At 40.6% G+C, this 57,671-nt stretch carries 43 protein-coding genes and 2 rRNA genes (2 of these 45 running past the window's edge); 23 read left to right on the top strand and 22 right to left on the bottom strand.

Annotation, left to right across the window (positions count from 1 at the left end; genetic code table 11):
* On the bottom strand, positions 1 to 374 hold the 5' end (the start) of the coding sequence (locus tag P3L37_RS02030; RefSeq protein WP_316927670.1) for an Ig-like domain-containing protein. The gene continues 1,153 nt to the left of window position 1, outside the view; 374 of the gene's 1,527 nt are visible here — the first part of the coding sequence; its start codon is at positions 372 to 374; its stop codon lies beyond the left edge, outside the window.
* Positions 314 to 2,569, bottom strand: a complete 2,256-nt coding sequence (locus P3L37_RS02025) for an Ig-like domain-containing protein (RefSeq protein WP_316927669.1) — start codon at positions 2,567 to 2,569, stop codon at positions 314 to 316. The genes P3L37_RS02030 and P3L37_RS02025 overlap by 61 nt, the downstream gene beginning before the upstream one ends.
* Before the next feature lie 215 nt (positions 2,570 to 2,784).
* On the opposite strand from P3L37_RS02025, the gene P3L37_RS02020 reads away from it, so the two are divergent.
* From P3L37_RS02020 to P3L37_RS01995, 6 genes are read left to right on the top strand one after another with little or no spacing between them, the layout of a single operon-like run.
* The gene (locus tag P3L37_RS02020; RefSeq protein ID WP_109913056.1) at positions 2,785 to 3,243 is read left to right on the top strand and encodes a hypothetical protein; all 459 of its coding nucleotides are present in this window, start codon (positions 2,785 to 2,787) and stop codon (positions 3,241 to 3,243) included.
* The gene (locus P3L37_RS02015) at positions 3,244 to 4,113 is read left to right on the top strand and encodes a hypothetical protein (protein WP_109913057.1); all 870 of its coding nucleotides are present in this window, start codon (positions 3,244 to 3,246) and stop codon (positions 4,111 to 4,113) included. It begins immediately after the preceding gene.
* Between the two features lie 3 nt (positions 4,114 to 4,116).
* A complete protein-coding gene (locus P3L37_RS02010) occupies positions 4,117 to 5,349 on the top strand; it encodes a TolC family protein (protein ID WP_109913058.1) in 1,233 nt (410 codons plus the stop codon).
* Positions 5,330 to 6,664 (top strand): HlyD family efflux transporter periplasmic adaptor subunit, encoded by a 1,335-nt coding sequence (locus P3L37_RS02005; protein WP_239466024.1) that lies wholly within the window; start codon positions 5,330 to 5,332, stop codon positions 6,662 to 6,664. Before P3L37_RS02010 ends, P3L37_RS02005 begins: the two co-directional genes overlap by 20 nt.
* Before the next feature lie 4 nt (positions 6,665 to 6,668).
* The gene (locus tag P3L37_RS02000) at positions 6,669 to 7,103 is read left to right on the top strand and encodes a hypothetical protein (protein WP_109913059.1); all 435 of its coding nucleotides are present in this window, start codon (positions 6,669 to 6,671) and stop codon (positions 7,101 to 7,103) included.
* Positions 7,090 to 9,075 carry an ATP-binding cassette domain-containing protein gene (locus tag P3L37_RS01995; RefSeq protein WP_109913060.1) on the top strand — a complete coding sequence of 662 codons (1,986 nt, stop codon included), beginning with the start codon at positions 7,090 to 7,092 and terminating at the stop codon, positions 9,073 to 9,075. Before P3L37_RS02000 ends, P3L37_RS01995 begins: the two co-directional genes overlap by 14 nt.
* An 86-nt stretch (positions 9,076 to 9,161) precedes the next feature.
* Here the strand turns inward: P3L37_RS01995 and gntU are convergent, their stop codons facing one another.
* From gntU to gntR, 3 genes are all read right to left on the bottom strand, one after another.
* A complete protein-coding gene (gntU, locus tag P3L37_RS01990) occupies positions 9,162 to 10,517 on the bottom strand; it encodes a gluconate transporter (RefSeq protein WP_004915184.1) in 1,356 nt (451 codons plus the stop codon).
* A complete protein-coding gene (gene gntK / locus P3L37_RS01985) occupies positions 10,517 to 11,056 on the bottom strand; it encodes a gluconokinase (RefSeq protein WP_004915186.1) in 540 nt (179 codons plus the stop codon). The genes gntU and gntK overlap by 1 nt, the downstream gene beginning before the upstream one ends.
* A 430-nt stretch (positions 11,057 to 11,486) precedes the next feature.
* A complete protein-coding gene (gene gntR, locus P3L37_RS01980; protein ID WP_109913062.1) occupies positions 11,487 to 12,482 on the bottom strand; it encodes a gluconate operon transcriptional repressor GntR in 996 nt (331 codons plus the stop codon).
* Between the two features lie 200 nt (positions 12,483 to 12,682).
* On the opposite strand from gntR, the gene P3L37_RS01975 reads away from it, so the two are divergent.
* From P3L37_RS01975 to zur, 7 genes are all read left to right on the top strand, one after another.
* Positions 12,683 to 13,720: an ABC transporter substrate-binding protein gene (locus P3L37_RS01975; protein ID WP_109913063.1), complete on the top strand. Its 1,038-nt coding sequence runs from the start codon at positions 12,683 to 12,685 to the stop codon at positions 13,718 to 13,720.
* Positions 13,717 to 14,733, top strand: coding sequence for a FecCD family ABC transporter permease (locus P3L37_RS01970; protein ID WP_109913064.1), 1,017 nt, complete (start codon positions 13,717 to 13,719; stop codon positions 14,731 to 14,733). The genes P3L37_RS01975 and P3L37_RS01970 overlap by 4 nt, the downstream gene beginning before the upstream one ends.
* On the top strand, positions 14,730 to 15,497 hold the full coding sequence (locus P3L37_RS01965) for an ABC transporter ATP-binding protein (RefSeq protein WP_109913065.1): 768 nt from the start codon (positions 14,730 to 14,732) through the stop codon (positions 15,495 to 15,497). Before P3L37_RS01970 ends, P3L37_RS01965 begins: the two co-directional genes overlap by 4 nt.
* A gap of 11 nt (positions 15,498 to 15,508) precedes the next feature.
* On the top strand, positions 15,509 to 16,327 hold the full coding sequence (locus P3L37_RS01960) for a class I SAM-dependent methyltransferase (RefSeq protein ID WP_109913066.1): 819 nt from the start codon (positions 15,509 to 15,511) through the stop codon (positions 16,325 to 16,327).
* Entirely contained in the window at positions 16,324 to 17,169 is an 846-nt protein-coding gene (modD, locus tag P3L37_RS01955; protein WP_109913067.1) for a ModD protein, read from the top strand. Before P3L37_RS01960 ends, modD begins: the two co-directional genes overlap by 4 nt.
* Positions 17,170 to 17,301: 132 nt before the next feature.
* Positions 17,302 to 19,296, top strand: coding sequence for a TonB-dependent receptor plug domain-containing protein (locus tag P3L37_RS01950; protein ID WP_117163069.1), 1,995 nt, complete (start codon positions 17,302 to 17,304; stop codon positions 19,294 to 19,296).
* Between the two features lie 441 nt (positions 19,297 to 19,737).
* Positions 19,738 to 20,253, top strand: coding sequence for a zinc uptake transcriptional repressor Zur (gene zur / locus P3L37_RS01945; RefSeq protein ID WP_004915213.1), 516 nt, complete (start codon positions 19,738 to 19,740; stop codon positions 20,251 to 20,253).
* A 158-nt stretch (positions 20,254 to 20,411) separates the two neighbouring features.
* Here the strand turns inward: zur and lexA are convergent, their stop codons facing one another.
* A complete protein-coding gene (gene lexA, locus P3L37_RS01940; protein WP_004915217.1) occupies positions 20,412 to 21,029 on the bottom strand; it encodes a transcriptional repressor LexA in 618 nt (205 codons plus the stop codon).
* Positions 21,030 to 21,165: 136 nt separating this feature from the next.
* Positions 21,166 to 21,540, bottom strand: a complete 375-nt coding sequence (locus P3L37_RS01935) for a diacylglycerol kinase (protein WP_004915220.1) — start codon at positions 21,538 to 21,540, stop codon at positions 21,166 to 21,168.
* A gap of 126 nt (positions 21,541 to 21,666) precedes the next feature.
* Between P3L37_RS01935 and plsB the strand changes: the two genes are divergently transcribed.
* From plsB to P3L37_RS01905, 6 genes are all read left to right on the top strand, one after another.
* Entirely contained in the window at positions 21,667 to 24,150 is a 2,484-nt protein-coding gene (plsB, locus tag P3L37_RS01930) for a glycerol-3-phosphate 1-O-acyltransferase PlsB (RefSeq protein ID WP_109913070.1), read from the top strand.
* Between the two features lie 157 nt (positions 24,151 to 24,307).
* Positions 24,308 to 24,460 (top strand): transposase, encoded by a 153-nt coding sequence (locus P3L37_RS01925; protein ID WP_162617350.1) that lies wholly within the window; start codon positions 24,308 to 24,310, stop codon positions 24,458 to 24,460.
* A gap of 476 nt (positions 24,461 to 24,936) precedes the next feature.
* Positions 24,937 to 25,185, top strand: coding sequence for a LysM peptidoglycan-binding domain-containing protein (locus P3L37_RS01920; RefSeq protein ID WP_109913072.1), 249 nt, complete (start codon positions 24,937 to 24,939; stop codon positions 25,183 to 25,185).
* A gap of 117 nt (positions 25,186 to 25,302) precedes the next feature.
* On the top strand, positions 25,303 to 27,027 hold the full coding sequence (locus tag P3L37_RS01915; RefSeq protein ID WP_117163067.1) for an inverse autotransporter beta domain-containing protein: 1,725 nt from the start codon (positions 25,303 to 25,305) through the stop codon (positions 27,025 to 27,027).
* Positions 27,028 to 27,077: 50 nt separating this feature from the next.
* On the top strand, positions 27,078 to 27,848 hold the full coding sequence (locus P3L37_RS01910; protein WP_272667557.1) for a ZirU family protein: 771 nt from the start codon (positions 27,078 to 27,080) through the stop codon (positions 27,846 to 27,848).
* Positions 27,849 to 27,940: 92 nt separating this feature from the next.
* Positions 27,941 to 29,005: a hypothetical protein gene (locus P3L37_RS01905; RefSeq protein WP_272667558.1), complete on the top strand. Its 1,065-nt coding sequence runs from the start codon at positions 27,941 to 27,943 to the stop codon at positions 29,003 to 29,005.
* 100 nt (positions 29,006 to 29,105) lie between these two features.
* On the opposite strand, the gene ubiA is transcribed toward P3L37_RS01905, so the two are convergent.
* From ubiA to pgi, 3 genes are all read right to left on the bottom strand, one after another.
* Positions 29,106 to 29,960 (bottom strand): 4-hydroxybenzoate octaprenyltransferase, encoded by an 855-nt coding sequence (ubiA, locus tag P3L37_RS01900; protein ID WP_272667559.1) that lies wholly within the window; start codon positions 29,958 to 29,960, stop codon positions 29,106 to 29,108.
* A gap of 151 nt (positions 29,961 to 30,111) precedes the next feature.
* The gene (gene ubiC / locus P3L37_RS01895) at positions 30,112 to 30,615 is read right to left on the bottom strand and encodes a chorismate lyase (protein ID WP_272667560.1); all 504 of its coding nucleotides are present in this window, start codon (positions 30,613 to 30,615) and stop codon (positions 30,112 to 30,114) included.
* Positions 30,616 to 30,950: 335 nt separating this feature from the next.
* Positions 30,951 to 32,597, bottom strand: a complete 1,647-nt coding sequence (gene pgi, locus P3L37_RS01890; protein ID WP_117163064.1) for a glucose-6-phosphate isomerase — start codon at positions 32,595 to 32,597, stop codon at positions 30,951 to 30,953.
* A 369-nt stretch (positions 32,598 to 32,966) separates the two neighbouring features.
* On the opposite strand from pgi, the gene lysC reads away from it, so the two are divergent.
* Positions 32,967 to 34,343 (top strand): lysine-sensitive aspartokinase 3, encoded by a 1,377-nt coding sequence (lysC, locus tag P3L37_RS01885; RefSeq protein WP_109913078.1) that lies wholly within the window; start codon positions 32,967 to 32,969, stop codon positions 34,341 to 34,343.
* A gap of 61 nt (positions 34,344 to 34,404) precedes the next feature.
* Here the strand turns inward: lysC and P3L37_RS01880 are convergent, their stop codons facing one another.
* The 3 genes from P3L37_RS01880 to metH all read right to left on the bottom strand — a co-directional run bounded on the left by P3L37_RS01880 (position 34,405) and on the right by metH (position 40,387).
* Entirely contained in the window at positions 34,405 to 35,880 is a 1,476-nt protein-coding gene (locus P3L37_RS01880; protein WP_109913079.1) for a tetratricopeptide repeat protein, read from the bottom strand.
* A 163-nt stretch (positions 35,881 to 36,043) separates the two neighbouring features.
* Positions 36,044 to 36,634 carry a hypothetical protein gene (locus P3L37_RS01875; protein WP_181937095.1) on the bottom strand — a complete coding sequence of 197 codons (591 nt, stop codon included), beginning with the start codon at positions 36,632 to 36,634 and terminating at the stop codon, positions 36,044 to 36,046.
* A 69-nt stretch (positions 36,635 to 36,703) separates the two neighbouring features.
* Positions 36,704 to 40,387 (bottom strand): methionine synthase, encoded by a 3,684-nt coding sequence (metH, locus tag P3L37_RS01870; protein WP_272667561.1) that lies wholly within the window; start codon positions 40,385 to 40,387, stop codon positions 36,704 to 36,706.
* Positions 40,388 to 40,590: 203 nt separating this feature from the next.
* On the opposite strand from metH, the gene iclR reads away from it, so the two are divergent.
* Positions 40,591 to 41,421, top strand: a complete 831-nt coding sequence (gene iclR, locus P3L37_RS01865) for a glyoxylate bypass operon transcriptional repressor IclR (RefSeq protein ID WP_004915246.1) — start codon at positions 40,591 to 40,593, stop codon at positions 41,419 to 41,421.
* A gap of 76 nt (positions 41,422 to 41,497) precedes the next feature.
* On the opposite strand, the gene P3L37_RS01860 is transcribed toward iclR, so the two are convergent.
* From P3L37_RS01860 to P3L37_RS01850, 3 genes are all read right to left on the bottom strand, one after another.
* Positions 41,498 to 42,385: an N-acetylmuramoyl-L-alanine amidase gene (locus tag P3L37_RS01860; RefSeq protein ID WP_109913082.1), complete on the bottom strand. Its 888-nt coding sequence runs from the start codon at positions 42,383 to 42,385 to the stop codon at positions 41,498 to 41,500.
* Between the two features lie 536 nt (positions 42,386 to 42,921).
* Positions 42,922 to 43,179: a helix-turn-helix domain-containing protein gene (locus P3L37_RS01855; protein WP_004915254.1), complete on the bottom strand. Its 258-nt coding sequence runs from the start codon at positions 43,177 to 43,179 to the stop codon at positions 42,922 to 42,924.
* Between the two features lie 444 nt (positions 43,180 to 43,623).
* Complete coding sequence (locus P3L37_RS01850; RefSeq protein WP_109913083.1) at positions 43,624 to 44,415, bottom strand: N-acetylmuramoyl-L-alanine amidase-like domain-containing protein; 792 nt, start codon at positions 44,413 to 44,415, stop codon at positions 43,624 to 43,626.
* Positions 44,416 to 44,728: 313 nt separating this feature from the next.
* On the opposite strand from P3L37_RS01850, the gene edd reads away from it, so the two are divergent.
* Together edd and P3L37_RS01840 are read left to right on the top strand one after the other, a co-directional pair.
* The gene (edd, locus tag P3L37_RS01845) at positions 44,729 to 46,579 is read left to right on the top strand and encodes a phosphogluconate dehydratase (RefSeq protein ID WP_184957495.1); all 1,851 of its coding nucleotides are present in this window, start codon (positions 44,729 to 44,731) and stop codon (positions 46,577 to 46,579) included.
* A 27-nt stretch (positions 46,580 to 46,606) separates the two neighbouring features.
* Positions 46,607 to 47,248 carry a bifunctional 4-hydroxy-2-oxoglutarate aldolase/2-dehydro-3-deoxy-phosphogluconate aldolase gene (locus P3L37_RS01840; protein ID WP_109913084.1) on the top strand — a complete coding sequence of 214 codons (642 nt, stop codon included), beginning with the start codon at positions 46,607 to 46,609 and terminating at the stop codon, positions 47,246 to 47,248.
* A gap of 67 nt (positions 47,249 to 47,315) precedes the next feature.
* Here the strand turns inward: P3L37_RS01840 and aceK are convergent, their stop codons facing one another.
* From aceK to P3L37_RS01810, 6 genes are all read right to left on the bottom strand, one after another.
* Entirely contained in the window at positions 47,316 to 49,049 is a 1,734-nt protein-coding gene (gene aceK / locus P3L37_RS01835) for a bifunctional isocitrate dehydrogenase kinase/phosphatase (protein WP_109913085.1), read from the bottom strand.
* 127 nt (positions 49,050 to 49,176) lie between these two features.
* Positions 49,177 to 50,484 (bottom strand): isocitrate lyase, encoded by a 1,308-nt coding sequence (aceA, locus tag P3L37_RS01830; protein ID WP_004915268.1) that lies wholly within the window; start codon positions 50,482 to 50,484, stop codon positions 49,177 to 49,179.
* Between the two features lie 56 nt (positions 50,485 to 50,540).
* Positions 50,541 to 52,139, bottom strand: a complete 1,599-nt coding sequence (gene aceB / locus P3L37_RS01825; RefSeq protein ID WP_272517845.1) for a malate synthase A — start codon at positions 52,137 to 52,139, stop codon at positions 50,541 to 50,543.
* A gap of 364 nt (positions 52,140 to 52,503) precedes the next feature.
* Entirely contained in the window at positions 52,504 to 53,433 is a 930-nt protein-coding gene (gene metA, locus P3L37_RS01820) for a homoserine O-succinyltransferase MetA (RefSeq protein WP_004915271.1), read from the bottom strand.
* Between the two features lie 1,319 nt (positions 53,434 to 54,752).
* Positions 54,753 to 54,868: ribosomal RNA gene (gene rrf, locus P3L37_RS01815) — 5S ribosomal RNA — on the bottom strand.
* Positions 54,869 to 55,011: 143 nt separating this feature from the next.
* Positions 55,012 to 57,671 (bottom strand): 23S ribosomal RNA (locus P3L37_RS01810) (it continues 354 nt past the right edge of the window).

The raw sequence follows: 57,671 nt of genomic DNA, 5'->3' as shown, positions 1-57,671 counted from the left end.
TTCGCCTGATTACCCGCTTTATCGGTCACACTGACGGTATAAGGGTGCTCACCCTCGGTAAATTTCGTGGGCAGCGCTTGCGTCCACTCCCCGTTAGCATTCGCGGTGGTCTCATACTTTTCGGTCTCAATCGAGATCGTCACTGCCGCGTGCGGTTTGGTTTTGCCCGTCAAGGCTGGGAATTGATCCTTCGTGATATTATCGCCTTGAACCCCGCTATCACTGCCCTCGGTCAAGGTCGCCGCTGCCAGTGGCAACGTCGTATCAATCTGCAAACTTTCGCTAAACCGCCCCACATTCCCCGCCGCATCGGTTACTTTGACAGTGAATCTATGGCTCCCCTCGCGCAATACACTGGGATCGGCAACGACCATAAACCCTTCTCATCCGCTTGAGTGTCATAGGATTTCCCAGCGATATCCACTTGAATGTGAACCTTCGGCTCCGTTTGCCCCGTCAACGTGGGGGTAGTTTGGTTGGTGACAAATCCTTGAATATCTTTTAATTGTGCCGTGGCCGCCGGCAACGTCGTTTTGATGGTCACCGTCTCCGCGACAGTTTTTGTGTTGCCGGCCACATCCACCGCCGTCACCGTGTAATCATGCTGTTTATCGGCCAGCGGTTTTTCAACCGTGATGCGCCAACGGCCTTGTGCATCCGCCGTTGTCACCAATTTTTGTTCCGCAATCTGGAGGGTCACGGTGCTGTTCGCCTCGGTTTGACCAGCGAATGTCGGGGTGTTGTGCTTGGTCAACTTGTCACCTGGTGTGCCGCTGTCGCTGTTGCCCTCTAAGCCCACTGACAGGCTCTCTACCTCGGTATCAATGGTGAAGGTGCCCTTGGATGTCGCCTGATTACCCGCTTTATCGGTCACACTGACGGTATAAGGGTGCTCACCCTCGGTAAATTTCGTGGGCAGCGCTTGCGTCCACTCCCCGTTAGCATTCGCGGTGGTCTCATACTTTTCGGTCTCAATCGAGATCGTCACTGCCGCGTGCGGTTTGGTTTTGCCCGTCAAGGCTGGGAATTGATCCTTCGTGATATTATCGCCTTGAACCCCGCTATCACTGCCCTCGGTCAAGGTCGCCGTGGCTGAAGGTAATTGTGTATCAATCTGCAAACTCTCGCTAAACCGCCCCACATTCCCCGCCTGATCGGTCGCGGTGACGGTGAACGTATAGACGTCATCCGCCAAGGCATCAAGGATCGGCAACGACCATAGGCCACTATCATCCGCTTGAGTGTCATAGGCTTTCCCGGCGATATCCACTTGAATGCGAACCTTCGGCTCCGTTTGCCCCGTCAACGTGGGGGTCATTTGGTTGGTGATAAATCCCTGAATATCTTTTAATTGCGCTGTCGCATTCGGCAACGTCGTTTTGATGGTCACCGTCTCCGCGACAGCTTTTGTGTTGCCGGCCACATCCACCGCCGTCACCGTGTAATCATGCTGTTTATCGGCCAGCGGTTTTTCAACCGTGATGCGCCAACGGCCTTGTGCATCCGCCGTTGTCACCAATTTTTGTTCCGCAATCTGGAGGGTCACGGTGCTGTTCGCCTCGGTTTGACCAGCGAATGTCGGGGTGTTGTGCTTGGTCAGCTTGTCATCCAGAATACCGCTGTCGCTGATTTCCTCTAAGTCCACTGACAGGCTCTCTAATTGAGTATCAATAATTATTTTATTTTTTAAAATTAAAGGGTTACTACCATCAGCTGAGGCAGCGAGTTCATATTCATACACGCCGTCTTTTAACGGTTTAGTTATTTTTAATGACCAATGTCCTTCTTTATCCGCTGTAATTGGGTATTTTATACCATCCAAAATAAGATATGCCTGAGAATCAAGGGAAACGGTACCAATAAACGTTGGTTTATTATTATTTGTAATACCGTCATCTTTTTTCCCAGAGTCTGATTCTTCACTTAGCTTCCCTTGAATAAAAACTTGAGTTTTTGGCTTAATGACTATGGGATTTTCGGGTGTTTTATTCGCAGGAGTACTAGATTCAGATGAAGTTGAAGATTTCGCTGGCATAGGTGGTGGTGATGGAGGTAATGCGGGATCGCTCACACTCTCTTTTTTACTTTTCTCTGATTTAATTTGTTCTTTTAATTGGGCTTTTGCTTCGGATAATTTTGTCAATGAAGAGCTTAATTGCTCTTCTTGTTTCTCAGTCTGGGACTCTAAGGCTTGAACCTCTTTTGCTAATTTTTGATTTTCTTGATTTAATTCTGCTAGCTTTTCTGCAAACTGTTTTTCTTCATCATCTTCATCTTTTTTAGTATCTATATCTTCAGCGAGTTCGATCGTTTCACTGATAAATTGTTCTTTGAGGTAGATTGCATCAGCACCAATATTCATCGTTATCGATGATAAAATTTCATCTTGCGATAATACGTTACCTTGCTCAGTTAATAAAACTATACCCCCTGAAATAATTTCAGAAAGCCCATTTTCTATTTTTTCGACTGTTCCATTCGGGGTTGTAACAATTAAATCAAGCCCCTGAACCTTAAATTTTTTGATCGTTATGTTATTTGATTCAACTGATTTTATTATATTCGTCATATTATTAAACTATTATTTAAAAAGTGAGTTCCTACGCTAATAGTAATTAGCATCGATTAATAAAACGCATTATATCGATTTTATTAAAAATAACATGAGCTCGAATATAGAGTGACCTCACATTCGTTATTTTTGGTCTTAAACTCTGATGAACTCAAATCAAACCTATTTATAATACACCCTCATAATATATTTAATAACAAAATGAAATTTTTATGTCAGAAGAAGATTATGATGGTTCAGACGATGAGCTAGCACCTATGGTAGATGGATTAAGTGGAACACTCTGTATAATAATACTTGTTTCTATGGTTTTCATTTTTAGTGGCATGAAATCTGTCGAGCAATATATTAACTACAGTGAATTACGTTTTGAAAAAGTACAATTAGACTTAAAAAATAAACTTCTCAGTTTTAAGGGGGGTATTCATCTTTCGAATGATGAAACTAAGCTATTAAGTAAAGAATTTAAAGATAGCCCTGGAAATAAAATCATACTGAGTGGTTATATTGATAAAAAAATAAGTGGTAGTAAGGAGAAAAACACATATAACTTACTTTATGTAACATCGTTAATTAAAAGCCTTGGAATCAATAAAGAAATTGTTCTACAACAAGGAACAAGTGAACATTGCCCAGGGTGGAATTCATGTATCTATTGGGATTATAAATAAATGTATTATATTGGATTACTTTTTTATGCAGTGACCTTTCTTGCTTTTTTCTTCATACAAGCAGTACAAGAAATAGTTCAGCAATGCCTTTCATTAGCACCAGAGATAAGTTATACCATGATTGGTATTTATATTTATCCATTAATTATTTTTTTGTGCCACAAAATATTCAAAAAAAATCAGTTAAGTCATTATGTTTTTCTGTCGAATCAGACCAAACTCTCCGCATCCGTTTCTGTTTCCTTAGGACTAATCGGTACCTTTATCGGATTGACAGGAATGATCACCGCTATTTCTGCATCATTATCTGGTGACGGAGATGTTTCTGAAAAAATGAATGCCATGATTTCATCTATATCTATGGCACTTAACTCAATGTCCTTTGCATTCTTAACCTCTATCCTTGGGGTTTCTGTTTCCGTTTTACTCTTAGTAAGTTTGAATTTCTTTAATTTTTTCTATCAAAAAGAAAATAAGAAATCTAAGGCAAAAACATCAACAATACACACCGAAGAATTAAATAAAATTCAAGAAACACTTTCAAACTTACAGGATGTCAATATCAATATCGCACAGAAAATCGTGTCTATTCCTGAAAATAATGAATTAACAAACCAAATCACTACGCATCTCTTAACCTTATCTACGACAGCACAAGAAAATTTAACCGTTTTACGATCAATCAAAAATGCAGATGATGACTGGAAAATAAAATTAAACGATTATTTATTAAAAGAAAAAGTCAATAGAAAAGCTGACAATGAGAAAATATCAGCAGAAATATCAAAGATTAATCAAACCACTAAATGGCTAAAAGAAAAAACAATTGAAAGTCGGAAAAAACTATTAACCTTATTATCGATGGAGTAAAAAATGAGAACTATCCCCCTAGCGTTATGTTTATTTTCACCTTTATTATTACCTAATTATAGTTTTGCAACTGAAAAAGTTGAAAGCTTTCAATCCTTTATTAATCGTGTATTAGAAAACTCTAATCCTATCAAAGTGAAAGTATTAGAATTAGAAGCAGAAGGTTATCGAGCTAAACAAACTGATTATTTTTATCTTCCAAAAGTATCAGCATCAAGTAAAATTAAAAATAGTGATAACAGTATTAATAGTAATATCACTGCAACTTCAATGGTATATGACAGCACATTACGTCATCGATTTAATGAAAAAAACCTAAAACTACAGGTATCAGAACTTTCTCTGAACAAAGAAAAAGACGATCTTTATAGCGCTATCACCAACAATCTTATTGGTATCCATTACCTTAGTGAACTAACAAAAACGACGGAAATTTTAAATAACAATGCAAAAGATATTTTTAGTTCAATTAATCGTCGCTATAAAAGTGGAGTTGCTAAATCTAGTGATGTAGAGCAAGCTTCATTATTAATGCAACGTATTGAAACAGAAAGAACAAATATAGAAAAAGAAATTGAACAATATAAATCAAATATTGAGCTTGCCTCTGGGATATCATTTCCGAAAGATGGCGTACTAGTTCCACCAGCTCTACTCAAAAATTTAAAATCGACGATTATTGATAGCGAGAATATTCAACAAAATATCGAATATAATATATTGAAAATGCAAGCGGATTCGATGAAAGAAAGTGCGTATCAACAAAATTCTTTCATTAACGTTAATCTAATCGCAGAAGAACGATATCTTGATCAAACGAGAAACCGTAATGAATCCTATATCGGTATGGAGATGAAATTAAATATTTTTGATATGGATAAAAAACTCACTGAGTTATCACAATTTAAATCATATGAAGCAGCAAAAGAAAAAGCTGATTATAAATATAAAGAATCAACTGCAAAAATTAAAAATCTAAAGCTCATTGCTAATTCAAATGCGACTGAATTAGCTGGCTTACAAGAGCAACGAAATATCATGCATTCTATTATTAAAAGTCAGCAACGTGAATATGAAATATCGCAGTCCTCTTTCTATGAAATGGTTAATACTTTATTTGACATGTTAACTATTGAAAAGCGCATTACAGAAATTATGATAGCAGATATGAAAAACAAAATGGAATATGTCCAATTAATTGGGAAGCTAGCCAAAATTGAAACGCCATCTTCATAAATTAAATCAGATATATAATAAGTTTATTTATTCATTTAAAATATTATATCAAAAACCGAATAAATTAGCGCTAATTACTAAAGAGCTATACCGAATACCTAAAAAAGTAAAAATTCTTTTTGGTATCACGTCGCTATTTATTGGTTATATCTTGTTAGCTGAAATTGAAGTCTCTTCCCCCGGAGAAGGTATTATCTCTGGGGTATCTAATCGATTAGAAATCGTGAGTCCAGCATCTGGCTTCATTAATCAATTTAGTATCAAAACCGGAGACAAAGTAGAAAAAGACCAAATTTTGTTTTCATATACGAATATAGATGTATTGCATCAAGAAAGAACACTAACAAATCTTGTTGAGTTTGCCAGTGAGCGTATTGAAGAGCTAGAAGATAATAAAATTTTATTAAATAAGATCCTTGATGGAAGTATTAGTAATGAATCTGAATATTTTTCGATTGCAAAAAATTTGAAAAGTAAAACACTAAGTGCATACCGAGAACTATATGGCTACATTTTGTTAGGTATGGAAATTACTAGCTTACGAGCTCAATATATTGCACAAATTAAAGAGTCTGCTGAATTAGAAAACCAAATTAACATTTTGAAGAAAAAAGGAAGTTTATTATCCACCGCACGAGCTCCTGAAATTGAAAAATTGAATAATAATTCTGAAATCAGTAGAACTATGTCACTGATTACAACAGGTGAATTGAATGGTCAGAGGATACTTAGAGAAATTGCATTATCTGAAAAAAAATATACCGCACGCCTTATTGGTGAAATACAAGAAAATGAAGATCAACTTAATCGCTTAAAAAAGGAGAAACTAGAAAATAGCGGACAAATGGAGTTACTAAGAAATAAAATCAGGGCTAATAGCGTATTATCCCCCATAGATGGAGTTGTTCTAAGTATAGAGAAAGACTTAGAAAAAGGTTCTTACGTTGAAGCCTCAAACTTAGTGATGGTAATTAAAAAACAGCAAAATAGCCGAGTTGTTGAAGGTAAAATATTGGCAAAATATCGTCCTTTTATCTCTCCTCAGCTACCTGTAAAAATAGTTGTGAACTCTCCCGGGTTTAAAAAAATTATTCGCGGTAAGGTCACCAAAATTAGTGCCGATTCTTTTACTGATCGTGAAAGGATGGGCCAAGAGCGCTTTTATTCGGTACAAGTGACTCCAGAACAAGATACTATTATTTCCGCTGACCATGATGGCTTGCCGGTTATGATCTATATATCAAGTAAAAAAATATCTGTTCTTAATTATTTAACCGCTCTAATTAGCGATAATATTACATTTAACGTTTGGTGATTATATGTTGGGTTTTATTTCAGCATTATCGGCAGCCGTCGCAACCATGACATTGTTGATGGCTGTATTACTTGCGAATGTATTAGCAAGTGCAATGGAAGTAGAAAAAAATAAAGACAAAGCTCTTTTAACGGGAATTAAAGAAAAAAATACGGATGAAACTGAGGAATTCAATAATAAAAATATCATGGCCAAGTCATTAACCTTTAGTCGTGAAGTATTACAAGTTCTTGATAATAAAAAAGTCAAATCTGTAGATATTTACTGCACCTACGGTAATAATATTTCCTTTGATTCCGCAATGACATATACCGTCTATAATACGATATTAATTAAACGAAACACGCCTAATGCTTCGATTAAAGCACTAAAGCCTGTCGAAGATAATGTGGGAGTTAATGCCTGCTTCCTAAAAGGTGAGGAATATGAAAGCAAGTAATTTTCATGATATTATTAATCAATACTTTAAAATATTAGGAGAGCCTTTTACGACTCCGGCGATCTCGTATGATAATAAATATATTCTAAATAACATCAATGAATTTATTGATAATAATTTTTTCACTTATCAATATATTCCCATCATTGATTTCAGTGAAAAAAAACTACCATTACTCTTTATTATGGAAATAACAGATGGAAAATATATTATTATCAAAAATCAAAGTGGTCAGCTGACCAACTTAACAACCGATCTAACCATAACACCGCAACTCATTGAAAGTAAAAATTTATTTTCATTTTCATCTAATGAGAAAACACTTAATGAAGATAGTATATACCAATCACTAATCAAACTAACACCAAAGTCTAGTTTATTTTCGTTACCTTTAATTGTATTTGCGCTACTACTTCCATTATATTCAAATCTCTTTAATTCTCGGTTAGTTTATAGCGAATCTGTAAGCTCTTTATTGTATATCAGTTTTATTTTTATTGTCGTCATTGGCTTAGAGTTTTTCATCAAACATATTATTCATGAACAAAATATAAAAAAAATAAAGCTTAATATCAGTATTTTTAATCGTTATTTTGTTAACTTATTAAAACAATCTAGCTGTAAAAGTGCCTCAATTAAGGTAAGAACAGCAGAAGCATCAATCTTACAGGTATGGGAAATTAAGCCACAAATTATTTATGATATTGGGTTAGCTATTTTATTTTCATTTTGTATTGTTGGCATGTTAGGTCTTTATTCATTATTGCTATTGAGCTATTACGCTGGGTTTATCTTTTTATGTCTGCACATCCGCTTTCTATCCTACAAAAATATGCTGAGAGCTAACACCTTAAACTATGAAAAATCAGCCATGTACTACTCGTTAGAACAAAAAAAACATGAGCTTTGTTTTGCCAGAGATGACTATTTTAAGCAATACATCAGTATAAAAACCAATGAAGATGAAAAAATAAAATTAAAACTAAACGAGGCCAATCATCATTGGATGGAAATTATCAAAGTAAATACGTTTTTATCCATGATAGTAATGTACATAGCTAGCTATTTGGCTATTGGTGACGGAAGCTTAAGCTTAGCTTCTATTATCGCCGTAATGATCATTAATGGTCGACTTTCTGGTGCTATCACAAGTGCGATTAATCGCTTATTTATAGTAAAAACACATCTATTTCATATCAAATCCAGTATTGATCAGTTAAAAAACAATCCACTTATTCATTTTAAAGTAGATGGCATAACAACAGATTCAATAACACATTTTAGTGCAAAAAATCTTAGCGTTAGTATTCATGGCAAAACGATTATTAACCAGCTCAATATTGAAGCCAAACCCGGTGATGTTATCGGTATAACAGGTGTTTCAGGAGTAGGAAAGACATCACTGATGAAAGCCTTATGTGGGACTTCACAATACGCCTCAGGGAATATTACAATCAATGGTATTAGTATCGATGAAATTTCCCAGTGCTTTTTAACAGAAAAGATTGCCTACCATAATGGTGTTTCAACATTCGTTCATGGCAGTATTCGCGATAATTTTAATTTCTATGGTGTATTCGATAACGACATAATTGTTCGTCTTACTAAACTCTGCTGCCCGAGCTTACTGATTAGCAAAGAAACATTAGATGATACTCTCGTCACCGATATCGCTGCATCTACAGGGGAAAAGCAAAAATTACAGCTTGCTCTTATACTGATGAAACAACCTGACATGATCTTGTTAGACGAATCAACATCATTTATGGCGACCTCTGATGCACTCCCATTCTTACAATTAATGAAACAAGAGTTTGAATTAGATAAATCAATTATTTTCTTGTCTACTCATGACTTAGGGTTAGCCTCATTTTTTACTACACATATTGAATTATCACCGGGTCACGCTAAACGCATTAACTCCCCACAGCATCACAATGAAATTGTTATTCCTAAAATTAGCTTGAGCTAATAAAGCAAAACGCCCACTTAATTGTGGGCGCTTTGCTTAAGTTTTCATTCAATGAATTTAACTTTGGTGTGTTTTTATGAACCGTATTACAAGAACATAAAGAACACCATACCAACGATTGCCCCTGTCGTACCAAGGATAGTTTCCATGACTGTCCAAGTTTTTAGGGTTTGCGCTTCTGTCGCCCCCGTAAACTTGCCATATAGCCAGAAACCAGAGTCATTCACATGGCTTAAGATCAATGAACCGCCTGAGATACAAATCGCTAAAGCCGCCAGCTGTGCTCCTGAGTAACCTAGCTCACTGATAACTGGGAGTACTAAGCCTACTGCGGTTAAACATGCAACCGTTGCAGAGCCTTGAATAACACGTACTGCTCCTGCTAATACAAAGCAAGCAACCGCAATCGGTAAACCAGCACCAATTAAAGAATCACCTAGCGCAGGGCCAACACCTGAATCCACTAAAATTTGTTTAAATACGCCACCAGCACCCGTTACCAGTAAAATGATCCCAGCGGGTTGAATCGCTGCAGAACAAATCGCCATGACTTTTTCTTTATCCATACCATAACGGAAACCTAGGCCATAAATCGCCAGTAAACACGCTAACAGTAATGCGGTGAAAGGGTGACCGATAAACTCTAACCAATGCTCAAGCGTGGTTCCTTTTTCAACTAAATGTGTTCCGATGGTTTTTAAACCCACTAATACCAATGGGAAAAGCACTAAACACAAGCTAAATCCAAAGCTTGGCATTCTGCCATGTTCTGTATTTGGCGCTTGATAATCCGCTGGAATATCAATATGAACAAAGTTACTGATAAATTTACCAAATAAAGGTCCCGCTAAAATCATGCCAGGGATAGCAGCACATAGCCCAATTAAAATCATCCAGCCATAATCTGCACCCATTTGTGATGCAACCAACATTGGTGTTGGCCCCGGTAATAAGAACGCAGCCGCAGCGGCAACCCCTGCAAATAATGGGATAGCAAGGCGAACAACGTTATGGCCAGTGCGGTTCGCTACCGCAAACACCACACCGATTAACAAAACAATCGCCACATCAAAGAAAAGTGGTAGAGCACAAATCAACCCTGCGACACCCACTGCATAATGCGCATTTTTTTCACCAAACAGATTCAGTAGCTTATTCGCAATCTGATCTAAAGCACCTGTTTCATGCAGAATTTTACCGAACATTGCTCCGAGAGCGACTACGATAGCAAGGAATCCTAAGGTTCCCGCCATGCCTTTTTGCATGGTTTCAGTGATCTGTTGTACTGGCATACCTGAAAACAAACCCGCACCAATAGAAACGATCATGAGCGCGACAAATGCGTGTAAACGAGCATACATCACTAAAAAGAGCAGTAAAACAACCGAGCCAACCGCCGTCAGCACGAGCGTTAACGTGCTTAATGTTTCTGGGGTATTCATTAGTTATCTCCAGCGACAATCTTACGAATAGTAGAACACGTATTTTCAATCACGTTTTCTAAGGATGGGCGAATATCAACAACCTGTACATCAGGTTCATCCGCGCCAGGTTCTTGCAAGGCATCAAATTGCGATTTCAGCATTTCAGGCTTAAAGAAATGACCTTTACGTGCTTTCAATCTTTCTTCAATAACAACCGCATCACCTTTTAGGTAAATAAAATAGAGGTTGTGGTTCCCCTCTCTTAAGATATCTCGATAGCTTTTTTTCAATGCGGAGCTCACCACCAGAGATACCCTATTTGTTCTTTGCATTGCAAAAATGGCATTGTTCAATGCAACTAACCAAGGTTTACGGTCATCATCATTTAATGCATGACCCGATGCCATTTTTAAAATATTTGATTTAGGGTGAAGAAAGTCACCATCAAGGAAGGCAGCTTGCAGTTGCTGTGCGACACCTGTGGCAACAGCAGACTTACCACTACCCGATACCCCCATTAGTACAAATGTATAGTTTTGTTTTTGGGTATCATTCATAGGAAACTCCTCAGATATTCACTATTGTCCTGGCTTTAGTTAAAAACCGGCATTTGTTACCGGTAACAAGTTACGGGTAACATTATCATCAGTGAGGATTTATTTAGCAATAAAATTGGCCAAGAAAAAAGCAGATCTGTGATAGTTATCGCAATAATATAGAGGGTGCCAAGATATGAGTTTTTAATAATTTGAAGTTCAACAAATAAAGCTATCGTAAATAATTCACACTACGGCGCGAAGTATGACGGATAAAGCTACCCGAAATAATTTGAATTAATAACTCGCATTATAGCTTGCTCTTTATCCTAAATAATTCGTGTTGTAGCTAGACGCCAATCGAGCTAACCTCTGGGAGCATACACAAGTATGTGACTAGAGTTAGCAAGTGCGGGCAACGACGCTACGGCGCGAAGTATAACGGATAAAATTAGATACTTTCGCCAGTGAGGAGACTAAACCCCACATCAAAATGCGTCTCGACAAGCTTCTTACCAGACATTCTCGCCAACAAAACTTCCGCCGCCTTGCGCCCCATTTGGTCCCTTGGCGTCAAAATACTTGCCAGTTTTGGCGTCATCACTTGCCCTACGTCATGGCCATGAAAACCTGAAATAGCAAGGTCTTGTGGAATTTGAATCCCTAGACGTTGACACTCAAAAATCGCCCCTATCGCCAAGTCATCATTGGTACAAAATAAACCGTCGGTATCTGGGTATTTAGCGCGGCAATCGTGCAGTAGTTGGGCGCCTAGCGAATACGATGAGCTCGCTTGTGTCATCACATTACGAGGCTCAAGATTTGCATCGAGCATGGCCTGCTCATAACCCTTTAAACGAATAAAAGTACGCTCATCATGCCTTGCCCCTAAATACACAACTTTACGGCAGCCACGCTCAATCATCGCTTGGGTCATTTGGCGGGAAGCTTCAAAGTTATCGATACCCACTGCGATATCTAGGCAAGGTGAAACGCTATCCATAATCTCAACAACGGGGATCCCCGCAGTTTTCAGCATACGTAACGTGCGTTCAGTATGTGTTCGTTCGGCTAAAATCACACCATCAATATTATAAGAAAGTAGCGAGGTCAGCCGCTCTTCTTCTTTTTCTGCTAAATAACCATAGTGAGCGAGCATGGTTTGGTAACCATGACGGTCCGTCACTGCTTCAATTCCACGGATCACTTCGGCAAAAACTTGGTTTGTTAAAGATGGGAGCAATACCCCAATGGCATGGCTGGTTGAATTCGATAAAATATCGGGCGCCTTATTTGGAATATACCCGGAAGCCTCCACCGCCTGAGCAATTTTATCGCGCAAAGCTTCTGAAACCTGCTCTGGGTTTCGTAAAAAACGGCTCACCGTCATTTTTGTAACGCCAACTTGGTCGGCAACATCCTGCAGAGAAGGTCTTTTTTTCTTCATAAGTTCAAAGCGATATCCAATTCGTTAACGATAACTATGTTCTGCTATCTATTAATGGATAGCAATCTTTGTTACTGATTTACATCACATAAACATCGAATTTTCTGAGCACGGCAACTTTTATAGTTGACTCTCTATCATGACTCCGCTAATTTTCGCGTTATATAATTATTATCATAACGAAGCAATAAAATTAGATTATGGCAATCAATCGTAGGCAGTTCCTTAAATCCAGTGCAGCACTGGCTATTTTTTACAGCTTGCCGAGCTTTGCACAAACTCGCCTAGCCGTCGAAGCGGCCATATTTGGAAAACTCCCAGCACCAGAAAATATTCACCGAGTCATCAGTTCAGGTCCTCCTTCCGACTTACTGATGTTCGCATTAGCTCCTGAAAAGATGGTGGGTTTCGCCTCTATTTCGCTGAAAAAAGGGCAAACCGGCCTTTTTGCACCACAATGGCTTGAGCTGCCTGTTTATGGCCGCTTAGCAGGCCGTGGGAGCACCCTTTCTCTTGAGCAACTGCTGTCTTATAGCCCAGATTTGATCATTGATACCGGAAACATTGACGAAACTTATCGCTCACAAGCGGAAAAGGTCGCCAAACAAACTCATGTACCTTGTTTATTAATCGCCGGCGGGTTAAAAGATTCACCTCAACAACTTACACAACTAGGTGAAATATTAGGCGTTATCCCGCAGGCTCAAACATTGAGCCAACTCGCTCAACGCTATATTAATGATGCCACTTTATTTGCCAATCAAAACCAACAAAAATCGCTGAGTTTTTACCTTGCAAGAGGAGCAAAAGGTTTAGAAACTGGCGCTAAAGGCTCAATTCATACTGAAGCGATTGAAATGCTCGGGTTACGTAATGTGGTTGATATTCCTAATTTCCATGGTCTGACTACGGTTTCTATGGAGCAATTATATCAATGGAACCCTGACATCATTATAACTCAATATGACGAATCCATTGAATTAATGACAAATTCCGCATTATGGAGAGGCCTTGATGCCATTGCCAACAACCAATTATTACTATTTAGTGGCATGCCATTTGGTTGGTTAGATGGGCCTCCAGGGGTTAACCGCCTATTGGGAATGAGACGCCTACAAAGCCATTTTGATAAAAATATTGCTGCGAATATTAAGCATGATATCGCTGAGTTTTTTACTCATTTCTACCATTCATCATTAACGGCACAGCAAGTTGAGTTGCTCATGGAAAAATCATGAATGATGTACTGAGACAAGGGAGAAGATCCTTTTTATTAATCATCATTTTATTAATAAGTTTTATTATCGCCTTAATAAGTGGTAAGTACTCACTTACATTCAATGAGCTTTATCATCTATTTGTCAGCCAGTTATCTTCTCATAGCGAGTTGAGCAACCCGCGCCATGAAACTATTTTCTGGCAAATACGATTTCCTCGCACGTTAGCCGCTATTGTCATTGGTGGAGGTCTGGCTATTGCAGGAGCGGCTTACCAAGGTATGTTCCGTAACCCATTAGTTTCCCCTGATATTTTAGGCGTTTCCGCCGGTGCTGGCGTGGGTGCTGTTATCGGTATTTTCTTTGGCCAATCCTTATTTTACATTCAACTGAGCGCATTTATTGGTGGGCTAATCACCGTCTCCTTAGTCTGTTTTATTGCTCGATTAGCGCGGCAGCATGATCCTGTTTTATCCTTGGTGCTGGTCGGTGTTGCCATCAGTGCACTATGTGGTTCTGCCATCTCCTTAATGAAAATTCTTGCCGATCCCTACACTCAACTGCCTTCCATCACATTTTGGTTGTTAGGTGGATTGTCATCGATTACCCAAGCTGACCTAGTCTCCGTGTTACCGATGATGGTTATCGGTATTATTCCGTTATTATTATTACGCTGGCGAATGAATTTACTCAGTTTATCGGATGAAGAAGCCAAAAGCCTTGGGATCAATGTCAGTTTAACTCGTGCTATCTTCATTGTTTGTGCCACTTTACTCACGGCAAGTGCGGTTTCTATTGCGGGAATTATTGGCTGGATAGGCTTGATTGTGCCACATATCACTCGAATGATAGTGGGCGCTAACTTTCGCTATCAGCTCCCTGCATCACTGGCAATTGGTGCTATTTTATTACTCATTACAGATACCTTAGCACGGACTATTGCGGCAATTGAATTACCCATAGGCATTTTAACCTCCGCAATTGGCGCCCCCTTCTTTTTGGCTATTTTGTTACAGACAAGGCGGGTGAAATGAGTATTTTGTCTTTGCAAGAGGTCGCTATTGGTTATCATGACATATCAATCATTGATGGTATAAATCTTTCGTTACCTAAAGGTGAGATTAGCTGCTTATTAGGCGCCAACGGCTGCGGTAAAACCACGTTAATGAAAACTTTACTGGGACTATTACCGGCAATTAAAGGTAAGGTATGGCTCAATGGGCAAGAGATTAAGAACCTTAAACCACGCGAAATCGCCAAAACTGTCGCCTATGTTCCCCAAGCTCATGATACCCCCTTTACCTTCACGGTACTTGATATGGTTATGATGGGCTTAACACCGCATATTTCATTATTTTCGGTTCCTAAAGAAACAGGAAATAATTTAGCCTATCAACAACTCAAGCATCTGAATATCTCACATTTAGCATCACGCCTATACAGCACGCTTAGTGGAGGAGAAAAGCAATTAGTATTGATAGCAAGGGCTTTAATACAAAAACCATTACTTCTAATTATGGATGAACCTGCCGCTAGCCTTGATTTTGGTAATCAAATTCGCCTACTTGAGCAAATAGAAAAATTAAAATCTCGCGGTATGACAATTTTGATGTCAACTCACCATCCACAGCATGCCGCTGCTATCGCTGATAATGTTATTTTGCTCGATAAGCACCACAAAGCAAGGCAAGGATTATCTAAATGTATGTTAACACTTACTAACTTAGCAGCCCTCTATAATGTGGATAAACATAGCATTCAATCTCACTTTCAGTTTCCATCAGCGTTTTCTAGTTAAGGTCAGAAGCCATGTTAATCAATCAAATCGATTTTGCAAAAATGTACCAGCAACATATGCAACAAGCTCAACGAAGCCGTAAAGAACCGGAACATTGGGATAAAAAAGCACAACAAATGGCGCAAACTTGCGCTAACCCCAATGACCCATATTTAGTCCAGTTTCGCAAATTAATGGATTTAACAGGTGCTGAAACACTGCTTGATGTGGGCTGCGGCCCTGGCTCCATCAGTCTGTGTCTTGCGAATGAATTCAAAGATGTTATTGGTATTGATTATAGTCGTGGCATGCTTGAGATGGCTGAACTGCGCGCAAAAGAACTCGCTATTCACCATGCACGCTTTGAAGTACTCGCATGGGAAGATGATTGGAGTTCATTGCCAAAAGTGGATATTTCAGTGGCATCGCGCTCAACACTCGTTGATGATTTAAAAGCCGCTTTACTCAAGCTCAATCGCCAAACAAAATTACGGGTTTACACCACTCATACCATCAACCCAACATTTATTGATGAACACATTATTCGCAAGATAGGCCGCGAAGTTATTCGTTTGCCAACCTACATTTACGCCGTGAATATTTTGCATCAAATGGGCATTAATGCGCGCGTTGATTTTATCAAAAGTCCTAAGAAAGGTGGGTTTGATAGCTTTGACACTTTCGCTGACAGCGTCAATTGGTCTCTTAAAAATATCACACCAGAAGAAACCGCTATCTTACGTAAGTACTATGATGAACAAACGGATTTAGGTAAAACAATTCCTTATCCATCCAGAGATTGGGCGATGGTATCTTGGGATGTGGTTGATGAATCGGAACTGACATTATGATTTACCTACCCGATACATTAATCGACCAACTACTGCTAGATGACATTCAATACGGTGACCTCACCACACGGGCACTCGGCTTGCACTCTCAAATGGGTGTAATAACCTTTACATCCAAATTCGGAGGTTGTATCAGTGGGCTGATTATCGCCAAACGCATGCTAGAGAAACTGGGGATCACTTGTGATTGCCACTTTCAAGATGGCCAACTTGTTGAGCCGCAAAGTGTTTTAATTTCTGCCACTGGGCCGATTGAAGCCTTGCATCAAGGCTGGAAAGCAGTGCAAAACGTGCTTGAATGGTGTAGTGGTGTCAGCCACTACACCCAGCAAATGGTCAGTATTTTGCGCCAATATCAACCGGATGGGCAGCTTGCGTGTACTCGAAAAACTATTCCTTATACCAAGCCTCTTGCCTTAACTGCGATTTTGGCAGGGGGCGCTATTATTCATCGAGCGGGTAGCGCAGAAAGCATTTTACTGTTCACCAACCATCGTCAATGCCTTGAAAATCCAGATGATTGGGCAAGCCATATAAAAACACTGCGCCAAGCAGCCCCAGAAAAAATGATTATTGTCGAGGCCGATGATTACGAACAGGCCATTCTTGCAATCAATGCGCAAGCCGATATTGTACAACTCGATAAACTGCCTATTGAACAAATTCAGCAACTACAAGAACTCACCAAGCAGCAAAACCGGCCTTGCCAGCTATCGATTGCAGGTGGAATTAATTTAAAAACAATAGAAGCATTCGCGCAAACTGGTGTATCACTCTTAGTTACATCCGCGCCTTACTACGCAGCACCCCGAGATATAAAAGTGAAGATCTTTAAGCAGTAAGCTAAGAAGTTAGCGTCAGAAAAACCGTTCGTAAAAACAGCCTACCCCGTAGGCTGCATCCACCTATGGTTAATGACGCATATCGTTGTATAAAAAATAATATATCGTTATTTACAAAACTGGAAAGACATAATGAAAATAAAACAAATTACCTATTGGATTGGGATGGCTTTATTCACGACACAGGGCTACGCAGCCTCACCTAACACTGAAAAAAATACCGATGTGATGTCCGTTTGGAGCACCCCGCTTGCCGCTGATGCTAACATCATCACAGAAAACCAAATGAAGCAGTTGAATAAAACAAACGTCGCACAGGCGCTGAGTACCATGCCAGGAGTTTCTATTCAAAAATCAGGAAACCGCAATGAAACTCAAGTCAATGTACGTGGTTTTGATAGCCGCCAAGTACCTATTTTCTTTGATGGTATTCCAACTTACGTGCCTTATGACGGTACGCTAGACCTTGGCCGCTTCATGACTAGCGAGCTAGCCAGCGTAGAGCTATCTACCGGCTATACCTCTCTATTACAAGGCCCGAACCTGATGGGCGGGGCTATCAACTTAACCACCGCCACGCCTCAAAAACCCTTTGAAGCCAATATTAGCTTAAACCAAGGTTTTGCTCGCGGTGCAGATAACGCCCACAATATCAGCGCACGTTTAGGGGGGCGTAACGATCTCGGCTTTATTCAAGTCAGTGGCAGTCAATATAAGCAGCGCTTTATGGGAATACCGGGCTCAGAAAATAATAACCCATTAGCGGGTAATAATGGCCGTCGCCCGAATTCAGCAACTGATGACAAACGTATGATGGTGAAAGTAGGCTGGACACCACGAGAAGCAGATGAATACGTCGTGACTTATTTAAAACAAGAGGGTGATAAAAATAGTCCACCTAGCGTAGCGAATAAAAAACAACAAATTTGGCAGTGGCCTGCTTATGATAAAGAAAGCATTTATTTCAACGGTACAACCCAAGTCACCGACGATATCGCCTTACAGAGTCGCCTATACCACGATACGTTCAAAAATACGCTTCATCAGTATAAATCTGTCAAAGATTACGAAAAAGGCCTTTATAACTACAGCCGTTACGATGATTACAGTAACGGTGCTGACATGCGTGTTGACTTCACCGTGCGTGAATTAGATATGCTGTCATTTGCTGCACACTGGAAAGAAGACGTCCACCGTGCACGCGCCAAAAGAGATGTCCCATTCGACCGCTATAAAGATAATACCTATTCTATTGCTACCGAATATCAATGGGTTGCCATGGATAACTTAGATATTATTGGTGGTATTGGCTATGACTGGCGCAAAAGTGCTGATGGTAAGCGCTATGATTACAAATCTGGTGATTTTGAAAAATACGATGGCAATAGCCAACATGCGTTCAACTGGGAAGTCATGGCTCGCTATCATTTAGAAAATAAAGATACCGTTCAATTTTCTATATCAGAAAGAAGCCGTTTCCCAACGCAAAAAGAGCGTTATACCAAAGAAAAAATGAAAAGTGACGACACATTCGTCATTAACCCACATATCGATACTGAGCGTGCTCTTACCTATGATTTGACTTACAAGGGACATATCTCACCCACTTGGTCATATACTTCAAGTCTCTATTATAACCATGTAACTGATGCCATTATGGCGCATCGTGTCGGTACTAATCAGGATGGAGGTTATATACTCGAAAATCGTAACAGCGGCAAAGTTGACTACTTTGGCATTGATTTAGGGACTAACGGGCAAATTACCGATTGGTTGGAAGCGGGTTTAAGTTACGGCTACATTCATGCTGATCCAAAACACTACAGCGTTAAGCATGTTGCTGAATTACCTATCCACAAAGCCTTCGCTTGGGTGAAATTTACCCCTTATGAGCCATTCAGCATCACTGTAACCGAAGAAGCAAGAAGCTGGGCCTTTAATTATGTCGATGCAGATAGCAAAGTGCGTGGATATGCCAAAACTGACCTACGTTTAGATTATGACTTTGGACAAGGAATATCTGTTAATACATCAGTTAATAACTTATTCGATAAATCATATGAATATACTAATGGGTATATCGAAGAGGGTCGTAATTATTGGTTAGGTATTGAATATAAATACTAATCTAAATATATTAGGCAATGACTTTAATCATTGCCTAATATTATATAAATAAAATAAGATTAATCTGTGCTCCTGCAAAAATAATAAACATAAACCCCATAAAGTAAGCTTTAGAGGGTGAGAAAAGAAGGTTGTAAATTAAAGGCAAGATAAGTCTTAATTAAAATTACATCAAATTAAAACTAAATCTTTCAATTAATTGTTCATCATGAGTTATGAATTTATAATAAATTTGTTTAATATATGTTTCATTTTATCTGTTTATTTTTAAATAAAATTAAATATCATTTTTTATATTTTATTTATTAGTCAAAAAAACTCAGCAAAGCTAAAATTTTTTGATAGCACCGCATTCATCTCTTGATTCTCAATAGTTCAAGAAACTGTGATAAACTTGTGTGCAGTAAACATTTGCATTTTTCAACGGGTGGGGTCAGTAAAATGGAAAAGATGAGTGAAAAAAAAGTTCTTGCGATGGCAGAACATATTTGCCAATCAAGAGGCGTCAGGTTGACACCACAGAGAGAAACGGTATTGAGCCTAATAGCACAACAGCATGGTGCGATCAGTGCTTATGATTTACTCGACTTACTACGTGAAATTGAACCTCAGGCTAAGCCACCTACCGTTTATCGTGGCCTTGAGTTCTTAATGGAGCAAGGTTTTATCCATAAAATCGAATCAACCAACAGCTATGTTGTTTGTCACCATTTTGATAACCCAAGCCATATCTCTGTTATGTTAATTTGCGACCAGTGCGGAAGCGTAACGGAAAGTGATTGCACAACGATAGAAGCCGCAATTATTAATTTGGCAGATGAACACCAATTCCGCTTAAGGCATACCGTAGTGGAAAACCATGGTTTATGTAAAAATTGCGACGAAGTGAATAGCTGCCAAGATCATGAACATTGTCATCATAACCACGAACAACCTGTAACCCCTAAGAAAAAGTAAATAGCCGGACTGCTAGATCGTTTGATGAAATGCAAAGAGAAAATAGAGAAGAGAAAAATATAAGAAAGGAAACAAAACAGGCAGACTTCAGAATAAAACCATGAAATCTGCCTGCAATCGTCTTCACCGTCTGTAACACAGCTGGTTGCTAACGAAAATTAATACCAATCACTGTTACGAATAACCCCAACCGCTAAACCTTCAATAGTGAAATTTTGCTGACGCAAGTCAACAACAATAGGTTCGAATTCTGGGTTTTCTGCTATTAACTCAACACGGTTACCCTGTTGCTTAAAACGTTTAACAGTGACTTCATCTTCGATACGTGCAACCACTACTTGCCCGTTATGTACATTTTGTGTTTTATGCACAGCTAATAAATCGCCATCCATAATACCAATATCTTTCATGGACATCCCATTCACACGCAACAAGAAATCTGCATGTGGTTTAAACAGCTCAGGGTCAACTTGATAGTGGCTCTCAATATGTTCCTGTGCTAATAATGGTTCGCCAGCAGCTACACGTCCAATCAGAGGTAACCCCTGATCTTCGGTTTCTTCTTCAAGAAGCAGACGAATACCTCGAGATGCACCTGAGACGATTTCAATAACCCCTTTACGCGCTAAGGCCTTTAAATGCTCTTCTGCCGCATTAGGCGAACGAAAACCAAGGCTTGCTGCTATCTCAGCGCGTGTAGGAGGCATACCCGTCTGCGAAATGTGGTCACGCACTAGATCGTAAACCTGCTGTTGTCGAGCCGTCAGTGCTTTCATTCCGTTCCCCTGTTTGTTTATACAGTCAAGCTGTGAGTATATACAGGTAAATGAAGATTTGGAACAGTTAAATCGCTCAATTTAAGCATTTGTTATCGATTTATTTTCTTTTTACCTGATTAAGTAACCAAACACCTTAACCAGGGAAATAGCGCTGCCATAATACAAGTACCCAAATAAACAACGCTAAACCGATACTCACAAATACCGCGGCAGAACCAATATCTTTAGCTCTCCCTGAAAGTTCATGATATTCACTTCCGATACGGTCAACTACGGCTTCTATCGCGCTATTCAGTAATTCGACTATTGCCACCAGAACAACAGAACTCACTAACAAAATCCTATCTATATAGCTGATATCTAAATAAAATGCGATAAAAATCGCGATAATTGCAGCAACAGATTCTTGCCTAAATGCGGCTTCATTAACCCAAGCTGCCTTCAAACCTTTAAGGGAATACCCCGCAGCTTTAATCACTCGCGTGAAGCCCTTAACTTGACTCGCCATATTTATTCCTTAAAAAATACAAACAATAATCGATTTTTACGGTCAAAGTGAATTGTCAGTAACAGATCTAACCATGTATTTCTGGTATGATTGCGCAGCATTGTTAACAAGAGGCTATAATCATTTATGTCACTATGGCGTAAAATATATTACAACACGTTGAATTTACCACTTAAATTATTGGTAAAAAGTAAACTAATTCCTTCGGATCCCATCACTGAGTTGCAGCTTGATGTCAACAGGCCAACCCTATACGTATTACCTTATCATTCGAAGTCTGACCTCCTCACGCTACGGCACCAATGCTTAGCTATTGGTCTGCCAGACCCGCTGGTCGACAATGATATCAATGGAACGAAGCTTCCGGCCTACGTTTTTATCGATGATGGCCCACGTGTTTTTCGCTATTATTCACCGAATCCACGTAAGGATTCAGTAAAAACATTCCATGCTTATTTAGATTTGCATAAAAACAACCCAAATCTAGATATTCAAATGCTACCGGCATCCGTGATGTTTGGGCGCTCACCTGGTCGTGAAGGCCATACCCCAGCACCACCACTGAAACTGTTAAATGGCATCCAAAAATTCTTCGCCGTTTTATGGTTAGGACGTGACAGCTTCGTACGTTTATCTCCGATTGTCTCAATTGGGAAAATGGCACAAGACCACGGTACAGACACCATTATTGCCAACAAACTTGCTCGTGTCGCACGTATTCACTATTCGCGCCAACGTCTCGCAGCAGTTGGGCCTAAACTCCCTGCACGTTATGAGCTGTTTAATAAGTTATTGACGTCAAAAGCAATTGAAAAAGCCGTTGAAGACGAAGCGCGCAGTAAAAAAATTCCACTCAAAAAAGCTCAGCAAAATGCCGTTGGGATGATGGAAGAAATCGCAGCCAATTTCTCTTATGAAGCAGTACGTTTAACGGATAGGGTTCTTAGTTGGACTTGGAATCGCCTTTATCAAGGCATTAATGTTCAGCACGCTGAACGAGTCCGCCAGCTAGCACAAGACGGCCATGAAATCGTTTATGTGCCATCCCACCGTAGCCATATGGACTACTTACTGCTCTCATATGTGCTATACCATCAAGGGCTAGTTCCACCCCATATTGCCGCGGGGATCAACCTCAATTTCTGGCCTGCTGGGCCTATTTTCCGTCGTTTAGGGGCCTTTTTTATTCGCCGAACGTTCAAAGGCAATAAACTGTATTCGACCGTTTTCCGTGAATATTTAAGTGAGCTATTTGCCCGAGGTTACTCCATCGAGTACTTTGTGGAAGGTGGGCGCTCACGTACCGGTCGTTTGTTACAGCCTAAGACGGGTACTCTCTCCATGACGTTACAAGCGATGTTGCGCGGTGACTCACGCCCTATCACCATTGTTCCTATCTACATCGGGTATGAGCATGTGATGGAAGTGGGTACTTACGCCAAAGAACTGCGCGGTGCAGAAAAAGAGAAAGAAGGCTTTTTCTCTATGGTTCGCGGCTTGCGTAAATTGCGCAACCTAGGCCAAGGCTATGTTAACTTTGGCCAGCCAATTTCGCTTCCACACTATCTCAACCAGCGTGTACCTGATTGGCGCGACTCTATCGACCCTATCGAACCACAAAGACCAACTTGGCTAAACCCAACAGTCAGTTCGTTAGCCGATAACATTATGGTCAATATTAATAATGCAGCCGCAGCCAATGCGATTAACCTGTGTGCGACTGCGTTACTGGCTTCTCGTCAACGCTCACTGACTCGTGAGCAACTAGTTGAACAAGTCGACTGTTACCTGCAATTATTGCGCAATGTGCCATACACCGCAGATGCTACAACGCCAAATAAAACGGCCGAGCAATTGTTAGAACATGCTTTGCACATGGATAAATTTGAAGTCGAAAAAGACAGCATGGGGGATATTATCATTCTTCCTCGCGAAAATGCCGTCTTGATGACCTATTACCGTAACAATATCCATCATTTATTAGTATTACCATCGCTAATAACTAGCATTGTGTTGCACCATGAACGCATTAGCCGCCAAGACATTCACTATCAAGTAGGCCAAATTTACCCATTCTTAAAAGCAGAACTGTTTATGCGTTATAACAGTGATGAGCTACATGAGACGGTAGATACACTAATTGATGAACTGAATAACCAAAAGCTAATTTGCTTAAAAGAAGATGATGTGGTGGTGCTAAATCCTCGCCGTATTCGCCCATTACAGCTCTTAGCAGCAGGCGTTCGTGAGACTTTGCAACGTTATGCAATCACATTGTCATTACTCAATGCGAGTCCAGAAATCAGCCGTAATACACTGGAAAAACAAAGCCGTATCCTTGCGCAACGCCTTTCTGTTTTACACGGTATTAACGCTCCTGAATTCTTTGATAAAGCGGTATTCTCGACATTGGTCGATACCCTAAGGGAGGAAGGCTACATTGATAATAATGAAAATGATATCTTTGTAACCAATGCACAGAAACTGTATGCCGTTCTGGCTCGCTTGATGTCACCTGAGATTCGCTTAACCATTGAAAGTGTTAGCCAAGACGATGAGTTTTCCACTGCGATAGAGAAGAATACAGAAACTGAAACAAATGCAGACTAGAAATCTTGGAGCTAAATAAGTAAAAGGGGTAATGTTATTCACATTACCCCTTTTATTTAATAGAGCTAGTGCTAACAATAATCTATGTCCTAAATAATTCGAAGTGCCGCACCAATGATGAATTGTTTTTTGAAACCACTGAGTTCGATTAATCAAGGTGATGTTGCTGAATTATTTATCTGGTATTATCTCTGAGCATCGCTTCGTTAAAGAAATCCAAACCAATGGCGCTTACTTTTGGTTCCTATATATAGGACTCACTGAAAAAGTATCGAATTCCACCACACTAACCAAAACAGCCAATACCTAATATTGATAGCTAGAAGGATAGGCGATTTTTATGTGTATTCAATATTATTTTAATAAAAGAAAAGCCGCCAAAACCCAACATAAAAAATTGATAAATAACAAATAAATTCAAAAAAACACACAGTTTGAAATATGGTAAATATCAAAAAATAATTTCAATTCATAATAAATTATCATTTCTTAATTAATCCCACTCTCTATGACTTCTTATTTAGTCCAAACAAGTACGTTCACATTATCAATCTAAATATATAAATTTCACCGCAAGACGAAATGCAATCATTGAGTCGAGTATTAACATCCACCACCAAAATGAGGCATTAGATTACATAACTGAAATTTATAACAGCAACTCAATATCTGCTTATCTCACTCTATTATTGGTGTTTAGCACCTTTGATAGTTCATTTATTCACAATGGAAATATCCTAATTATGGAAACAACGACTTAAAGGAAGGAATAAAAGGAATAAATAAATGATTTTTGGTATTAACCGTTACAGTATCAAATCATCTCAGATGCCCTTATTGATTCCCGTTTTACTGTCCGTATCCATCATACCAACTGGTTCAGTCTTTGCTACTGGGTTTGTAGATGGAATCAAAGTGAAGCCTTACCACCTGCAGACAGGAGAGACCGTTCACAGTGTGGCTCATCAATACAATCTGACGGTGGAGGAATTAAAAACATTAAATCAAAAACGCAATTTCGCCCGCGCTTTTTAACAACTTTCAGCTGGAGATCAAATCGATGTACCAAGCACTTACATCGCCAATACGACAGATAAAACGACGAAGAAAGGTGTACAAGTAAACGACTCAGATAGTGAAATTGAGAACTGGTTGGCCCAAACTGCCCCTAACTTTTTCCAAGCGATGAACACACAAAGTGCAGAGGAGTACCTGACTAAACAGGCCAAGGATATGGCGGTGAGCACAGCGTCATCAACCATGGAGAGTTGGTTAAATCAATATGGTACCGCACAAATTAGTGTACAGCCGGGAGATAAACTGTCACAAAGTACGCTGTCTGCCGACATGCTGTTACCTGTATATCAAAACCCAGATTGGCTGGTGTTCACCCAGTTAGGAGGTCGGAACCTTAATGATCGCACCACCCTAAACTTAGGAGTGGGCGCTCGTCGGTTCAATGAGCAATGGATGTATGGCGTCAACACCTTTTATGACGCTGATATTACAGGTGGGAACAGCCGACTCGGTATTGGCGGAGAATTGTGGTCCGATAATCTACGCTTTTCAACCAATGGTTATCTGCGACTCAACAACTGGCATCAGTCACGGGATTTTGACGACTACGATGAACGCCCCGCCAACGGATTTGATATGACCGCCAGTGCTTGGTTGCCATCTTATCCACAACTTGGTGGCAAACTGAAATATGAACAATATTTCGGTGATGAAGTGGCAATGAAAGGTAAGGACTCTCGTAGTAAGTCGCCAAAAACAATGACTGTAGGGTTGAATTACACACCTATTCCATTAATTACCCTTGGGGCTGACTGGCGTACAGGACAAGGAACTGATGATCTGCAACTTCAGGCACAACTGACCTATTCATTCGGTGTGCCTTGGAAAGACCAAACATCATCGAGTTCAGTTGCTCGCCTGCGTTCGCTCTCAGGCAGCCTAATGGCACTGGTTGAGCGCAATAACAACATTGTACTCGAATACCGTAAACAGGATTTGATCAGTTTAATACTGCCGCAGGAAATCCGTGGTCGAGGTGCCAGCCTACAGTCACTGAGCGCTATCTTAAAAGCGAAATATGGTGCTGAACGTGTGAAATGGGGAATGCTGACAGAGTTTTCATCCAACGGTGGGAAAGTACAGTCTGTTGGCAAAAGTTTAACAGCTTGGCAAATTCGCCTACCTGCTTGGCAGGCGGGTAAAAGCAATACTTATACCCTAAGTGCTATTGCATGGGATGGAAAGGGAAATGCATCAAAACCGGCCTATATAAAAGTGATTGTCGACGCAGGGTTTTCTAACCGCTACTCAAGTTTGACTGTTGGATCAGGTGTACTGAATGTCGATCAGTCGGAGGTATTAACGCTGACGATGCGGGATGAGCAGAATGCACCGATGACTAAATTGGCTTCATCGATTCAGTTGCCGTTCGCCTTCACGACACAAAAAGGCGGGTCATCACTATCGCCTTCGCAAAGTGGCGTTAAGTTGGAGGCGTTGAAAGAAACGGCACCGGGTGTTTATACCACCACCACTGGAAAATTGCCGGGCACCCTCATTTTTAGTCCGAAGGTAGAGGGGATCAATCTAGCGTCAACAAAAATAGAAGTGATGGCAGCCCCCGTAGGATTACAAATATTTCATAACGGCAGTGTTATAAAAAAGCGCCCCGTCGTTGGGGATGTCCTAACAGCAACACCAGAGTGCCAAGTCAACTGCATTTTGCCGACAGCTTGGCAATGGGAAGTGGAGACAATACAAGGATCAGGACAGTATCAAGCGATTAATGGCGCTACAGCCATGACATATACAGTCACCGCAGACACGCAAAAACGCAGGTTGCGAGCGACCGCACAATAAATACGCCTATAGGGCAACTTAATAAATTTAAAATATAAGGTAATAATTAGATGAGCAACAAAAATCAACAAACCCCAATGATCCGCAAAAACAACCTATCTGTCCTGATTGCGGGAGCCGTGTTAGGCATGACTTTTGGTACATCGGCACTCGCTGCCACGACTCAGACTCCGATCTCGATAACCTCCCCAGCAACAACTGCGGTTATTGGTCATGCACCAGAGCTAAAAGCGGGTACCATCACGGCCACAGATAAGAACAATGACGGTGTATTAGGTGAGAATGATGAGTTGAAAGCGTCAGGTTTTGACTTCAGTGATAAAGACAACGATACACTAGTGTCTATCGTCTATGAATGGCATGACGGCAAAAATGTTATTGCAGGGCAAACGAGCGACATGCTGAAACTGACATCGGCATTGTTAGGTAAAAACATTACCGTTAAGGCCGTCGCAAAAACGGATCTAGCTAAGACGGAGCCGTCAGAGAGTGTAGCCGTAGCAGCAGCAACCTTCATCGATATCGGTGGTAAGACAATATTGGGCGGCACTAATATCCCAACAGTGAATGGCAATATCGTGAAATCAGTAACTATTTCGGGTCTCACTGGAGCTGGGTCACGACCGCTGGTTGGTGATTCGCTGAAAGCAAATGTCACCTGTCACGGGACTTGTGATAATAACCTGACTTACAAGTGGCAGATTCAAGACTCTGTGAATTCGAGCAAATACACAGATATTTCAGGTGCAACCACAGCAACATACACGGTTAAGAGCACAGAGCAGAAACGTAAAATTCAGGTTATCGTTTCGAACAAATAATCACTATCCCCCGCAGCGAAACATTTCGCTGCGGTATTTTTGATAATAAGCACCCATAACACACTGCGATAACAGAAGAGGATATTCATAAAATGGCAGAGAGGACAAAAATTATCCCCCTTATTCGTCTGATAACGTTGGCAGCAGGATTGGTCATCGTAGGAGGCGTATCCGCTTCTGTGATCGAAGTCAATACCCAAACGCTTCCCGTTATCGGTCATGCACCTGTCGTGACTGATGTTCAATTTAATAATAAGACACCCGCCGTTAATGACACGGTCACCGCTGATCCAAAGATAACGGATGCAGATAAGGATGCATTAGAAACATCACTTTTTCAATGGAAACTCGATGGTAAAAATATTTCAGGAGCCACGCAAAATAGCTATAAACTCGTCCCCGGCGATGGCAATGGAAAACAACTGTCGGTCGAGGTCACGCCACAAACCGACCCTAAAATCACAGAACCAGCAACTGGCGCTATATTCACTTCATCAACTCTCACTACTAGAGGGCTGGCACCAGAAGCTCATGATGTGAAAATTGATGGTCAGCCAGAGCCTGGTAGATTACTGACCGGAAATTATCGCTACCATGATGGGGACAGCCCGAGCGATCCTGAGAGTGGAACCAGTTTCGAGTGGTTCTGTTTGCGTAACAAGAATCATCAGGCGATATCAACAAGCAGAACTTATCACATACAAGATGCAGATATAGGGTGTGAAATTTATTTCAATATCATCCCTCGCTCATCAAGCGGAACACCGAGTACAGGTGCGCAAGTTCAATCGAATAAGGTCACTGTAGCTAAAGCAATACCATCACATCTAGTAGAAATATATAACGGCAACCAAATAGGGAATCGCTCCGGATATGGGTACAATATGGTGATAAATTATTCGCACCTCGGTTATGGCAAACCGATATCAATAATCATCAGTGAATACAGGAACGGAAATATCAGTGCGGTAAATAAGTATCAGGTTGGTAAGAAGACTCACAGTGGTTCAATTGTTACTGACGACGGAAACACTATAAAGTTTGGAAATAATGCAAGCTCCAGTATCGGGGAAACTATTTATCTTGTGGTCCGCGTTGATTTTCCAAACGGCAAATTTTCCCACGCGACATCGCCTAAAATAGTACTGCAGCGTTAGTAATTTGCTCACTCAAAACCCTAGCCATTTGGTTAGGGTTTTTCCAGCCATTGAGAGGAAAAGCTGAAAAGCATGCTCCTGTTAATCGTCAACAACCTGTTTACCAACAACTCAAAAAAATTCCGACAAATAAGATAAAACCAACATAGTTATTATTCATAAAAGCTTTAAAACAGGGAGCACGCTCTCTATTGACCATCAGTTTTTGCTGATAAACAAATAACCCCACAACCAGCGCCAGAGAAAAATAGTAAATGCTCCCCAGAGCAGCCAATGATCCCACAGCCACCAGCAAGCCGATCATCAGTAATTGCAGTAACCCAATAATTAATTTGTCATACTGGCCAAATAAAATGGCTGTTGATTTCACGCCGATTTTTAAATCATCGTCACGGTCAACCATGGCATATTGCGTGTCGTAAATCACTGACCAAATAATATTTATGAAAAACAATACCCAGCATACTAACGGGAGTGTTTCACCCACCGCAGAGAAAGCCATTGGAATCGACCAGCCAAATGCTGCGCCCAGTACAACCTGAGGTAAATGACTGACTCTTTTAACAAAAGGGTAAATCCATGCCAAAGCAAGCGCCGCAATGGACAACCAAATTGTCATTGAATTGAGTGTCAAAACTAGCAGAAAAGAAAGGCCAACGAGGCTAGCAAACAATATTTTTGCTTCTTTTTCTGTCACGTCACCACTCGGGAGTGGGCGGTGTTTAGTCCGCTCTACGTGGCCATCAAAATGACGGTCAGCAAAGTCATTAATAACACAACCAGCTGCACGCATAAAAAATACGCCGGCAGTAAATACAATTAAAAGATGTAAACTTGGCGTACCTTGAGCTGCAATCCATAATGCCCAATATGTCGGCCACAATAGCAACAGTGAACCAATGGGTCTATCAATACGCATTAAACGGCTGTATGCATGCCATTTACTGAGCGTCATACTTCCCTCCACTTTGTCGTGCTCCTTTTCGAATCCCATCATACTTCAAATTAGGTATATTTTAATACCACCAACCTCTGCAACTTACTGATTTATATTTGTTGGCATAGTGTCATTGCAGAAACCTGAAAATTCAAAATACTTAGGATAGTTAACGATATGCAGGTGATTCAGGTAAAAATATTTCGGTTAATAATAAGGGTTTATCCGATAATCTTAACCGAGAACAACGTACCCAACGGTTTGCGCAAGAACCAATATGAATATAATCTCGAGTTAAGCTGTCACGGCTAAATAAATAACGCCCTAACGGCATTCTCCCAATATCCACCAGCTGCTGATCATTATCAGTCAGTGTTTCTTCAGGGATTACCGTTCGGCCCAGTAACCAAGGGATACCATCTCCATACATGACAACTTCTCTGACCCAATAACGCTGGCTTTCAGGTAAAGACTGCACTTCATCCGCACTTAGCTTATCTTGCGATACATAGCGCTCTAAATAAGGTATCACGGTAACTTGCTGGCTATGTTGCTCAAAACGTTTTGTCATGGAGCCAAGCTCTAATAGCCAATCTAATACATTGGCAGGCACTATTTTATCGTTCTCCGCCAGCCAGTGAATCGGCTGAGAAGTAAAAAGCGTTTCATCCATTACTTAAAATTCCACCATGAATAACATGGTTATGATTTACTGTATTTCTTACACAATAGGATATCACGTTGTTTTACGACAAGGTTAAAGTTAGCTAACAATTTATATAAAAAGTCACATTTTCAACACAAAATGTAAAAATATAGTGAAAAATTTTTTAAATACTAACGAGTTATCGATAATAATAAAATTCATTAATATCGTAACAAACTAGATTTATTTGCTTGAAAAATAGTCGATTAAACAATCGTTCAATTAAACAAAATGTCGACTAAACAATATAAGGCAGGAAGCTCCTACCTTATATTGAAGTATTTAAATAATACGTTAGTAATTTATCGCCAAGCTTTATAGCTATTAATCAAACCATTGGTTGAACTATCATGGCTGCTGACTTTTTCACTGTTTTCTAATTCAGGCAGAATGCGGCTCGCTAATTGTTTACCTAATTCTACGCCCCATTGGTCAAACGTGAAGATGTTTAAAATCGCCCCTTGGGTGAAAATTTTGTGCTCATACATGGCAATCAATGCACCTAACGAATATGGTGTAATTGATTTCAATAAAATAGAGTTAGTTGGACGGTTGCCTTCAAACACTTTATAAGGCGCAACATATTCCATATCTGCTACATTTTTACCTTGTGCAGCAAATTCAGCATCGACCACTTCACGAGTTTTACCAAATGCTAGTGCTTCGGTTTGCGCAAAGAAATTCGATAACAATTTTTCATGGTGATCCCCTAACGGGTTATGAGTTACCGCAGGTGCGATAAAATCACATGGGATCATCTTCGTTCCTTGGTGGATCAACTGATAAAACGCATGTTGGCCATTGGTTCCTGGCTCCCCCCAAATAATTGGACCAGTTTGATAAGTAACAGGTTTTCCATCACGACCAATATATTTACCGTTCGACTCCATATTGCCTTGTTGGAAGTATGCGGCAAAGCGATGCATGTATTGGTCGTATGGCAGAATCGCTTCAGTTTCTGCTTCAAAAAAATTGTTGTACCAAATGCCAATCAAACCCAACAACACTGGGATGTTTTTTTCTAATGGAGTTTGGGTAAAATGTTTATCCATCGCATGGGCGCCGCTCAATAATTGAACGAAATTATCAAAGCCAACCGATAAAATAATCGATAAACCAATTGCTGACCATAATGAATAGCGGCCACCAACCCAATCCCAGAATTCAAACATATTGTTGGTATCAATACCAAATTTCGCAACTTCTTCGCTATTCGTTGAAAGCGCCACAAAATGCTTAGCAACTTGGCTTTCATCTTTTGCCGCAGCCAAGAACCAATCACGAGCAGAATGCGCATTAGTCATGGTTTCTTGCGTTGTAAAGGTTTTTGACGCAATTAAGAACAATGTCGTTTCTGGATTCAGTGTTTTCAACGTTTCAGCGATTTGCGTGCCATCCACATTAGAAACAAAGTGCATATTTAGGTGGTTTTTGTATGGTCGTAGTGCTTCTGTCACCATAAATGGACCAAGGTCAGAACCACCAATACCGATGTTCACCACATCAGTAATCGCTTTACCGGTGTACCCTTTCCAATCACCGCTGATAATGCGCTGACTAAATTGCTGCATTTTATCCAATACCGCATTCACTTCAGGCATGACATCTTTGCCATCGACATAAACAGGGGTGTTATCGCGGTTGCGCAAAGCAGTATGTAATACCGCACGGTCTTCAGTACGGTTAATTTTCTCACCTTGGAACATGCTGTTGATAGCGCTTTCTAGCTCTGTTTCTTTTGCTAAGGCTAATAAATGTTCCAATGTTTCTTGTGTAATTCTATTTTTGGAGAAATCCACTAAGATTTGACCATCGAACGTCGCCGAAAAATGAGTAAAGCGGTCTTTATCCTGTGCAAACAAATCGCGCATATGAACATTTTTCATTTGCGCAAAATGTTGCTCTAGCGCCCGCCATGCAGCCGTTTGGCTTGGATTAATACTTCTCATGGATAACACTCTCCAAATAATATTAAATAGAAATAGATTGTACCCCGTCACGAAAACGAGACTTATCGGTTTTCTGCGTTATATTGATATTCCCCAATTCTGCCGCATTTTTCCAGACTTAATTACCCCTTTTATTGAAATACGCACTTTCAATGCATACCACTTAAAAAATAGCAGGTATATGCTCTCAATAATTCAATGAACGCAGTCAACTCCCACGCAGCTTGAAGTATGACGAGTATATTGAGAAAACCGATAATAAATTACCTATCATTAGAATTACTGATTTACTTCGATTCTTGATTGACGCAATCCCATTTACCCGATAAATCTATATAAAGATTAGGTTTAACCAAAGGGATTGACACCATGAATACCGCAGCGCCTTCAACAGACAACCATCAGTATGTTATCGCCAAATTTGGCGGCACCAGCGTCGCTAACTTTGAAGCGATGAACAACAGCGCCAATATCGTTCTTTCCAACCCAAATGTGCGAGTTGTGGTACTTTCAGCTTCTGCTGGCATTACCAATTTATTAATCGAACTGGCTGAAGGCTGCGATGCGGATAAACGCAATGAACTGCTGAAAAAAGTGAAAGATATTCAATATGCAATTATTGATAATCTACAAACAGCTGATGTTATTCGTGAAGAAATCAATCGGTTACTTGATAATATTGCACATTTAGCTGATTCGGCTGCTTTAGCCACTTCCGATGCATTAACGGATGAAATGGTCAGCCATGGCGAATTAATGTCAACCTTACTATTTGTTGAAGTACTACGCCAACGTAATGCTAATTCCCAATGGTTTGATGTACGCAAAGTAATGAGAACAAATGACAGCTTTGGTCGTGCTGAGCCAGAGTTGACTCAACTAAAAGCATTGTCAGAACAACAACTCATGCCGCGCCTTGCCGAGTCGGTTGTGATCACTCAAGGGTTTATTGGCCGTGATGAAAAAGGCCGCACGACAACGCTTGGCCGTGGTGGAAGTGACTACACTGCCGCTCTGTTAGCTGAAGTACTTAATTTATCACGTGTCGATATTTGGACTGATGTTCCTGGAATTTACACCACAGACCCTCGCGTCGTACCGAGTGCCCAACGGATTGATGAAATTGCTTTCGATGAAGCCGCTGAAATGGCGACTTTTGGTGCAAAAATTTTGCATCCAGCGACACTCCTTCCTGCAGTACGTGCCGGGATCCCTGTTTTTGTTGGTTCAAGTAAAGCTCCCGAAGCTGGCGGTACCATTGTGTGTGATAAAACCACTAATCCACCACAATTTAGGGCATTAGCACTGCGCCGCAAACAAACGCTACTCACCTTACACAGCCTAAAAATGCTGCATGCGCGAGGCTTCTTAGCGGAAATTTTCACCATTTTACTGCGCCACAATATTTCAGTGGATTTAATTACAACGTCAGAAGTCAGTGTTGCACTAACCTTAGATACAACGGGTTCAACGGGAACTAACGGCAGCTTACTCACCAATGCGCTGATGACAGAGTTATCCGCATTATGTCGTGTCGAAGTAGAAGAGAATTTAGCGCTCGTCGCAATCATTGGTAATGAGCTGTCGCAAGTGAATGGCCTAGGAAGGCAAATTTTTGGCGCACTTGAGTCATTCAATATTCGCATGATCAGCTATGGCGCAAGTAGCCACAATATTTGTTTATTGGTTCCTGGGAATGATGCTGAAGAGATCGTTCGTACCTTGCACAGTAACTTATTTGAATAGTGTCGAAGTTTGATCAAAATACCAAAAGGCGATCATCACGATCGCCTTCTCTATTATAAAATTAATCCCTTCCCGTATTTTTACTGGGTTGCGCAACACTGTTGGTGTATTGCAACATTTTGCCCGTCACACCTTTATTCTGTGTTAAAAGCGCTAAATTTCCTTTTGCTGTTTCATTACCGAGTTCTACTGCTCGCTCAAACCACATTACCGAACGGAAAATATTTTTTTCGCCCCCCTCGCCTCGTGCATACATCACCGCAAGGTTATTTTGTGCATCGCTGTTCTTTTTAAATGCCGCTTTTTCCAGCAATTGCCGAGCTTTCTGTGAGTTTTTCGCTACACCCGTTCCCGTTAAATAAAAGATAGCTAACTGGTTTTGAGCTTCGATGCTATCTTCTTGTGCCAGTTGCAGCCAACTCACAATTTTATTGACATCCACATTTTTCAACTCACCAGACACATACATCTTCGCTAACTTAATTTGAGCTGCATTACCATCACTGTTAGCAAGTGACATATACCATTCAATGGCCTTTTCAGGGTCTTTTTTAACGCCACCTAACCCTTTTTCATAGAATTCAGCCACTTTCATTCCTGCATCTTGGGATTTGTTTTGTGCCGCACGTTCATACCAGATAAAGGCTTCAGCGAGGTCTTTTCCAACGCCATCACCTTGTTCATAGGCTTTCGCAATCGCCAGTTGGGCTGCAATACTATTTTGTTGCGCAGCGCGTTTATACCAGTACATCGCTTGGTAGCTATTCTTTTCTATTGCACTATGGCCTTCTTGATAAAAGTCACCCATATTCACTTGTGCTGTCGCAGAGCCCATATTGGCGGCTTGGCGATATAAGTAAATCGCCATTTCGTCGTCCGGCTCTACACCTTCGCCATTTTCATACATCACCGCTAAATTATTCACAGCGGCAGCAATATTATTTCCCGCACTTCTTTCATACCATTCTCTCGCCTTTTGGTAATCGGTATCACCACCTAGCCCATCATGATAAAACAGTCCCATCGCAAACTGTGCGTTAGCGTGTTCTTGCTCTGCGGCCTCTGTATACCATGCTTTCGCTTGTTTTAAATTTCGCTCTACCCCAATACCATGTTCATATAAGTAACCCATCGCATATTGGCAATAAGCATCGCCTTTTTCGGCACCTCGGCGATACCATTGTTCCGCTTGCTGGTACTTTTCCTGATTGTGCAACAACATTCCAAGGTAGTAATCGCCATCTGTATTATCTCGGTCAGCTACCTTTTTAAACCAACGATAAGCCTCTTGCTCATTGGCAGCTAAAAACTCAGTCCCATCCATATAAGCAAGCCCAACATCCACCATCGCTTCTTCATCTCCGGCATTTGCTAGTTGCAATTTTGCTTTGAATTCATCAGGAATTGGCGTACTTTTAGGCTGCGCCTGTAGCGCATTTGGCTTATCTTTCGCAGAAGGTGCTTCAACGGTATTGCCAGCTTGCGCAAGAGAAATACCGCTAACATAGAGAACTAACAGAAAAGAACGTAATTTCATCACCATGACCTATTTATTGGCGTTATCTCATTAACATATCATTCCAATAAATAATTCATAAGGGATGTTAGCTGAAAAAGTAGAATAATAGGGAAATTATTCAGAAAATGGAGGAGACGCCGGCTCTTGCTGAAACTTTTGTCTCCGAAATAAACCCCAGAGCTTAATTAACGCGGTAACCACCATGTTTACTGGCAAATAAATTAAATTTACCCCACTCAATTAACAGAGCTTCCAATGTGCGGTGGCTGATCTTACACAGTTCAGAGATCTGAGAAACAACAAAGTGATTTTCGCTCACCAGTTCTGGTGAAAACACTTCCGCAATCCACTCACACTCTTTCGTGGTCACCAGCCAACCGTCATTGGTCGAAAATTTATGTACGGGTACCATGCCGTCTTTAGGGCTTTCTTGGGATAACAGTTTATTTTCATCAACTTGGGCTTGATGAAAAGCAGCGATTTCTTCCTCTGAAGGGACGGGTTCTACCGCTAAATTCTCTTCTAAAAACAGGTAAATTTCTTCTGCTCTTGCCGGTGTAAGCTCGCTTTTTAACCAGATTTGATTAAAACAGTGCTCATTCAGTGAATCATCGGTATCAAGCTTATCCATGATCTGTAAAACACTCATCATGGCGCTCACCGCGTCTTCACTCATCATAAACGTTTCAGGCGCAGCACTGTTTTGGATCTGATAAGGAAAAACCGCCGAGCGTGGCAGTTCTTCTTCAATAATAAATTCATAGCTCATCATTGGACCCCTCTAATGTATTACCTATAAGATGGTGCCGAATACATGAAAAATCAATGTATTGATCTGGTTTTAATCTTCAGGGTCATAAGCTAAGTTTGGTGCTAACCAACGCTCCAACTCCGTTACCGACATCCCTTTACGTTTTGCGTAGTCCTCAATTTGGTCTTTTTGTAGCTGAGCTACCGCAAAATATTTACTTTCCGGGTGGCTAAAATACCAGCCTGATACCGAAGCGCCTGGCCACATCGCATAGGAACTGGTGAGTTTCATGCCAATTTGCGTTTCTACATCCAATAACTGCCAAATTTTGGCCTTTTCTGTGTGCTCAGGACAAGCCGGATACCCCGGTGCAGGGCGGATACCTTGGTAATTTTCACGAATAAGCTCTTCATTACTCAAGTTTTCATCAGCTGCATAGCCCCAATATTGCCTACGGACTTGTTGGTGTAGATATTCAGCAAATGCCTCCGCTAGCCTATCCGCCAGCGCTTTAACCATAATTTTATTATAATCATCATGCTGTTGTTCATATTCATCAGCAAGCGCGTCTTCTTCTAAGCCCCCTGTCACTGCGAAAGCCCCAATATAATCGGCTTTACCGCTGTTTTTTGGCGCGACAAAGTCAGATAAACAATAGTTTGGAAACTCAGTTTTTAAGGTTTGCTGGCGTAAATTCAGCCCCATCACTTGTACATGGCTTCTTGACTCATCGGTATAAATTTCTACATCATCGCCAACTCGGTTTGCAGGGAATAAGCCAAAAATACCTTTTGGCGTTAGTAAACTTTCTTTATCAAGCTTATCTAACATATTATTGGCATCTTTCAATAGCTTACGTGCTTCAGAACCAACCACTTCATCTTCTAAGATCCGCGGGTATTTCCCCGCCAGCGACCAAGTCATAAAAAATGGCGTCCAATCAATATAGTCTCTCAGCGTTGAAATAGATGCTGTGACTTCTTGAATACCCTGGAATTTTGGTACAGGTGGTTGATAGTTTTGCCAGTCAATATTTACCGCATTCGCACGTGCCACATCCAGTGCCACCGGTGGTGTTTTTGGCCTTCTTCGACCATGCTGCTGGCGTACGGTGTCGTATTCACGGCGCGTACGCGCAACAAAATCTGCTTTTTGTGTTGCTGACAATAACGCCGAGACAACCCCCACTGTTCGGGAAGCATTTTGCACGTAAGTTGTTGGCCCACTGTAATTTGGCTCAATTTTCACAGCAGTATGTGCTTTTGATGTCGTCGCCCCACCAATCAGTAATGGTAAGGTAAACCCTTGTCTTTCCATCTCTTTAGCGACATGCACCATTTCATCAAGAGATGGCGTAATCAAACCAGATAACCCAATAATATCGACGTTTTCTTCACGCGCGGTTTTTAGAATAGTTTCACATGGGACCATCACACCTAAATCAATGATTTCATAGTTATTACACTGTAAAACAACACCAACAATATTTTTACCAATATCATGGACATCGCCTTTTACCGTAGCGAGTAAGATTTTTCCTGCACTGCTACCTGATTGTTTAAGCTCTTGAATATAAGGCTCTAAATAGGCGACTGCTTGTTTCATTACACGGGCGGATTTCACCACTTGAGGTAAGAACATTTTGCCTTCCCCAAACAGGTCTCCAACCACATTCATACCGTTCATCAAGGGGCCTTCAATCACTTCGATTGGGCTAGAAGCACGTTGGCGAGTTTCTTCAGTATCTTCAATAATAAATTCGGTAATACCTTTCACTAGTGCATATTCAAGGCGCTTTTCAACTTCCCAACTACGCCATTCCGCTTGTTGAACTTGCTGCTCTCCTGCCCCGGCTCCACGGTATTTTTCTGCCAGTTCAAGTAAGCGTTCCGTACTGTCATCACGACGATTTAAAATCACATCTTCAACAGCGTCTTTTAATTCAGAAGGTAAGTCATCATAGATAGCGAGCTGCCCCGCATTAACGATCCCCATATCCATTCCATTACGAATGGCGTAGTACAAGAAAACAGCATGAATCGCTTCGCGTACAGGGTCGTTCCCTCTAAATGAAAAAGAGACGTTGGAAACTCCGCCAGAAATCATCGCATGAGGTAATTGAGCCTTGATATCCTTACAGACCTCAATAAAATCAACTGCATAGTTATTGTGCTCTTCAATTCCTGTGGCTACGGCAAAAATATTTGGGTCAAAAATAATATCTTCAGGAGGGAAGCTCACCTCTTCGGTCAGGATCTGATAAGCACGGCGACAAATTTCAATTTTCCGTTCACGTGTATCTGCTTGGCCAACTTCATCAAATGCCATGACGACCACGGCAGCACCATATTTGCGCAATAGTTTAGCGTGCTCAATAAATGCCTCAACCCCCTCTTTCATTGAGATTGAATTGACGATCCCCTTACCTTGTATGCACTTAAGCCCCGCCTCGATGACCTCCCACTTTGAGGAGTCAATCATAATCGGCACGCGCGCAATATCTGGTTCGCCAGCAATGAGATTCAAGAAACGTACCATCGCCGCATGGGAGTCCAACATCCCTTCATCCATATTGATGTCGATGATTTGTGCACCATTTTCAACTTGCTGACGTGCCACATCTAAGGCTTCTTGGTAATTTTCTTCTTTAATCAGCCGCTTAAATTTTGCTGAACCTGTCACGTTGGTTCTTTCCCCGACGTTCACAAATAATGATTTTTTGCCAATATTTAGCGGTTCTAAACCAGATAAACGGCATTCAACAGGCAGTGACGGTAATTGGCGTGGAGTGATGCCTTTTACTGCATCTGCCATTTTTTTGATATGTAATGGCGTCGTTCCACAACATCCACCAACAATATTTAAGAACCCTGCGGTTGCCCATTCATGAATTTGTTCGGCCATATTTTGCGCATCAAGGTCATACTCACCAAACGCATTGGGTAGCCCTGCATTGGGGTGCGCACTGACATAACATTCAGCAATTCTTGATAATTCAGCAATATACTGGCGTAACTCATTAGGACCTAATGCACAATTCAAGCCAAATGATATCGGCTGAGCATGGCGTAATGAGTTATAAAATGCTTCTGTTGTTTGCCCTGATAATGTTCGACCGGAGGCATCCGTGATCGTCCCCGAGATCATAATCGGTAAAGAAACGCCCAAAGCTTCCAATTCGGTTTCTACCGCAAAGATCGCGGCCTTCGCATTTAATGTATCAAAAATGGTTTCGATCATGATCAGATCGACCCCACCTTTTACTAAAGATCGGGTAGATTCTCGGTAAGCTTCAACGAGTTGATCAAAGGTGATATTGCGATAAGCGGGATCATTAACATCCGGAGAAATAGAAGCGGTGCGGTTTGTCGGGCCTAAGACTCCAGCAACATAACGCGGTTGCTCTGGCGTTTTACGTGTCCACTCATCAGCACATTCACGAGCAAGACGTGCAGCAACTTCATTAATTTCAGCGGAAAGAGATTCCATTTTATAATCAGCCATCGCAATGGATGTTGAGTTAAAAGTATTGGTTTCAACAATATCAGCACCAGCTTCAAAGTATTGAGAATGGATATCTCGAATGATATCTGGCTGAGTTAAGACTAATAGGTCATTATTTCCCTTTAAATCACTCGGCCAATCTGCAAATCGCTCTCCGCGAAACTGGGCTTCCGACAACTTATGTTGTTGGATCATTGTTCCCATTGCACCATCTAATACCAATATACGTTTTTTTAATTCTTGTTCTAATTGATTAACTTTTGCGGACACTGCACTGCCCTCCTGAAATGGAACACTGAGAAATAAGTCAAATTTTTACTTTTAACATCCTATCACAACTTCTCTCGTGAAAATTCGCTGTTATGATGAGAGTTTTTCAAGGTTGCACAAGAGCACACTTTTCACTGATCCGATGAGTATTTTCAAGTGAAATAGTTCATAATAGAAGCTAAATGACAGTCAGGAGAGACTTAATGGCAACGGCACCAATTACTAAGAAACTTAAAAAAGCAAAAGGGCCGGCGAGTGGCGCAGCTGCAGCAGGACAAGTTCAATCATTAAGTCGTGGATTAACACTGTTGGAATATATTTCCGAATCAACAGGGGGAATCGCCCTCACTGACCTTGCGATGCAAGCTGGCTTACCCAACTCAACAACACATCGCCTATTAATGACGTTGGAACAGCATGGATTTGTTCGGCAAACTGGCGATTTAGGCCTATGGGTTATTGCTTCCCATGCTTTTATCATTGGTAGTAGCTTCTTAGAGAGTCGTAATTTGTTAGCTCTCGTTCACCCGATACTGCGCCGCTTAATGGATGAATCTGGGGAAACCGTCAATTTAGCTATCCTAGACCATACAGAGTACGATGCCGTCATTGTTGACCAAGTACAATGCAATGCGCTAATGAGAATGTCAGCACCGATCGGTGGAAAACTGCCATTACACGCTTCGGGTGCAGGCAAAGCGTTCATTGCTAATTTAACAGAAGACAAACTGGTTCCACTTTTAAGCCGTAAAGGTTTACATGCTTATACGCCTTATACACTAACTAACCCATCCGCCTTAAAAGAGAATTTACAACAGGCTAAAAAGCAAGGTTTTTCTTATGATGATGAAGAGCATGCTTTAGGGTTACGTTGTATTGGAGCTTGTATTTATGATGAGCACAAAGAAGCGTTTGCAGCTATTTCTATTTCAGGCCCATTATCACGTATCACTGATGACCGTATTACTGAATTAGGCGCTATGGTTATCAAGGCCGCAAAAGAAATAAGCCATGAATATGGTGCAAACCGCTAACTCAATAGTAAAGAGTGAAATACAAAGCAACCTGTATTTCACTTTAGCTTAATCTCACAAAGTTTTTTACTGCCCTCTAATCACCTTGTTGGTTTGTTGATACATTAGGCAACTGCGAGGTCTTTTCAAATAACTTAAATTTTTGCATATCACGGTACTTTTCAATAAGTGCCAACGCGATAGCCTCTGTTTCAGCATCCGCTTGTCCTTCAATATCTCTCGGCCGGAAATGCAGTTGGAAAGCACGTAATGTTTCTTTCGTCTGTGAATCTAACTGACCTGATAGAGGAATTGTTGAATAGCCGTAAAAATGAAGGGCTTTTTGAATGCGTAACACGTTTGCAGGCTCATTGGCATTACGCCCCGCCAGAAATTTAGCCACGGTTTTAGGATCTGGCCAAGCCCCTATACCATGTTGAGCAAGACGCTGCCATGGAAATGCCTTGCCTGGATCTTGCTTACGCAGTGGTGCGATATCACTGTGACCAATAATATTTTCTGGAGGAATGTTATAACGCTGCATAATATCTTGGAGGAGAGGGATCAACGCAACAATTTGTGCTTCATTATAAGGAGCCCAATATCGTTTTCCTTTTACATCTTTTTGTAATCCAGCATTGACGATTTCAATCCCAATAGAAGTATCATTCAAACCATTATGGTGTAACCAATAACTTTCACCTGCATGCCATGATTTTAACGACTCAGGAACGAGTTGTAATACAACAGGCCGGCCATTTTTAGTTTCAGGTACACTTGGAATGAGATAGTGAGAACTCACTTGACCTTGTGTTAGTGTGGCTATAGAACGCACATCATCAGAAACGGTGTAGTGAATAATGACATATTGAATACGTTGACTACTATTTTTTGATGGATAACGGTTATCGAGATAGTACCCCTTGTTCGAGGCTGAACAGCCTAATAGTAAAAAGGCAAATAATATCCCTATATATTTGAACATCGAACCATAACCTTACTCTATTGTTGATTAAGCTTTATTTAAGCATTCTGTAGTCATCAATACTATCAACTTTCATACATTAACGACAAAACGATGCTTATTATTCATAAGAATATAGTCAAAACGGTGAAATAACTGTTCAAATACATAGTGTTAACACCTTCTTAGTTCATATTAGAAACAAAAAGTTTTCATTATTCTGTAGAAAGTTCCTCTTGCATTAAAAAGTAGGAGATATCACAAAAACAGAAGCAAGTACTAGAAAAATTATCATTATGAGTTCCAACAAATTCATCGACCATTAAAATAAAGATAAATTGATTATTTTTATTTCTAGAAGCTGATTTTAAATTATTTTCAATTTTAAGTAGTTATCATAAAAATGATTTTCCATCGACTATGCTAAATTAATCGTTTAGTTCTCTGTAACGTATAAGTTATAAAATATTTTCTTATACTAGCGATTTCTAAAAAGAATAAGGTAATTCATAAAATTTTATAAAGAGAAATAAAAAATAACCTTACTTAAATTACTGCTAGCTCATTTTTTCATACTCAACCTGCTTAGCAATTATTTTAGTAACTTCATTAATATCAATATCTAAAAAAATGACAATTTCAATTAGTTTATCTAAGCTCAATTTATTAATACCTAATTCATACCGTGATACCTGCTGTTGACTCAAATGAATAATTGAGCCTAACTCATTTCCTGACAATCCCTTACTCACTCTAGCCTTACGTAAATGATTACCTAATAATGCATAAACATTTTTCTTTTTAGCTATATGCATAACCATCTCCTAAATTTAAATAAGAAAAATAATTTAGCTAGTATTATTCATTATAAAATTAACCATAACTATTTAAAATAGTTACGAGTAATCAAAAAGCACAAGATTGATAGGCAAACATCATTTTTATATACAAAAGAAAAAGAACTAAGTAATATTTATAAAGTAATCCATTGCTTTATAACAGTTTTTTCATTTTTTTAATAAAATTATATTCCTATATGTTTATTTTTACCAAATCGATAATTTAATATATTTTTACATTTTAAATGTTATTAGTAATAATTAGTAACTAATAAAAATAATTATATGTTTTTTATTATTAAATAATTTCCACTTTATATGTTAAATTTATACATACATAAAAACTGGATTTACTCATTTTTTATATCAAAAAAATAGATTAATAATTTATTTTATTATTAATAAATTCAAAAAATCAGGCTAATAATCTGATTTAGGTCTAAAAATAACAATCCCAGCCTTCCCTTTTAAATAAATATTCAGTTCAATATCAATGACCTGAAAATTTCTACGCAATGAGGACGCATTTCTAAATATTGTTTTCTTCCCTTTACGTATTACAACCCCAACATGGCTCACATCTAACCCATTATTTCCTGAATAAATACCAATGTAATCCCCCGTTTTTAATCTTAATAATAAATCATCATCCACATACTTAGCTGGAATATAGTTAATTGACCTATTCTTGATGGGTAATCCCGATATATATCTCTGATCATGATATTTTAAATTAAGTTGTTTATTTACCTTAACAGCATGTGAACTTATTTCACTGGTAATATCTGCCACAATAGCTTCAGGTTCTTGCGCCCAATCAGAAAAAAAATGCCGACGATGTTTAAAGGTGATATTTTGGTTGATATACCTAATATTGGTTAAATTTAACACAAACTGTTCATAGTTTTTCGAACGCTTAAAAGCCTCGATGTACTCTATGAATGTCATACAGTCCATCTCTTTCAAATTAATCACTAATTCTTCGGCTAAGAGTGGGCTCATATTCAATGTTTGTTTATTGTAAGGTGTGGCTAAAAAGTATTGAGTCAATGCATCAATTTTTTCTGCCTGTGAGGCATTGTGTAATTGCATTTCAGTTTGCTTATTAAAAACTTCAGTTAAAATGTTATATGACCCGGAAGCTAAAACAACCTCAGCCTTAACAAAATTTGCCAACAACAATATAAATGCAGCTGTAGCTAGCCTTAACATTCTGCCACTCTTCTCATTAATACAGCCTAACCTTCGACAATTATCTAATTGAATTTTGATGATAAAATAACCAAAAAAGCCACTATAGCATGCTTATTTGCCTATTTCCTACCCTATCCATACCATATTACAAATTTGATTCAGATCACAGATAGCTTCGAATATTCATTTTCTATATTGCAACGCCTTCGCTTTCATTGAACAATGTTACCGGTAACATTGATGCTATAGTACTAGAGTAAATAACGATAGGCACAACCCAAATTGACTTGCAGTTTGATTCATCTTTTTACTGCACTATGGAGCAATTATCATGAGCGTGACCACCTCTAAAGAGACAAATCCTTCGGTGATCAATAAAGAACTTGATCGCATCACTCAACGTATCATCTCTCGTTCAGTGAAGACTCGAGCTGCTTATCTCAAAAAAATAGAGCAGGCTCGTAGTATGACCGTCCATCGAGCATCACTCGCTTGTGGTAACCTTGCCCATGGCTTTGCAGCATGCCAAAGTGAAGAAAAACAAATTCTTAAAAGCATGACTCGCTCTGATATTGCTATCATCAACTCCTACAATGATATGCTTTCAGCGCATCGCCCCTATGACAAGTACCCAGAACAACTCAAAAAAGCATTATTAGAAGCAGGCTCAATTGGCCAAGTCGCTGCAGGTGTTCCCGCAATGTGCGATGGTGTAACACAAGGTCAAGATGGGATGGAGCTATCGATGCTAAGTCGAGATGTCATTGCAATGTCAACCGCCATTGGCCTATCCCATAATATGTTTGATGGCGCACTCTATTTAGGTATTTGCGACAAAATTGTTCCAGGTTTAATGCTTGGCGCACTTTCATTTGGCCACCTTCCTGCAATATTTGTCCCAGCAGGCCCAATGGCAACAGGCTTACCAAATAAAGAAAAGGTTCGCATTCGCCAGCTGTATGCTGAAGGCAAAGTTGATAGACTCGCCTTATTAGAAGCGGAAGCTGCGTCTTATCATGGTATCGGCACTTGTACTTTTTATGGTACTGCCAACTCAAATCAAATGATGATGGAAGTGATGGGATTACATCTCCCCGGCGCATCATTTGTACCACCTGATTCTCCACTACGAGATGCATTAACAGAAGCTGCCGCACGACAAATTACGCGTTTAACTGAACAATCAGGTCAGTACTTACCTATCGGTCAACTGGTTAACGAAAAAGTGATTGTCAACGGCATCGTCGCATTACTTGCAACAGGCGGCTCAACTAACTTGACCATGCATCTTGTGGCTATAGCTAGAGCTGCTGGGATCATTATCAATTGGGATGATTTCTCCGATATTTCTGCCATTGTTCCACTTATTTGCCGTATCTATCCTAATGGCCAAGCGGATATCAACCAATTCCAAGCCGCAGGTGGCGTCGCTTTGCTCATCCACCAGCTATTGCAAAAAGGTTTATTGCATAATGATGTTCATACCGTCTCAGGATTTGGGCTGGCACGTTATACTATGGAACCATGGCTAAATAATGGTCAACTAGAATGGCGAGAAGGCCCTAAAACCTCATTCAATCCTGAAGTTATTGCTGAAATAGACCGCCCTTTCTCACCTCATGGCGGTACAAAATTACTCTCAGGGAATTTAGGACGCGCTGTGATGAAAACATCAGCAGTTCCTGAAGAAAATCAAATCATTGAAGCTCCAGCAGTCGTATTTAATAACCAAAATGAGATCGCAGCGCACTTTGAAGCTGGCGAACTCAATAAAGATTGTATCATCGTTGTCCGCTTCCAAGGACCATCTGCAAATGGTATGCCTGAGCTTCACAAGCTAATGCCACCTCTTGGTGTCCTTATGGATAAAGGCTACAAGGTCGCGCTAGTCACTGATGGTCGCTTATCCGGTGCATCCGGCAAAGTACCATCCGCAATTCATGTCACACCTGAAGCTTACAATGGCGGATTGTTAGCAAAAGTAAAAAATGGCGATATTATTAGGGTAAATGCATTGACTGGGGAATTACAATTACTGGTTGATGAAGAAGAACTCAATAAGCGCCAACCCTTTGAAGCTGATTTAACTGCTGAACATAGTGGGTGTGGAAGGGAACTTTTCGGTGCGTTAAGAAGACACTTATCAGGTGCCGAAGAAGGCGCTTGTAGCATTGATTTTTAATCTATTTTCATTGAATAGGAATAGAAAATGAATAATTGGAAAATAACCGCTGAAAGCGTATTAAAACAAGGCCCTGTCGTCCCTGTTATTGTTATAAAAAAATTAGAACAAGCGGTTCCTCTTGCAAAAGCACTAGTCAAAGGTGGCATTAAAGTTTTAGAAGTCACTTTACGTACTGAATGTGCTATTGATGCTATTCGCCTCATTGCCAAAGAAGTACCTGAGGCGATTATTGGCGCGGGTACTGTTATCAATGCAAAACAACTCGCTGAAGTCACTGAAGCGGGAGCACAATTTGCAATTAGCCCCGGCTTGACGGATGAATTACTCAATGCCGCTACCAAAGGAAATATTCCTTTAATCCCTGGTATTTCAACTGTTTCTGAGCTTATGCTTGGTATGCAATATGGCTTAAAAGAGTTTAAATTTTTCCCAGCGGAAGCCAACGGTGGCGTTAAGGCGCTAAAAGCTATTGCCGGCCCTTTCTCACAAGTCAAATTTTGCCCAACGGGTGGAATATCACTCGCTAATTACCTTAGTTATTTAGAGCTAGATAGTGTTCTGTGCATTGGCGGCTCTTGGTTAGTTCCTGAAGAGGCTTTGAATTCAGGTAATTACGAAAAAATCACCCAACTTGCACAAGAGGCTGTACAAGGCGCAAAAAAATAACGACACGAAAAACGACTCAGTCCCTTGCTGGGTCGTTTTTAACTGCCTTTAATGAATACTATTATAATTATGCAACCTCATTGAAGTTATGACAAAAACGTAATTCTTCACGGTAGGCATAAACATCTTCTACGTGCCCCGCTAAAATCCTATTTTGTAACTTTTGCCAATAATCTGCTGAAAATAAATCTGCGTGATATTGTTGCAAGTAATGACGAATTTTCTCATTTTGGCAAATAAAAGAAGCAAACTCTTCGGGGAAAACATCTTGCTCCCCAATGCTATACCATGGCTCACCAGATAACTCTTGCTCAGGGTATAATGGCTCCGGAATTTTACGAAAATTCACTTCAGTCATATAACAGATTTCATCATAATCGTAAAAAACAACACGCCCATGCCGCGTTACCCCAAAGTTTTTAAATAACATATCTCCAGGAAAAATATTTGCAGCCGCTAATTGCTTAATCGCCCAGCCATATTCATTTAATGCATTATGCAATTGTGTATCAGAGGCATTATCCATATAAATATTCAATGGGATCATCTTTCTTTCCATATACAGATGACGAATCAATATGTTATCACCTAAATCTTCAATTTGAGATGGAGCCTCTTTCAATAACTCCGCCATTAATTCATCACTGATGGAGGATTTACTAATCACAAAATTTTCAAATTCTTGGGTATCCGCCATACGGCCAACTCTATCGTGCTCTTTAACCAAACGATAGCATTCTAAGACCCGTTCTCGTGTTACCTGTTTTTGTGGTGCAAATCGGTCCTTAATAATTTTAAAAACCCGATCGAAAGAAGGCGATGTAAAAACCAGCATCACCATTCCTTTCACACCTGGTGCAACCGTAAATTGCTCTCGTGAAAAATTAATATAGGCGAGATACTCTCTGTAATACTCTGTTTTTCCATGCTTTTGACAGCCAATTGCCATATATAATTCGGCAATTGACTTACTGGGTAAGATCTCCCTCAACCAAAAAACCAGTGCTGCAGGAAAAGGAGCATACACCATAAAATAGGAACGAGCGAAACCAAACACAATACTGGCTTCATCAAACTCGGTTAAACACGTATCAATATAAATGTGCTGACAATCATCATGATGAATAGGAAGTAAGAATGGATAGACCTCATCATTAATATAAATTTTACCAATCAGCCAAGCTGCCTTATTACGATAAAATAGCTCATTTGCGATATGAAAGCTGACTTTCTGGCTTTCAATATCGGAAAATTTTGTTTTTAATACATTGATAATACAATGAATATCTAAATTTAAATTCCGCCATTTTAACCTTAGCGGTAACCCACTTAATATAGTAAACAATAACTCATCTAAATTATTATTAACAAAGTATTCGCGAGCTAGAGGCCTAGGAGCAATAGAAAAGCGTCTCGCAGGCTGAGACGTAAAAATAAATAGGTTATCTTGTGTCAGCTCCCGATGCCGAAATAACCGACAGTAAACAGAATTAAAAAAGCTTTCCGCTATTTCAAACCTTGGGTAATCCGGTAATAAGGTTTTATAAATATTTTTTATCTGTGCCAGTTTATCTGGTGTTAAAGATTGAACTAACCCCATAAACTGTAGCTGAGCGACAACTAAGCCAACATGGTGGTCATACAGTTGAATTCGTCTTTTCATCGCATGCTGAATTGCATGCCAATCTGCTTGTTCAAACCGTTCTTGTGCACCTGAGGTTATTTCAAGAAAACGACCATATTGTGCATCAAACCCTTGTAAAATGGTCTGCGCTATTATCTGTTCTGTCGTCAATATCATAACCACTCCTATTAGAATACAGACTCATTTTGAATAAAAAACAGGCACTAAACGTGCCTGAAAAATTAACAGATATAGCTAACCAACAAAGACACCAGAAACACCGATCAAAAGGAAAATAATCTAACTAGAATTGCTCTTCTTCAGTCGACCCAGTTAAAGCCGTCACTGATGAAGCACCACCTTGAATAACGGTTGTTACTTTATCAAAATAACCTGTTCCCACCTCTTGTTGATGCGAAGAGAAGGTGTAGCCCTTATTCATTGCGGCAAATTCACATTCTTGAACTTTTTCAACATAATGCTTCATGCCTTCACCTTGTGCATAGGAGTGGGCTAAATCAAACATGTTGAACCACATACTGTGAATACCTGCTAGCGTAATAAATTGGAAGCGATAGCCCATTGCTGAAAGTTCATCTTGGAAACGCGCGATCGTGCTGTCATCTAAATTCTTTTTCCAATTAAATGATGGAGAGCAGTTATAAGCTAATAATTTACCAGGAAATTTAGCATGAATAGCCTCAGCGAACTGCCTTGCTGCTTCAAGGTCAGGTTTTGACGTTTCACACCAAACAAGATCTGCATATGGTGCATACGCTAGCCCGCGGCTAATCGCTTGCTCAATTCCTGCTTTGGTACGGAAAAAACCTTCAGAGGTGCGTTCTCCAGTAACAAAAGCCGCATCATAAGCATCGCAGTCAGATGTTAGAAGATCGGCTGCATCGGCATCTGTTCTAGCAACCAAAATAGTTGGTACACCTGAAACATCCGCCGCTAAACGAGCAGCAACCAGCTTCTGAATCGCTTCTTGAGTAGGTACAAGGACTTTCCCACCCATATGACCACACTTCTTAACCGCGGCTAATTGATCTTCAAAATGGACAGCCGCAGCCCCTGCCTCTATCATATTTTTCATAAGTTCGAAGGCATTTAATACGCCACCAAACCCAGCTTCCGCATCCGCGATAATAGGTAAAAAATAATCAATATACTCTTTGTTGTCAGGGCCAATACCATTCGCCCACTGAATTTGGTCTGCACGACGGAAAGTATTATTAATTTTCTTAACGACCGATGGTACTGAATCAACAGGGTAAAGTGATTGGTCTGGATACATACTTGATGAAGTATTTGCATCCGCGGCTACCTGCCAACCTGACAAATAAATAGCTTCAATACCGGCTTTCGCTTGTTGTAACGCTTGCCCACCGGTTAAAGCTCCCAGTGCATTTACATAACCTTTCTTTGAACCACCATGTAATTGCTCCCAAAAGCGTTCTGCACCTTTGCGTGCTAAAGAGTGTTCGATATTCACAGAACCACGTAATTTCACTACTTCTTCCGCAGTATATGGGCGAGTAATACCTTTCCAACGTGGTTTTTTCCATTCACTTTCTAATTGGGCAATTTGTTCTAAGCGCGATGTAGTCATGATCCACTTCCTTTATAAGAATATGTAGGGTTTATCGAATTTTCTATTTACTATGCTTAATCTAATAATTGGTATCCGGGGATAGTTAGGAATTCTATCAGCTCATCCTGCGTTGTTATGCGCCTCATTAATTCCGCAGCCTCACGAAAGCGGCCGCTTTGAAAGCGCTTATCACCAAGTTCTTTTTGGATAACCTGTAACTCTTCATCCAGCATTTCTTCAAATAATGCCTTAGTGACTTTTTCACCGGTAGACAATGTTTTACCGTGGCGGATCCATTGCCAAATTGAAGTACGTGAAATTTCTGCTGTCGCAGCATCTTCCATCAAACCATAGATAGGTACACAGCCATTCCCTGAAATCCATGATTCAATATATTGCACTGCAACACGAATGTTAGCCCGCATCCCCACCTCGGTTCGTTCGCCCTCACAAGGCTCTAATAGCTGGTCAGCCGTAATTTCTTCATCGAAATCACGAGATACATGTAGCTGGTTTTGGTGCCGACCAAGTGCTTGATCAAACACATTCATAACGGTATCCGCTAAACCCGGATGTGCAACCCAAGAGCCATCGTGCCCATTTTTCGCTTCTAATTCTTTGTCCGCTTTTACTTTCGCTAAAATAGTTTCATTTTCTTGAGGATCTTTGCTCGGTATAAAAGCAGACATTCCTCCCATCGCAAATGCGCCGCGGCGGTGGCACGTTTTAATTAATAAGCGCGAATAAGCACTTAAAAATGATTGTGTCATTGTGACAACTTGGCGGTCAGGTAATACTCGGTCTGCATGCTCTTTCAGTGTTTTGATATAACTGAATATGTAGTCCCAGCGCCCACAATTCAGCCCCACGATGTGGTGACGCATGTGATACAAGATTTCATCCATTTGGAACACTGCGGGTAATGTTTCAATCAGCACGGTGGCTTTAATCGTTCCCCGAGGTATACCCACTAGATCCTCTGCCATACTAAAGACATCGCTCCACCATTTAGCTTCTTGCCAAGACTCAAGTTTTGGGATGTAAAAATAAGGGCCACTTCCTTTTTCTAATAACGCTTGGTAGTTATTAAAAAAGTAAATAGCGAAATCAAATAGCCCACCAGGAATCGGTTTATCTCCTGATAAAACGTGTTTTTCATCTAAATGAAGACCACGAACACGCGCAATCAAAACAGCAGGGTTTGATTTTAATTGGTAGACTTTTCCATTTTCATTGGTATAAGAAATGTCGCCGCGAACTGCATCCCTTAAATTGACTTGTCCATCGATCAATTTTTCCCATGAAGGTGAGAGGGAATCTTCAAAATCTGCCATAAATACTTTTACATTGGCATTCAAAGCATTAATAACCATTTTACGTTCAACCGGCCCCGTAATTTCGACACGGCGATCTTGTAAATCCTCAGGAATACCTTGTATTTTCCAATCTGATTTTTTTATGGAATCAAATTCCGAAATAAAATCAGGTAAAGAACCTGCATCTATCTTTTGCTGTCTGAGCACTCTATCTTTTAATAGTTTTTCTCTATGAGGAAGAAACTCTTCAACCAATCTAGAAAGAAATGCAATAGAATCAGTATGTAATACTTGATTATCAAGCTGTTTAATATTCTTTGTGAATGTTAATTCCGATATAGATAATTGCTGCTCCATCGACCAAACCCTCATTCATCGTTGATTATGAATTAAGCATAAGATCAAAATAGAAATAAATCAAAAACGATTTCCATTTTATTTAAATGCAACTTCATTATATTGATAAATATGAGTTTTTAATAAAATTAAAAATTGATTACCCATTCCTTTAACTAGATTAAAATGTTAAATAGTCGTTAAATCAACTAATTATAGAAAACTGCATTTTTAAAATTTTTCTTTGGAAACAAAAAAAGCAGCTAAAAATAGCTGCTTTCAGACTAACTGTGGCTCAACTTTTTACTATATAAGCTTGATTTAAACTGGTAGAACCAGTAAAAAAACTTATTTTATTGCAATTCTTAAATTTATATTTCTTTTTTTAATCTAACGTTGGTTCCATATTCGTAAGATCAAAAGGTGTGATCTGGTACACATAATAATTCAACCAATTTGAGAACAACAAGTGCCCATGACTACGCCAACTCACGATCGGGGGGTTGTTGGGATCATCATTTTTGAAATAATTGCATGGGATCTGAGGAGAAATACCAGCATCTAGATCACGCCAATATTCTTGTGCAAGAGTATCTCCATCATATTCAGGATGGCCTGTCACAAATGCTAAGCGTTTGTCTTTTGACCCAAACAAATAAGCACCAGCCTCCTGTGAACTTGCTAAAATCTCTAGGTCAGTATGCTGTCGGATAAGATCTTCAGGAAAATCAGCGTATCGAGAGTGAGGCGCATAAAATGAGCCATCAAACCCCCTAGTTAATAAAGCGTACGGCTCTAACGTATCATGCTGATAAATACCTGATAATTTTTCTTCTCTTGTCCATTTTGGTAAGTCATACAATACCTTTAAAGCCGCTTGTACAGCCCAACACACAAAAAGGGTTGATGTCACATGTTGCTTCGCCCAAGCTATCACCTTTTCTATTTGCTGCCAGTATAATACGTCATTAAACTCAACTAGGCCTAACGGAGCTCCCGTTACAATTAACCCATCAAAATTTTGATCCTGTATCTCTTCAAAATCACAATAAAAAGTATCCAAGTGCTTTGTTGGAGTATTTTTTGATTCTCGTTGATCAATTCGTAATAGTTGAATATCAACCTGTAATGGTGTGTTTGACAATAAACGGAGAAACTGATTTTCAGTTTCTATTTTTTTTGGCATCAAATTGAGTATTAATACTTTCAAGGGACGGATCTCCTGATGACTTGCTCTTGTTGTTGTCATAACAAAAACATTTTCTTCTCTCAAGAAATTAACTGCCGGTAATTCATCTGGTAAACGAATAGGCATCATTCATCCCCTTTTATCTGTTTATACGTTTAGACTTCTAGAATGCTAAATAATCTAACCAATGTTTTTCATCTTGTCGAGCGTTTCAAGGTTAAATGAAATAATTTCAAGCACTGTAACTTATAGCTTATTTCTAATGATTATATACAACCATTAATCTTTTTATTTTCAATATATTGTATTAGTGACTACTATTTTTATTTACCATAAGCTATTTAAATTTTTCGATAAATTATATCTAAGATACCGTTATTTGATTAGCCTATCAGGTTAGCTTCTATACCACCGACCAAGTTATGGTGATGATTTAATTTCCATTACAAATATGAAATCGGAGTTGTTACTCACTACTTTTGCTCAAGCAATCGAATTCATCGTGGCAATAGGAAAACATCAAAATCATCATATCCATTTGATTTAATTTAAAAATCCCCGCCACATCAACAATATGTGAGCTGTTACTCACTACTTTGTATCTCTAATTAGCATTCACCCTCTAAATACATTGAAGATACAATTTAATTTTTCCCAACTACAACTACACTTCTTATTTCTCCATCGCTTTATATCTAGGTTCTTTATCACCCCATACTCCTTTTCTAACCAAATAGAGGTAAGCTGTTACTTACTACTTTGGCTCAAGCAATTCCATTCATCACGGTGATAGGTAAATCACTAACCCACGATATCCATGGGTTTTACTAAAACTCCGCTCCCCACCAAACAACTTGTGAGCTGTTACTCACTACTTTGTATCGTGGTGGTTATATTCATGATTAATGGCCCTGCGAATAGGGATGAAATTGAAGCAAGTTAAGAGAGTCGAAAAGAAATCTCATCGGTTCATGAAGTAAGAAAGGGAATTGAGCCTAAAAGAATTAGGAGATTGAGAAGTTGGCCACCCACCAAATAACTTGTGAGCTGTTACTTACTACTTTGTATCCCTCAATCACATTCCTCCCCTGAATGCTAATGGTGCAACGCCTTGATTTAATTCTCCCCTCTTAACTCCCCATCCCCTTTTGTAGCCCAAATAGAAGTGAGTTGTTACTCACTACTTTGCATCGTGAGCTTCCATTAGCGATAGTTATATTTATGACTAATGACTCTACGAAGAGGAATAACATCAAATAAATTAAGCGAGTCGTTAAAAGAAGAAAGAAGTTGGGAAGTTGGGAAGTTGGGAAGTTGGGAAGTTGGGAAGTTGGGAAGTTGGGAAGTTAGGACATTAAGGGGCTTCAACGCTAACATCAACAATAAATTAGTTTCCCCCAAACGCAAAAAAGCCACCCAATGGGTGGCTTTCTCACTAATTGAATGTCTGGCAGTTCCCTACTCTCACATGGGGAGACCCCACACTACCATCGGCGCTACGGCGTTTCACTGCTGAGTTCGGCATGGGGTCAGGTGGGACCACCGCGCTATTGCCGCCAGACAAATTCTGTGTGTTCCCGTTTAGTCTCACTTTCGTGCACTAAACCAGAACCTCAATCTCGAACAAGCTGCTGTGTCCTTCACCTTTCGGCTTCTCACGCTTATTGAATCAACATAATCTCTCTAAAACACCTTCGGTGTTGTCAGGTTAAGCCTCACGGTTCATTAGTATTGGTTAGCTCAACGTATCGCTACGCTTACACACCCAACCTATCAACGTCTTAGTCTTAAACGTTCCTTTAGGACCCTTTAAGGGTCAGGGAAGACTCATCTCAAGGCAAGTTTCCCGCTTAGATGCTTTCAGCGGTTATCTCTTCCGCACTTAGCTACCGGGCAATGCCATTGGCATGACAACCCGAACACCAGTGGTGCGTCCACTCCGGTCCTCTCGTACTAGGAGCAGCCCCTTTCAATCTTCCAACGCCCACGGCAGATAGGGACCGAACTGTCTCACGACGTTCTAAACCCAGCTCGCGTACCACTTTAAACGGCGAACAGCCGTACCCTTGGGACCTACTTCAGCCCCAGGATGTGATGAGCCGACATCGAGGTGCCAAACACCGCCGTCGATATGAACTCTTGGGCGGTATCAGCCTGTTATCCCCGGAGTACCTTTTATCCGTTGAGCGATGGCCCTTCCATTCAGAACCACCGGATCACTAAGACCTACTTTCGTACCTGCTCGAGCCGTCACTCTCGCAGTCAAGCTGGCTTATGCCTTTGCACTAACCGCATGATGTCCGACCATGCTTAGCCAACCTTCGTGCTCCTCCGTTACTCTTTGGGAGGAGACCGCCCCAGTCAAACTACCCACCAGACACTGTCCGCACCCCGGATAACGGGGCTACGTTAGAACATCAAACATTAAAGGGTGGTATTTCAAGGTTGGCTCCATGCAGACTGGCGTCCACACTTCAAAGCCTCCCACCTATCCTACACATCAAGGCTCAATGTTCAGTGTCAAGCTATAGTAAAGGTTCACGGGGTCTTTCCGTCTTGCCGCGGGTACACTGCATCTTCACAGCGAGTTCAATTTCACTGAGTCTCGGGTGGAGACAGCCTGGCCATCATTACGCCATTCGTGCAGGTCGGAACTTACCCGACAAGGAATTTCGCTACCTTAGGACCGTTATAGTTACGGCCGCCGTTTACTGGGGCTTCGATCAAGAGCTTCTCCTTACGGATAACCCCATCAATTAACCTTCCAGCACCGGGCAGGCGTCACACCGTATACGTCCACTTTCGTGTTTGCACAGTGCTGTGTTTTTAATAAACAGTTGCAGCCAGCTGGTATCTGCGACTGGCTTCAGCTCCATCCGCGAGGGACTTCACCTAGCGCCAGCGTGCCTTCTCCCGAAGTTACGGCACCATTTTGCCTAGTTCCTTCACCCGAGTTCTCTCAAGCGCCTGAGTATTCTCTACCTGACCACCTGTGTCGGTTTGGGGTACGATTAATGATAATCTAGAGCTTAGAGGCTTTTCCTGGAAGCGGGGCATGAGCTACTTCATCACCGTAGTGACTCGTCGTCGGACCTCAGCATATAGTGAACCGGATTTGCCTAATTCACCTGCCTACATCCTTAAACCGGGACAACCGTCGCCCGGATAGCCTAGCCTTCTCCGTCCCCCCATCGCAATTATCACCAGTACGGGAATATTAACCCGTTTCCCATCGACTACGCATTTCTGCCTCGCCTTAGGGGTCGACTCACCCTGCCCCGATTAACGTTGGACAGGAACCCTTGGTCTTCCGGCGTGCGGGTTTTTCACCCGCATTATCGTTACTTATGTCAGCATTCGCACTTCTGATACCTCCAGCATACCTCGCAGTACACCTTCACAGGCTTACAAACGCTCCCCTACCCAACAATATTTACATATCGCTGCCGCAGCTTCGGTGCATAGTTTAGCCCGTTACATCTTCCGCGCAGGCCGACTCGACCAGTGAGCTATTACGCTTTCTTTAAATGATGGCTGCTTCTAAGCCAACATCCTGGCTGTCTGAGCCTTCCCACTTCGTTTCCCACTTAACTATGACTTTGGGACCTTAGCTGGCGGTCTGGGTTGTTTCCCTCTTCACGACGAACGTTAGCACCCGCCGTGTGTCTCCCGTGATAACATTCTTCGGTATTCGTAGTTTGCATCGAGTTGGTAAGTCGGGATGACCCCCTAGTCGAAACAGTGCTCTACCCCCGAAGATGAGTTCACGAGGCGCTACCTAAATAGCTTTCGGGGAGAACCAGCTATCTCCCGGTTTGATTGGCCTTTCACCCCAGCCACAAGTCATCCGCTAATTTTTCAACATTAGTCGGTTCGGTCCTCCAGTTAGTGTTACCCAACCTTCAACCTGCCCATGGCTAGATCACCGGGTTTCGGGTCTATACCCTGCAACTTATTCGCCCAGTTAAGACTCGGTTTCCCTACGGCTCCCCTATACGGTTAACCTTGCTACAGAATATAAGTCGCTGACCCATTATACAAAAGGTACGCAGTCACCCCACCCCAAAGCACATTCACTGCTTGTTTTGTGTGTTGGGCGTCGCAAAAAACGCTCCGCCAACGCGTGTTGAATGTCACTTTAAAGTTGTCCTCAACACCAGAAAATGCTTTGGTGGTGGGGCTCCCACTGCTTGTACGTACACGGTTTCAGGTTCTATTTCACTCCCCTCGCCGGGGTTCTTTTCGCCTTTCCCTCACGGTACTGGTTCACTATCGGTCAATCAGGAGTATTTAGCCTTGGAGGATGGTCCCCCCATATTCAGACAGGATACACGTGTCCCGCCCTACTCGTCGAGTTCACAACA

Source organism: Providencia sp. PROV114 (assembly GCF_032704305.1).
Classification (GTDB): Bacteria; Pseudomonadota; Gammaproteobacteria; order Enterobacterales; family Enterobacteriaceae; genus Providencia; species Providencia rettgeri.
This window is presented reverse-complemented; position numbering and strand designations above follow the sequence as displayed.

Coding starts and splice junctions, on each gene's coding strand:
- lexA (WP_004915217.1), bottom strand. CDS start 21,029: ATGAAAGCACTGACGGCTCGACAACAGCAGGTTTACGATCTAGTGCGT.
- P3L37_RS01840 (WP_109913084.1), top strand. CDS start 46,607: ATGAATAATTGGAAAATAACCGCTGAAAGCGTATTAAAACAAGGCCCT.
- P3L37_RS02020 (WP_109913056.1), top strand. CDS start 2,785: ATGTCAGAAGAAGATTATGATGGTTCAGACGATGAGCTAGCACCTATG.
- gntR (WP_109913062.1), bottom strand. CDS start 12,482: ATGAAGAAAAAAAGACCTTCTCTGCAGGATGTTGCCGACCAAGTTGGC.
- P3L37_RS01970 (WP_109913064.1), top strand. CDS start 13,717: ATGAATGATGTACTGAGACAAGGGAGAAGATCCTTTTTATTAATCATC.
- P3L37_RS01880 (WP_109913079.1), bottom strand. CDS start 35,880: ATGAAATTACGTTCTTTTCTGTTAGTTCTCTATGTTAGCGGTATTTCT.
- iclR (WP_004915246.1), top strand. CDS start 40,591: ATGGCAACGGCACCAATTACTAAGAAACTTAAAAAAGCAAAAGGGCCG.
- aceA (WP_004915268.1), bottom strand. CDS start 50,484: ATGACTACATCGCGCTTAGAACAAATTGCCCAATTAGAAAGTGAATGG.
- P3L37_RS01965 (WP_109913065.1), top strand. CDS start 14,730: ATGAGTATTTTGTCTTTGCAAGAGGTCGCTATTGGTTATCATGACATA.
- P3L37_RS01950 (WP_117163069.1), top strand. CDS start 17,302: ATGAAAATAAAACAAATTACCTATTGGATTGGGATGGCTTTATTCACG.
- ubiC (WP_272667560.1), bottom strand. CDS start 30,615: ATGGATGAAACGCTTTTTACTTCTCAGCCGATTCACTGGCTGGCGGAG.
- P3L37_RS01905 (WP_272667558.1), top strand. CDS start 27,941: ATGGCAGAGAGGACAAAAATTATCCCCCTTATTCGTCTGATAACGTTG.
- aceK (WP_109913085.1), bottom strand. CDS start 49,049: ATGATATTGACGACAGAACAGATAATAGCGCAGACCATTTTACAAGGG.
- lysC (WP_109913078.1), top strand. CDS start 32,967: ATGAATACCGCAGCGCCTTCAACAGACAACCATCAGTATGTTATCGCC.
- P3L37_RS02010 (WP_109913058.1), top strand. CDS start 4,117: ATGAGAACTATCCCCCTAGCGTTATGTTTATTTTCACCTTTATTATTA.
- plsB (WP_109913070.1), top strand. CDS start 21,667: ATGTCACTATGGCGTAAAATATATTACAACACGTTGAATTTACCACTT.
- P3L37_RS01855 (WP_004915254.1), bottom strand. CDS start 43,179: ATGCATATAGCTAAAAAGAAAAATGTTTATGCATTATTAGGTAATCAT.
- gntU (WP_004915184.1), bottom strand. CDS start 10,517: ATGAATACCCCAGAAACATTAAGCACGTTAACGCTCGTGCTGACGGCG.
- P3L37_RS01935 (WP_004915220.1), bottom strand. CDS start 21,540: ATGGCGAGTCAAGTTAAGGGCTTCACGCGAGTGATTAAAGCTGCGGGG.
- P3L37_RS01860 (WP_109913082.1), bottom strand. CDS start 42,385: ATGTTCAAATATATAGGGATATTATTTGCCTTTTTACTATTAGGCTGT.
- P3L37_RS01850 (WP_109913083.1), bottom strand. CDS start 44,415: ATGTTAAGGCTAGCTACAGCTGCATTTATATTGTTGTTGGCAAATTTT.
- ubiA (WP_272667559.1), bottom strand. CDS start 29,960: ATGACGCTCAGTAAATGGCATGCATACAGCCGTTTAATGCGTATTGAT.
- P3L37_RS02025 (WP_316927669.1), bottom strand. CDS start 2,569: ATGACGAATATAATAAAATCAGTTGAATCAAATAACATAACGATCAAA.
- P3L37_RS02000 (WP_109913059.1), top strand. CDS start 6,669: ATGTTGGGTTTTATTTCAGCATTATCGGCAGCCGTCGCAACCATGACA.
- modD (WP_109913067.1), top strand. CDS start 16,324: ATGATTTACCTACCCGATACATTAATCGACCAACTACTGCTAGATGAC.
- P3L37_RS01920 (WP_109913072.1), top strand. CDS start 24,937: ATGATTTTTGGTATTAACCGTTACAGTATCAAATCATCTCAGATGCCC.
- P3L37_RS01995 (WP_109913060.1), top strand. CDS start 7,090: ATGAAAGCAAGTAATTTTCATGATATTATTAATCAATACTTTAAAATA.
- zur (WP_004915213.1), top strand. CDS start 19,738: ATGGAAAAGATGAGTGAAAAAAAAGTTCTTGCGATGGCAGAACATATT.
- metA (WP_004915271.1), bottom strand. CDS start 53,433: ATGCCTATTCGTTTACCAGATGAATTACCGGCAGTTAATTTCTTGAGA.
- P3L37_RS01910 (WP_272667557.1), top strand. CDS start 27,078: ATGAGCAACAAAAATCAACAAACCCCAATGATCCGCAAAAACAACCTA.
- P3L37_RS01875 (WP_181937095.1), bottom strand. CDS start 36,634: ATGATGAGCTATGAATTTATTATTGAAGAAGAACTGCCACGCTCGGCG.
- P3L37_RS01975 (WP_109913063.1), top strand. CDS start 12,683: ATGGCAATCAATCGTAGGCAGTTCCTTAAATCCAGTGCAGCACTGGCT.
- P3L37_RS01960 (WP_109913066.1), top strand. CDS start 15,509: ATGTTAATCAATCAAATCGATTTTGCAAAAATGTACCAGCAACATATG.
- aceB (WP_272517845.1), bottom strand. CDS start 52,139: ATGGAGCAGCAATTATCTATATCGGAATTAACATTCACAAAGAATATT.
- gntK (WP_004915186.1), bottom strand. CDS start 11,056: ATGAATGATACCCAAAAACAAAACTATACATTTGTACTAATGGGGGTA.
- edd (WP_184957495.1), top strand. CDS start 44,729: ATGAGCGTGACCACCTCTAAAGAGACAAATCCTTCGGTGATCAATAAA.
- P3L37_RS02015 (WP_109913057.1), top strand. CDS start 3,244: ATGTATTATATTGGATTACTTTTTTATGCAGTGACCTTTCTTGCTTTT.
- pgi (WP_117163064.1), bottom strand. CDS start 32,597: ATGAGAAGTATTAATCCAAGCCAAACGGCTGCATGGCGGGCGCTAGAG.